The organism is Erysipelatoclostridium sp. AM42-17 (genome assembly GCF_003480255.1).
Lineage (GTDB): Bacteria > Bacillota_I > Bacilli_A > Erysipelotrichales > Coprobacillaceae > Faecalibacillus.
In genome coordinates this window covers 115,343-173,013 of record NZ_QUIN01000001.1, presented here as the reverse complement: position 1 = coordinate 173,013, position 57,671 = coordinate 115,343, and the positions used below count along the sequence as shown (strand labels likewise).

Here is a 57,671-nt window from a genome sequence, read left to right as displayed (position 1 = left end):
ATTTAATCGTTTCTTTTTTTTATTTATGGTCATACTTAAATTGGTGATATGATGAAATTATTAGAGTTTATAATTTTACCTATTCTTTCTTTAATTGTATTGTTTTTTTTAACAAAATTATTGGGGTATAGGCAAGTTAGTCAATTAAGTATGTATGATTATATAATTGGAATCACGATTGGTTCTATTGCATCAGAATTGATTATGAAAGACTTTGCTCATATTTTAAAACCTTTGATTGGTATGATTATATATGCTTTATTCCCTTATTTTTTATCCAAAATTACGTATCGATATCCTAAGATTCGTTATTTAGTTGAAGGAAGGCCGATTGTTTTATATGAAAATGATCAAATATATAATAATCAATTAAAGAAAGCAAAAATGGATTTAGATGAATTTTTGATGCAATGTCGGATTAATGGCTATTTCGATATATCTCAGATTAATCAGGTTGTACTCGAGACAAATGGAACACTTAGTTTTCTACCAAAAGAAGAATATCGTCCTTATCAACTAGGAGATAGCCAAAAAATAATCCAAGATAAAAAACTACCTGTTTTATTGGTTAAAGAAGGAAGTGTTCTAGTTGATCAATTAAAGAATATCGGGCGGGATAGAACTTGGTTAGATCAGTTATTGAAAGTCAAAAATATATCGTTACAACATATTTATCTCATGTATTATTTGGAAAACAGTCAAGAAATAATTTTTGAATTGTCTAATGAAGAAAAAGATTTTATATAAAAAACACCTCTTATATATTAACAAGAGGTGTTATTTGTTTTGAAGATCATAAATAATTTTTAATCCTTTAAATGTTAGATCTGGATCATAAGTATCTATAAGATCAGTTTCATGATATATCATACGACCTAGCCCGCCAGTAGAGACAACTTTTAATTCTTCACCATATTCTTTTTTGATTTGAGAGATAATCTTATCGGTTAAACCGATATAACCATAAACGACACCAGCTTGCATACTGTCAACAGTATTACGACCAATTATTGATGCAGGTTTTTTGATTTCGATTTCTGGTAATTTGGCAGCTTGGGAAGATAAAGCTTCAACACTGATGCCAAGTCCTGGGGCAGTAGCGCCACCTAAGAATTCTCCTTTTGATGAAATGATATCAAAAGTTGTAGCAGTACCAAAATCAATGACCAAGCATGCACAATGATGTAAATAGTATGCACCAGCAGCATCAACTAGACGATCAGCACCTAAAGCTTTTGGATTATCTATTTTGATTGAAATTCCTGTTTTAATTCCAGGACCTACAATAATGGGCTCTTTATGAAAATATTTACGAATTGAATTGGTAAAAGAATACATGATTTTAGGTACAACACTAGCAATAATCACATCTTTGATATCTTCGACTTTTGTATGATAAGCATTTAAGAAACTTAAAATCATAAAGCCATATTCGTCGGATGTACGCTGTAATTTAGTTGTTAAACGATAATTACCAACTAATTTATCATCATGATATAATCCCATAGTTATATTTGTATTTCCAATATCTACAACAACTAACATATTATTCTCCTTTGATTTTTCTTAATTTATCTATAATTAAATCTGCTAATTGAGATTTAGACATAAGATCTTTGTATTCAACAAAATTTTTGGTTATAAAGGCTACTTTATTCGTATCTCCTTTAAAACCAGCACCTTTTTCAAATAAATCATTGACAACAAGTAAATCACAATTCTTTTTAATAAATTTATTTTTAGCATTTTCGATTACATTTTCTGTTTCCATTGCAAACCCGCATAATGTTTGATGTGTTTTGATATTTCCAACATAATTAAGAATATCAAGATTTTTTTCTAATTCTATATTAAAGTTGTGATCTGCTTTTTTTATTTTTTGTGCTGCTTTTGTTTTAGGACGATAGTCACCAACGGCTGCAGCCATGATAATATAATCTTGGTATTCGACTAATTTTTTTGTTTCTTCAAACATTTCCATAGCACTGGTTATTTCAATAATATCTACACCATAAGGTTTTTTTAAGTGAGTAGGACCAGTAATTAATGTAACATGGGCACCAAGGTTACGAGCACTTTTTGCAAGTTCATATCCCATTTTGCCACTTGAATGATTGGTAATATAACGAACAGGATCAAGGGCTTCTTGAGTAGGGCCGGCTGTAATTAAAACATTTCTTAAATGTAATGATTGAGGATACATAGAACCTTCTATAAGATCTACAATGTCTTCGACATCAGCTAATTTTCCTCTTCCTACATCACCACAAGCTAATTTGCCATATGCCGGATCGATAAAACGAATCCCATAGGTTAAACATCTTTCGATGTTCCTTTGCGTTGCTAGATTATCGTACATATTAACATTCATTGCAGGAGCAATCAATTTAGGACATGTAGCAGCAAGAAATGCGCTTGTAAGAACATCATCACTAATGCCGTTGGCAATTTTTGCAATGATATTTGCTGTTGCAGGAACGATAACAAAGCAATCTGCATTTTTAACAATTTGGATGTGTTTAATTTGATAACCTGTTTCATCAAAATCGTCGATGAGTACAGGTTTATTAATTAAGGCGCCAAAAGTAAGAGGACTTACAAATTGAGTTGCATTTTTTGTCATAATGACTTCAATGTCGTATTGATTTTTTTTCTTGAGTAAACTAATAACTTCACATGCTTTATAAGCAGCGATACTACCAGTTACACCGATAATTATTTTTTTCATTTTTCATTCTCTTTCTTTTCTTATTTTAACGTTAATATTATATTACGTGTTTTATGATAATTCAATGATACTATGTTATAATAACAAAGGGAGATGATATCATGAAAAAAGTTGCTATCTTATTAAAAGATGGATTTGAAGAATTAGAAGCTTTAAGTGTTTTAGATGTTTGCCGTAGAGCAGGTATTGAAGGTGAATTAATTGGTATGGATAGTGAGTTTGTAGCCAGTTCACATAACTTGATTGTTAAGGCAGATAGACTTTACGATGATGAAATAAAAGACTTTGATGCTGTTGTTATCCCAGGAGGGATGCCTGGAGCAAAAAACTTACAAAAAGATCATCGAGTATTAGAATTAGTTAAAATGATGTTTGAAGCAAACAAGATTGTTGCGGCTATTTGTGCAGGTCCTATTGTATTACAGGCTGCCGGTGCTTTAAAAAATAAAACCGTAACATGTTATCCTGGCTTTGAAGATGAATTAACAGACGCAAATTATAAAGAAGCATTAGTAATAAAGGATAAAAATATTATCACTGGTAAAGGTCCAGCAGCAGGGTTTGCTTTTGCTTATGAAATAGTTGAAGCGTTAGGCATTGATAGTGAGCCATTAAAAGAATCTATGCAATATCATTATCTAATCAATCATTAATGTGATAGTTGTCTCATTGTTAATAGAATACTACTTAATGTTACAATTTCAATAATACCATTAATGGTACCAAACATCATCAGTAATAAAATAATAATACTTATTTGCCAATTAAGCCAATAATCAACTTGATTGGCTTTTTTATATGATGTTAACATGGATTGTTTAATGATGAGTTTGAGCAAAACAAAAGTAAGAATGAGTGCTAAAAAAGTAAGCCCTACATGTAAAAATGAAGTTAAATCACTGGTAGAAAGATGATAGGGTAAAAAGGTACCAATAATAAACAAACAAGAAATAAGATATAGGATTCTTCTATTTGATCTGTTGCTAAGATGATAAAGCTTGATAAATATAAAAAGAATATTGATTATAAGCCATCCAAAATAGAGAACATAATGATGATAAACAAGTAAACTTGTGAAATTATTATAAAGAGGATGAAATGTAAAAGATAAACAAATTGTTAAAATAATGAGTAGATATTCCATAATAGACTCCTTATTTTTTATTTTATATCATTTTTTACTTTATGTCATATATTATTATTGAGGTGGCATGATGAAAGGATATGTCGAGGTCTTAGATAAAAGAGATGAATGGCTTAAATATTATTTGTTAAATTCAGGATATAAGTTAAGCGAATTTAGAAACGATTTAGATTTTTATTATTTAGGTAAAAATGGAAATCAATATTGTGATTTAAGATGTCCTTATATTTTTACATTAAATGACGGAGTATATCCAACAATTAATATTAATAAAGATATTATTTTTAAGCAAGAAAATAATTTATTGACGGTTTTAGGTTTGTTAAAATTAATGATTGAAAACAGGCACGGCTATCGCAATCGTATTTTGATTTTGGGTTTTGGAGATTTAGCTCAAAAAATAGCGCATTGTTTAAAGCAATATCATAATACAATAACGATTGCTAATAGGAATAATAAAGATGATGTCATTATTAAACAAAGGGGATACCAGCATGTTGATTTGAAACATATAGAAGGGGAATTTGATGTCATTATTAACACTATCCCTAAAGAAACAATTTGTTATCAAACATTTGACAAAAGTGTTATTTATGATTTAGCTACAACTATAAGTATAAATCATGCATCGTATTATTCATATCGATCGTTACCGGGAATGTTTTTTCCAAGGCAAAGTGCCAAACTTATTTTTCATACTATGGATAGGGTGATGAGAAATGTTAAAAAATAAGAAGATAGGAATAGGTATTACTGGTTCTTTTTGTTCTATGAAGCCATTGTTGCTTTTTTTAAAAGAATTAAATGATCATGGTGTGGATCTTTATGTCTTTTTGACTGATGAAGTATTAAACTATGATACACGCTTTTTTAAACATCAACATTTAATATCGCAAATAAAAGAATATACAAAGCATCCGTTAATTACTCATATTGTTGATGCTGAACCCTTTGGTCCAGTAATTCAGTTAGATTTAATGATTGTCTATCCTTGCAGCGGGAATACTTTAGCTAAGTTAACTCATGGGATTAATGATAATGCTGTTACAATGGCAGTTAAAGCTACTTTAAGAAATAATCGAAATATTGTGATTGGACTTTGTTCAAATGATGCTCTTTCAACAAGCGGTGTTAATTTTATGCAGTTGATGAATACAAAACACTTTTATTTTATGCCTATGTATCAGGATGATACAATAAAGAAACCCAATAGTTTATTAACTGAATATACATTAGGAATTCAAACAATTGTTAATGCTTTAAATGATCATCAAATTCAGCCGATTTTTATTACTCACAAACGTGAAAGATGACTTTTTCTTTTTTGATTTATTTGTTACAATAAATAAAGAGTTAGCAAACTGATTAACTTTATGTTAGAATAAACGCACTGTAAAGAATCATAAAAAAATGAAATAGGAGGTAGAAATGAAAAAAGATGTTGTTAAAATCTTGCCTATGGGTGGTCAAGCTGAAATGGGTAAGAGTATGTATTGTATAGAAATTAATGAAAAGATATTTATTATAGATGCAGGACATCGTTTTCCAGAAGTGGATAAGCTTGGAGTAGATATCATTATTCCTAGTTTTGATTATTTAAAAGATAATAAAGATAAAATTGTTGCGGTAATTATTACTCATGGACATGATGATGTGATGATGGCTTTACCTTATTTATTAGAGGAAATTAATGTACCTATTTATGCACCTAATCTAACAGCTGATTTAATTGAACAAATGATACATCGTTATCAAAAGAAAACAAGAAGCAAGACAAAATATCAATTGAATCGAGTAAAACGTAATGATTCAATTGAAATCGCAGGGGTTCCTGTAGAATTTTTTCCAGTAACACATTCTATTCCTGGAAGCGTTGGTGTCGCTTTATGGACAAATAGAGGTTACATTGTTTATGGTGGAGAATTTATTATTGATTTTGGAGCTCCTGAAGGTTTTGGATGTGATATTCAAAAAATGATGGAAATTGGAAAAAAAGGTGTATTGGCTTTATTATGTGAATCATCATATGCTAAAAATGATGGTTATACTTCGCCAAAACATAAACTTACTTCACAAATAGAACAAGATTTTGAAGATAGTGAAGGAAGAATTATTATTTCTAGTTATGCGCAAAATATTTTTAGAAGTAAAGAAATTGTTGAATTAGCTAAAAAATATAATCGTCGTATTGTTTTTTATGGACGTGATAAATATGATAGTACGAATAGTATTGTTCGTATTGGACAGCAGTTAAAAAAAGCGGTTATCTCGATTCCTAAAAAACTTATTGCTTTTTCTACAGATATTGCTAAAGAAGAATTGAATGATCGTTTAGTTATTTTATTAAGTGGTAGTCCTAGACGTATTTATCATGATATTTGTGATATCATTGATGGTGGTGATGAATATTTAAAATTAAAGGATACTGATACCTTTGTTGTTGCATCTCCGGTATTACCCGGAACAGAAAAGATTGCAAACAAAGCTATCAATGAGTTATATAAAACAGATTCTAAAATACATGTATTAAAAAACAAAGAACTTTATTCAATGCATGCTAGTCAAGAAGATATTAAAGTGATTATTCAAATTTTTAAACCAAAATATTTTATTCCAATCAAAGGAGAGTATCAACACTTTATTGCTTGTGGTGATATTGCAAGAGGAATGAATATTAAAGATGATCATATCATTATCATTGATAATGGAGAACGCATTTCATTTAAAGGTGGTAAATTAGAAGATTATCGAGATACTTTTGAAATTGAAGATGTAATGATCGATGGTATTGGTGTTGGTGATGTCGGAGCAAAAGTCATTGATGATCGTATCCAATTATCAAATGATGGTGTTGTTATTATTGGTGTGACAATCGACAGTAAAACAAAGAAAATTATAGCTAATACAGATGTACAGACTCGAGGATTTGTTTATCTAAAAGACTCTGAAAATATTATTAAAGGAATTATTGATATTGCTGAAACATGTATTAAAGATTTAGAAAAAAATCCAGAATTGGAAGTCGTTGAGGTACGTCAGACAATTAAAGAAAAAACAAATAAATTTATTACTAAAGAAACAGGGAAAAAACCTGTCATTTTACCAATAGTTATTGAAGTATAATGTGTTAATGCACCATTAATAATGGTGCATTTTATGATGTAACCTTATTTTGACGATTATGTACTTATACGATATAATATACAACTAAAGGAGGGAAGATAATGGCAAAGACAAAACGTAAGAAAAAATCAAAGCAAGAACAGATTAGTGAAGAATTAAGAACACGTATTATTGCTTCGGTTTGCTTATTTTTAATTATTATCGCAGCTTTAAAGTTAGGAATAGTAGGCGAAAAATTAGATTTTGTTGTTCGTTATTTATTTGGTAACTTCTACGGCATTATTTATTCTTTATTTGTTGCTTTAAGTGTTTATGTTGTTTATGGTGCGACTTTGCCTTCCTTCTCTACTCCAAAGGCTGTTGGTTTTTATATGGCTTTAATTGGAATATTAGTCATGATGAATATTAATCAAGATGGCAATACAGGAATTCAAGTCATTCAAGTATATATTAAAACTATTCCTTTAAATAGAGGAGGATTAATAGGCGCTGTTTTATATGGTGTTTTAAGTATGCTTTTTGACTATGCAGGAGCTATGATCGCAGCAGTACTTATTTTATTAATTGGGATGACATTGATTTTTAGCCGTTATTATGTACAGTATAAAAAAACACATAAAGGGAAATCATTGTTACAAAAAAAAGATTCTCAACATGATACATATAAAGGAAAGAGTATTTTTAAAGAATTCTTTTCAAAGAAAAAAGAAGATCAATCATCCTTTTTCCCTGAAGACTATTTTGAAGATGAAAATCAAGAAACAGATTCTATACAAGAAAACAATGAAATTAATAAACTGGAAGAACCTCATTTAGATCAATTTAATGAAGAGGATCAGGATTTGCCAACAACTTTTGCTTATAATGAAGAGTCAAATTCTTTAGATATTAAAGACAAAGAAGAATTACAGGAAGAAGTCGTTGAAGAAAAACCACAACCTAAAAAAACAGGAAAATATCGTTTGCCATCTCTTTCATTATTGCAAACAATACCAAACAAGAAAAATGGTGAAAATAAGACACACGCTTTAGATAATGCAGAAAAATTGCGAGATGTTCTAAAAGAATTTGGGGTTCATGCGAGCATCAGCAATATTTTTATTGGACCTTCGGTTACTAAATATGAATTAAGATTAGAAACTGGAACAAGGGTCAATCGGATTATGCAGCTGCAAGATGATATTAAACTAGCTCTTGCGGCACGTGATATTCGTATTGAAGCACCTATTCCTGGAAAGTCAGCGATTGGTGTAGAAATTCCAAATCTTGTGCCTTCTATGGTTACTTTTAAAGAGGTTTTTAAAGATATTCCTGCCAATTTAAGGGATAATAAACTTTTGGTTCCTTTAGGAAAAGATATTAGTGGCAAAGCCATCTATGCTGAATTAAATAAAATGCCACATTTATTGATAGCTGGGGCAACGGGATCGGGTAAATCTGTGTGTGTTAATACAATTATTTGTAGTATTTTAATGAGGGCTAAGCCAGATGAAGTAAAACTGATTTTGGTTGATCCAAAAAAAGTTGAGTTATCTAATTATAATGGTATTCCTCATTTATTGGCGCCTGTTGTAACTGATCCCAAAAAAGCGGCAGCTACTTTACGAGAAGTCGTGGCTGAGATGGAAAGACGCTATGACTTGTTTACAAAAGCCAATGTTAAAAAGATTGAAATGTATAATCAATATGTTGAAAATAACAAAAATGATGAACTTGAAAAATTACCTTACATTGTTGTTATTTTAGATGAGGTTGCTGACTTAATGATGGTTGCAAGTAAAGATGTTGAAGATTGCATTATGCGTATTGCCCAACTTGCAAGGGCAGCTGGAATTCATTTGATTGTTGCAACCCAAAGACCATCAACCGATATCATTACAGGTGTAATTAAAGCTAATATTCCTTCACGTATTGCTTTTGCTGTTTCTTCTAGTATTGATTCTCGTACTATTCTTGATTGCTCTGGTGCTGAAAAACTTCTTGGAAAGGGTGATATGTTATTTTCACCAATGGGTTCTTCTTCTCCGGTACGTGTTCAAGGTGCGTTTGTTACCGATGAAGAAGTGCAGGCTATTGTCTATCATGTTACAAATCAACAGGCAGTTCAGTATGATGAAAAATATGTCAATGTTAAACCTACGCTATCTGCTAATTTAGCTAAAGAAGAAGCTGAAGATGAAGAATATGAAATGTGTCGTGCTTTTGTTATTAAAGCGCAAAAAGCAAGCACATCATTATTACAAAGGCAATTTAGAATAGGTTATAATAAGGCAGCAAGAATTATTGATCAATTAGAAAGTGATGGCGTCATTGGACCTCAAATCGGCTCAAAGCCACGTGAAGTCTATATTCGTGGTTATAGTGAAGAAGATATTTAAAAAATGATAGAATTGGTTCTATCATTTTTTAAAATAATGAATAATGGTGTATAATAATGTTTGTTTAAAGGAGTATTTATGGAAAAAAATTATATGATGAAAGGGTATCAGTTACATTTGATACCAACAACAAAGTTTAAAAATATTACAATTTCATTAAAATTACAAAACAAATTAGATTTAAAAACAGTAACAAAAAGAACTTTACTTTCTTTTATGCTTGTTACAGGAACACAAAAATATCCATCCACACAAGAGTTTTCGAAATTTTTAGAAAATTTATATGGTATGAAATATGGGACAAGTGTAACATCTAAAGGAAAAAGTCATATTATTAATATGAATAGCATTTGTATTAATCAAGAATACTTGCCTTATCAAGAGGATTTGTTAACGCAACAAATCCAAATGTTGAATGATGTTTTAAATCACCCTAATGCAATGAACCATCTTTTTAATGAACAAATGTTTGAAATTAAAAAAAGAGAATTAAAAGAACGCTTAATTGTTCAAAAAGATGACAAATTTTCTTATAGTTTAGAAAAACTATTTGAATATATGGGAAAAGATCAACCATTAGGTATTTCTACTAGTGGCTATCTTGAAGAACTTGATGCAATAACTAATGAAGAGTTGTTTGCTTATTTCAAGCAATGTTTAATGGAGGATCATAAACATCTTTATGTTGTAGGGGATATTGATGATTCTATTGTTAGCTTATTTGAGCAATACTTGACATTGCCTGAACAAAATCATACTTATGACACTTCTTATCATTATCAAGTATACCGTAATGATATTCAAGAAATCATTGAAGAACAAGATATTACACAATCTAAATTAAATATAGGTTATCAAATAGACAGTGAATTCATGTCACATAATCATTATGCTACGACTGTGTTCAATGCTTTGTTTGGTGGCTTTAGTCAATCAAAATTATTTAAAGTTGTTAGAGAACAACATTCATTATGTTATTATATTTCTTCTAGTTATGATGCGTTTAATGGTATTGTCATTGTTAATGCTGGGATTGAAAGAAAAGATTATCAAAAGACAAGAGAACTTATTGATGAACAACTTAAATTAATTCAACAAGGAAAGTTTAGTGATGAGGAATTAGATATTATAAAAGGTATGCTAAAAAATGCTTTGACACGTTCTAAAGATGAATCTTTAAGTATGATTTCTTTATTATATAATCGAGATATTACTGGTAAAGAAGAAACGGATGATGAATATTTGAGCAAATTAATGGCTGTAACTAAAGAAGAAATCATGGCTATTGCTGGTACAATGAAATTAGATACAATTTTCTTATTAACAGGGAGAAGTGAATAATGGAAGAATTATATTACCAAACATTAAAAGAAACTTTATATCATGAAAAACTTGATAATGGTCTAGAAGTATATTTACTGCCTAAAGTTGGCTTTGAAAAAACTTATGGATTATTTTCTACTCGTTTTGGTTCAGTTGATACCACTTTTATACCTCTTGGTGAAAATAAGATGATAACTGTTGAAGATGGTGTTGCTCACTTTCTTGAACATAAAATGTTTGATATGAAAGATGGTGATGCAGCCGACAAATTTGCTTTACTAGGAGCAAGTTCTAATGCTTTTACATCATCTAGTCGTACTGCTTATTTGTTTTCAACGACTTCTCATGAAAATGAATGTGTTGAACTCTTATTAGATTTTGTTCAAGAATTAGCTATTACTGATAAAAGTGTAGAGAAAGAAAAAGGAATCATTGGTCAAGAAATAAAAATGTATGATGATGATCCTGATTGGAGAGTCTATTTTGGGTCAATTGAAAACCTTTATCAAAATCATCCGGTAGCAAAGGATATTGCTGGAACAGTAGAAACGGTAAATAGAACGACTAAAGAAATGTTGGAAACATGTTATAAAACATTTTATCATCCCAATAATATGATGCTTTTTGTTGTCGGAAATATTGATCCTCATGTCACAATGAAACTTATCATAGACAATCAAAATAAAAAACATTTTGATTTACCTCAACCTATTGTACGACGTGAAATAAAAGAACCATTAGATATTAAAACACCGTTAGTTGAAAAAACAATGGATGTTGAAATGAGTAAGATTATTGTTTCAATAAAAGTTAACGAACAATTAAAAACACCCCTAGAAAAGTTAAAAAGAGAATTGTCATTAAATATCCTGTTTGATTTATTATTTTCTAAAAGTTCAAAATTATATAACGAATGGTTAGAAAAAGGAATCATTAATGATTCTTTCAGTGCAAACTTTACACAAGAAAGAGACTATGCATTTATTCAAATGGGCGGAGATCAAGATCGTTATCTTGAACTTAAAGATCAAATTTATGATTTTATTGAACATATTAAAGATATTAAATTCAATTTAGAAGATTTTGAAAGAATAAAAAGAAAAAATATCGGCAATTTTATAAATGTTTATAATAGTCCTGAGGCGATTGCAAACTTATTTAGTCGTTATTATTTTGAGGGTATTATTTCGTTAGATATTGTTGACATTATTTCAACAATTCAACTTGAAGATATTTATAGTGTTATGAAGTATTTTGATTTAAAGTATACATCAACGTTTATTGTAAAAAAATAAATGAAAGATGTTTATTAAAATATTTTCTATGGTATAATACCAATGCTAGAGAGTATAATAAATTTCCTACAAATTAGATAAGGGAACCTGATCTAAATAATGGTGTTGAAAGCCTGTCAAGAATAGGAATCCTAAAATTATTTAAAGGTGCCCACCTGCACATACCAGGGATAATCTAACAAACTCTCTAGTTTTTTATTAAAAGGAGATTATAACTATGGCTGAAATAGATCAAAAGTTAATTTCAAGAATTAATGAATTAGCTAAAAAGAAAAAAGAAGGAACAATTACTGAGGAAGAACTAGATGAGCAAAAAGAACTAAGAGCTCAATATCTTAAGGCATTCCGTGCGGGATTTAAACAACAATTAAGTAATGTAAAAGTTGTTGATGAAAAGGGGAATGATGTGACTCCTCATAAAAAAACAAAGCATTTAAACTAGGCATGAATTCACTGATTTGTGCCTTGTTTTTTATGTCGAAATGTGTATAATAAGATTTAGTTTTATTAAAAAGGGAGATTATGGAATGGACACGTCAAATTTATCTATAGCAACGATTAGAAGTTTAGGTATTGATACAATTAATAAAGCCAATTCTGGGCATCCTGGAATGGTTCTTGGATCTGCACCTGCTTTATATACTTTATTTACAAAAGAAATGAATTTTTATCATAAGGAAGCTAATTGGTTTAACCGTGATCGTTTTGTTTTAGCATCAGGTCATGCTTCGGCATTATTATATTCATTATTGCATTTATCTGGTTATCAAATTTCAATTGATGATTTAAAACAATTTAGACAATGGGGTTCTAACACTCCTGGACATCCTGAACATGGTATGACTGATGGGGTAGATGCTTCTTCTGGACCACTTGGACAAGGTATTCCAATGGCAACAGGAATGGCAATGGCTGAGAAGTTTTTAGCAACAAAATATAATAAAGAAGATTTAGATATTGTTAATCATTATACATATGTTTTATGTGGTGATGGAGATATGCAAGAAGGGGTAACTTATGAAGCTGCTTCAATTGCTGGACACTTATCTTTAGGAAAACTTATTGTTTTATATGATGCAAATCAAGTCACTTTAGATGGTCCATTATCAATGTCATTTAGCGAAAATGTTAAAAAACGTTATGAAGCGTGTGGATGGCAAGTCATAGAAGTTGATGATGGAAATGATATTGTTTCAATTCATAAAGCAATAAAAAAAGCTAAAAAGGAAAGTTTTAAACCAAGTTTAATTATTGTTAATACTACAATTGGTTTTGGTTCTAAAAATCAAGGAACAAACAAAGTACATGGTTCACCATTAGGACAAGAAGATGGTAAAAATGCCAAATTATCTTATGGGTTTGATCATGAAGATTTTTATGTTCCTGAAGAAGTTTATGATGATTTTAAAGATACATGTATTAAACGTGGACGTAATAAGTTCAACAAGTGGAATCGTACTGTAAAACAATACAAAGAAAAATATCCTGAATTAGCTAAAGAGTTATTTGATGCTATTGATGGACATTATCACCTTGATATTGATGAAATTACAAAGAAATATGAAAAAGGATATTCAGATGCGACAAGAAATACTTCATTAGAAATTATTCAAGAGGTAGCCAAACAAAATCCTACATTCATGTCTGGAACAGCTGATTTAGCATCATCAACTAAAACACAAATTAAAGGTGAAAACAATTTTAGTACAGAACATTATGATGGTCGTAATCTAGTGTTTGGAATTCGTGAATTTGCTATGGTTGCTATTTTGAATGGTATGACATTACATAAAGGTGTAAAAGTTTCTTCAGGGGGATTCTTAGTTTTCTCTGATTATTTCAAAGGTGCTTTACGTATGGCAAGCATTATGAAATTACCAATTATTTTACCATTATCTCATGATTCAATTGCTGTTGGTGAAGATGGTCCAACTCATCAACCAATTGAACAATTAACAATGCTTAGATCTTTACCTGATATTCAAGTCATAAGACCAGCTGATGCTATTGAAATGGCTTCTGCATGGAAAATTGCTGTAGAAACAACAGATTGTCCAACTGCTTTAATTCTTACAAGACAAAATGTAGAAACAATGGAAAATAGTAGCTATGAAGGTGTTAAACATGGTGGATATGTTATTGGGCATGAAAAAGACAGACTTGATGGTATTATTTTAGCTTCTGGTAGTGAAGTTAATCTTGCTATGAAAGCTAAAGAAGAATTATTAAAAGATAATATTGATGTACGTGTTGTATCAATGCCATGCATGGAATTATTTGATAAACAAGATCCTGCTTATAAAGAATCTGTTTTACCAAATGGTATCCGTCATCGTCTTTCTATTGAAATGGGAAGAGATTTCTGTTGGCATAAATATGTTGGCTTAGATGGAAAAACTATGGGTATTGATCAATTTGGAGCGAGTGCACCAGCAAATGAAGTGATTACTCATTATGGGTTCACTGTAGAAAACGTTGTTAAAAATATGAAAGAAATAATTAAATAAAGAATAAAGTTAATCTTTTTAAACTGTTGACAATAATTTGTTAACAGTTTTTTTATATCATACAATTGTTGTTGACATTAAATTTATGAAAAATTAAAACTAAAAAGCTAAGATAATATGGTATACAAATAAGACGCAATCGACAATGATGGCTATTTTGTTAACTATAAAAGCAAGGTTATTTTTTGATGTGCAAGTATATATGTCTGTTAGTATAGCGTATTAATGGACGAAAAATGAAGTGGCTTCAAAAAAGTGAGGATACGTTTTGTATGTACATAAAAGGATAAAGAATGGGTGTGTAAAATCAATCCTTTTTTTGACAATTATTTTTGTTTTGAAAGTGTATACTAAATATGGGTGATCAAAATGAAATATGTTATTTACCGTTATCGAGATGAACTATCAAATTTAATTCATAAATATCCATGTGTTATTGATGTTTTTCGTAGTATAAAACCGGATAATGTTTACCATGAAAGGCAATTACAACAAATATTTGCAGATAACGAAAATATTAATAATTTAATTTATCAAAACTTATCTTTGAGAAAAGGCTATAAAAGAAGTGGTAACAAACATTATTTTATTAATGAATTAACAAATGAAAAAATTTGTTGTATTGTTAATCATTATTACATAACAATACTATCTAAAGATAAATATAATATATTCTTTGATATATTATATCAAATTTCGCAAAGTTATGTTATAATGTCAAAGCAAGTGTAAATATTAGGAGGTATTACAATGGTATTATATTTAATCATTGGTCTAATTATAGGACTGGTAGCTGGTTTCTTTGCTGCACGTTATTTCTTTAAAAAACAAATGCAAAAAAATCCACCAATCAATGAAAAAATGATTCGTGCTATGTACATGGAAATGGGTAGAAAACCTAGTGAAGCTCAAATTAGAAAAATTATGAATACAGTAAAAGCACAATATAAATAAGGGATATCCCTTATTTTTTATTATGAAAATATATATTACGCGTCATTCTAAAACTCTTTGGAATGAACAATTTAAGCTTCAAGGTTGGAAAGATTCCCCACTCACTTTAGATGGAAAACGTGATGCATTGTGTTTAAAAGATGCAATCAAAGATAAAAACATTGACTCTGTCTATTCTAGTCCATTAAACAGGGCCTATGAAACAGCTCAAATCATTTTTCCTAAAAGTGAAATTATAAAAGATAAACGTTTAATGGAAATGAATTTTGGTATTTATGAAGGAAGAAATATTAAGGAATTAAAAAATAATCATGAATATCATGATTTGTGGAATAACCCTTCACCGAATTATGGATTACCAGGTGGTGAAACATATCAACAAGTTATTGATCGTTTTCAAAATTTCATTGACGAAAAATATAAAGAGAATCCTAATCAAACAATTTTTATTACTATTCATGGTATGTTATTTACAATTGTTCATGGAATTGCCTTAAATTTACCTGTAAATCGTTTTAATGAAATTAACGGGGAAATTATACGTGGCTGTTCTTTGTCATTGATTGAGTATAAAAATAGTCAATATCAAATACAGTATCTTGGCAAAGATGATTATTTGGATCCACAAACTAAAATTAGCTATAAATAAAAGTCATATAAACATATGACTTTTTTACATCCATTTAATTTTAGGTTCAGTATGATTTTTGATGCGCTTTAAATTTGGTATATGTCGGTAAACAAGAATAAGTACAATAAACAAATTAACGATTTTACCTGTAAGTGAAATTGACATAAATGGTGTGCATAGAAGCACTGTAAGTGATGCAAGGACAGATGATAATGAAACATATTTGAATATCTTTAGAATGATGAGGAATACAAGTAGTACAGCTAAAGCCCATAATGGATAAACTGCAAAGAAATATCCTATAGCAGTTGAGACGGCTTTACCACCTTTAAATCCTGCAAAGATTGGCCAACAGTGTCCAATGACACAAGCTAAAGCACAAATATATTTTAAATCTTGATTGATATGTAAAACAGAACATAAATAACTTGTTAAAAGTACAACTATCATTGCTTTAGATGCATCTAATATAATAACAGCCAAACCAACCGGTTTTCCTAAAACGCGTCCTGCATTTGTTCCACCCAAATTCCCAGATCCAGATAAACGAATATCTGTATTAAAAAACAACTTACCAATGACCAGAGCAAAAGGTATTGATCCATATAAATAACTTATTAATATAAGTATTATTTCTTTCATTTTTTTATCACCAACATTATTATAATGAAGAATATCAAAAAAGCAAATAATCTTTAAAAAAAATAAGAACTTTGATATAATAGGAAAAGCGTAAAAAGGAGGATTTATAATTCATGGCAAATAATCATTCATATGATGAATCAAATATTCAAATTCTTGAAGGACTTGAAGCGGTCAGAAAAAGACCGGGAATGTACATCGGTTCAACTGATGCACGTGGATTGCATCATCTCGTATGGGAAATAGTAGACAATGCAATTGATGAAGCACTTTCAGGGTTTGGTAATAAAATAGAAGTGACAATTGGCAAAGATAATAGTATAAAAGTCACAGATCATGGACGAGGAATGCCTACAGGAATGCACGCTTCAGGACGACCTACAACCGAAGTTATTTTAACTATCCTTCATGCTGGTGGAAAATTTTCTGAAGATGGTGGGTATAAAACATCTGGAGGATTGCACGGAGTAGGTGCCAGTGTTGTTAATGCTCTTTCTTCATGGCTTGAAGTGACCATTCATCGCGATGGTAAGATTTATCATCAACATTTTAGTGATGGTGGAGAGACAATTGGTAAACTAGAAGTTATTGGTAAGTGTAAAGATACGGGGACTACAATTCATTTTTTACCTAATAAAGATATTTTTTCAACGACTGAATTCAATTATAATATGATTAGTGAAAGATTGATGGAAAGTGCTTTTCTTTTAAAAGGAATTACAATTAATTTAAAAGATGAAAGAACTGATAAAGAGGTTTCCTATTGTTATGAAAATGGATTAGAAGCATTTATAGATTATTTAAATCTTAATAAAGAAACACTGCATCCTATAGTTTCTTTAGAAGGAGTAAGTCAAGAAATTGAACTAGATATTGCATTACAGTTTACAAATGGATATCAAGAAAATACCTTATCATTTGTTAATCTTGTTCGTACTGGAGATGGAGGAACACATGAAACAGGATTTAGAAGTGGTCTAACAAAAACTTTTAATGAATATGCTAGAAAATATGGCTTATTAAAGGAAAAAGATAAAAACTTAGAAGGTAATGATATTCGAGAAGGATTGACTGCTATTATTTCTGTCAAAGTTCCTGAACATTTATTGCAGTTTGAAGGACAAACGAAGTCTAAGTTAGGGACAACAGAAGCAAGAAATGCAGTAGATTCGTTAGTGTATGAAAAGCTGTCCTATTATTTAGAAGAAAATAAAGAGATTGCTGATTTACTTGTTAAAAAAATGATTAAAGCGGCACAAGTAAGAGATGCTGCAAGAAAAGCAAGAGAAGCTGCTAGAAAAGGAAAAGGAACAAAGCAAGAAAGAATATTAAGTGGAAAATTAGCGCCAGCGCAATCAAAAAACAAAAAGAAAAACGAATTGTATTTAGTCGAAGGTGATTCAGCAGGCGGAAGTGCTAAACAAGGACGAGATCGAAAATATCAAGCAATTTTGCCTTTGCGTGGAAAAGTGTTAAATAGTGAAAAGACATCAATTCAAGATATTATGAAGAATGAAGAACTGGCTACGTTAATTAATACTATTGGTGCAGGGGTTGGTGCTGATTTCCAAGTAAAAGATAGTCATTATGATAAAGTGATTATTATGACCGATGCCGATACTGATGGAGCTCATATCCAAATTTTATTATTAACTTTTTTCTATCGCTATATGAAAGATTTAATTTTAGCAGGAAAAGTATATATAGCTTTACCACCATTATATAAGGTTTCTAAAAAGGTAGGTAAAAAGGAACAAATTATTTATGCCTGGGAAGATCATGAACTTGAAGAAGCAAAAAAGAAAATTGGAAGAGGTTATAATGTTCAACGATATAAAGGATTAGGGGAAATGAATGCAACTCAATTATGGGAAACAACAATGAATCCTGAAACAAGAACATTAATTCAAGTGTCTATTGAAGATGCAGCTATTGTTGAAAGACGTGTTTCGGTATTGATGGGTGATAAAGTTGAGCCACGTCGTGAATGGATAGAACAAAATGTCCAATTTTCTTTAGAAGATGATTACAATATTGAATAAAGGAGTAAACTATGAGCGATAAAAAAATAGTCATGACACTAGAAACAATCATGGGAGATCGTTTCGGTAAATATTCAAAATATATAATTCAAGACCGTGCTTTACCAGATGTTCGTGATGGATTAAAGCCTGTTCAGCGTCGTATTCTTTATTCAATGAATAAAGAAGGAAATACAGCAAATAAACCATATCGTAAATCTGCTAAAACAGTGGGAAATGTTATTGGTAATTATCATCCTCACGGGGATAAATCGGTTTATGATGCGATGGTTCGTTTATCACAAGAATGGAAGATGAGAGCACCACTTGTTGACATGCAAGGGAACAACGGATCAATCGATAATGATCCTGCTGCTGCTATGCGTTATACAGAGGCAAGACTTTCTCCAATAGCCAGTGAATTATTAAAGGATTTAGATAAAGAAACTGTATTAATGTCATTAAATTTTGATGATACAGAATATGAGCCAACTGTTTTACCTGCTGCTTATCCTAATTTATTAGTGAATGGAGCTACTGGTATTTCGGCAGGTTATGCTACAGATATACCACCTCATAATTTAGAAGAAGTTATTGACGCTACGATTTATCGTATAAAACATGATCATTGCACTTTAGAAAAAATGATGGAATTTATTAAAGGACCTGATTTTCCTACTGGCGCCATTGTGGAAGGTATTGATGGGATTAAAAATGCTTTTAAGAATGGAAAAGGAAAAGTTATTGTTCGTGCTAAAACAGAAATCGTAGAAGATAAAAACATGAATCAAATAGTAGTGAGTGAAATTCCTTACGAAGTGAATAAAGCTGATCTTGTTAGAAAGATAGACGAAATTCGTTTTAATAGGAATATAGATGGTATTATCGAAGTGAGAGATGAGTCCGATCGTGAAGGTTTAAGAATTGTTATTGATTTAAAAAAGACTGCTGATGTGCAAAATACGTTAAATTATTTATATAAAAATACAGATTTACAAAAAAATTATAATTATAATATGGTTGCAATTAAGAATAAAAGACCTGTATTAATGGGTATTATTGATATTCTTGATGGTTATATTGATCATCAAATTGATGTTGTAACACGTAGCAGTATTTATGATTTAAATAAAGCTAAATCAAGATTACATATTGTAGATGGTTTGATTAAAGCTATTTCTATTTTAGATGAAGTCGTTAAAACAATTAGAGCATCTAAGGATAAGAGTGATGCTAAAAACAATTTAATTACACAATATCAATTTAGTGAAAAACAAGCGGAAGCAATTGTCATGTTACAATTATATCGTTTAACAAATACAGATATTGTTTCATTAGAAGAAGAAAAGCAACAATTAGATCTTCAAATAAATGAATTGAATGAAATTCTTGACAGTGATGATAAGTTACGGTCAGTTATTATTAACCGCTTAAAATCAATTAAAAAACAATATCCAATGCCTCGACTTACTCAAATAAAAGAACAAGTTAGTGAAGTGAAAATTGATGAAAAAGCGATGATTATTGCTGAAGATATTAATATTTCTATTACAAGAGATGGATATATTAAACGTATTTCTAATCGTTCTATTAAAGCAAGTGACAAAACACCATTTGGTAAAAAAGATGATGATTCATTAGTTGCTTTATTTAAAGCCAATACAGTTAATAATTTACTTTTATTTACTAATAAAGGAAATTATTTATTTATTCCTTGTCATAAAATAGAAGAATTTAAGTGGAAAGATGTAGGAAAGCATGTAAGTTATCTTGTTAAAGTACCAGCTGATGAAAAAATTGTTTCTGCCATTTTGGTTGATGATTTTAAACAGCCGTTGTATGTTATGATTGCTACTAAAAATGGGCAAATTAAGCGTACAGCATTGCAGGACTTTGAAGTACAGCGATATTCCAAGGCGATGAAATGTATGGGGCTTAAAGGTGAAGATGAAGTGATAGATGTAAAACTTACAGATCAAAATAGAGGAGTTATTTTAGTAACACGTGCAGGATATGGTGTGTTATATAGTGAACAAGAAGTTTCAATAGTAGGTCTAAAAGCTTCAGGAATTAAAGCACTTAACTTAAAAGATGATATTGTTGTTTCGATGGATGTTTTTAATCCAATGTTGACTTATTCATTGTTAGTGTTGAGTAGTGATGGTGGTATTAAAAGATTAAAATTAGCAGATATTCCAGCTTGTAAACGTACCACAAAGGGAACACCACTATATCACAATTTAAAAACAAAGACTATTTTCACGTATAAAGCTGTTGTTGTAAGTAATCAAGATGAAATTAATGTTACGACAACTTCATTAAATTCTAAGGAATTTAAAGCTGTTGATTTTAATAACGCACGTTTAGATTCACGCTTTACACCTCTTATTAAATTAAGTAAAAATGAATGGCTAAAAGATGTATATATTGATAAGCCATTATATACTTCTGATTTTATTATTAAAACAAATCAAGATATTCATTTAAAAAATAAAGAAGTCGTAGAAGATACATTGTTTGATTTAGTGGATAACCAAGAAAGTAGAAATCATGAAACGAAAGTATCACATGATAAAAAGGTTAATAAGTTTGAAAAATTATCACTTGATGACTTTTTAAAAGATTAAAACAACTCTTATGAGTTGTTTTGTTTTATATATGCTTTATATAGTTTGATGAGAGCTCTTTTTTCAATACGAGATACATATGAACGTGAGATGTTCATTTCTTTAGCAAGTTCTTTTTGGGTGCGTTTGGATTGATTGTTTAATCCATAACGTTTTATTAATATTTCTTGTTCTCTTTTGTTTAAAATAGAAAAGTTTTGAATAAGGCTTTGTATTTTATCATTTTGATCAACTTGGTCAATAAGAGGGGGATCGTTATTTTCTAAGAGTTCTTCTAAAACTATTTCACTTCCATCTTTATCAACACCAATTATTTCATTGAGGGAGATATCACTGTTTGTTTTTTTACTGCTTCTTAGATGCATTAAAATCTCATTTTCAATACATCTGGATGCATAAGTTGCAAGTTTAATATTTTTATCAGGATTGAAAGAATCAACAGCTTTAATTAGACCAATTGTTCCAATTGATATTAAGTCTTCTTGTAGATCTTTTTGATTTTCGTATTTTTTAGCTATATGAGCTACTAGCCTTAGGTTCCTTTCAATCAAAATATCTCTTGCCTGTAAATCCCCAGTAAGTTTTTTAGCTAAATAAAATTGTTCTTCGTGATGGCTTAAAGGAAGTTCAAATGATTTAGAACGAATATAAGAAACGAAGAAACTGTTTGTTAGTAATGTAAGTATTAGATTAAACATTTTATCACCTTTATTTTATCTTATGTCGTAAAATAAAAAATAATGAAGAATGAATAGAAAATAAAGAATTATAGGACTTTTCTTTTCTTTTAAAATAGGTTAAAATGAGGTACAATTGGTCATGAAGTGAGGTTGAATATGGAAGAAATAAGATGTTATGGTTGTGGAGCAATTATTCAAAATGAAAATAAAAAAATGATTGGATATATTCCAAAGAGTGCGATGAATAATGAAGTTGTATTGTGTCAAAGATGTTTTAGATTAAAAAATTATCATGAGTTAAATGAAACAAATTTAACACAAGATGATTTTTTAAATATTTTACAGACAATAGAGGATACCAATAGTCTTGTTGTTTATATGATTGATTTATTTGATTTTAATGGTAGTCTTATTCCTGGTTTAACACGACATTTAAGTCAAAATGATATCTTGATTGTAGGTAATAAACGAGATATTTTGCCTAAGTCTGCAAAAGATCAAAAAATAATTAAATGGTTAAGAAGACAATTAAAAGAATATGGTATAAAACCTGTAGATGTATTACTTACTAGCGGTATAAAAAAATATAATGTTGATACGCTTATAGAGATGATAGAACATTATCGAAACAAGCGAGATGTCTATGTTGTGGGAGTAACAAATGTAGGGAAATCATCGATGATTAATACTTTGATTAAAAGTATTAATCCAACAGAAAATAATTTAATTACAACAAGCGAATTTCCAGGTACAACATTAGATTTAATTGAAATTCCTTTTGATGATCACAGTAGTTTATATGATTCACCAGGAATTATTAATAAACATCAAATAGCTCATATCGTTGAAAAAGAAACATTGAAAGAAATTATGCCAACTGGAGAATTAAGACCTGCTACATTCCAATTAGATAACCAGCAAACGTTATATTTTGGTGGATTAGCAAGAATTGATTTTATTAAAGGAAAGCATAGTAGTTTTACATGCTATTTTAATAGACGCTTAACAATTCATCGTACAAAATTAATTAATGCAGATGAGTTATATAATCGTCATAAAACACTTAAACCAACTTTAAAGCAAATTGAATCTATTAAAGATTTTGCAAATTTTCAATTTAAATTGCCTGATTATAAAGTGGATATTGTTATTTCTGGGTTAGGTTTTATCAGTGTTCATTCACCTGATTCAATTATTAAAGTAAAAGCGCCTCATGGTGTTGGGGTATTTATAAGAGAAGCACTTATATAGGAGGAAAATATGTTAACAGGAAAACAAAAAAGATATTTAAGAAGTGAAGCACATCATTTATCAGCAATCTTTCAAATTGGTAAAGATGGGGTACATAGAACTCAAATTGAAGGTATTACTGATGCCTTAGATGCTAAAGAATTAATTAAAGTAAAAATATTAGAAAGTTGCAGTCAATCAAAAAATGAAGTGGCTTTAGAACTTTCTATGAAAACAAAAGCTGATGTTGTCCAAATTTTAGGAAGAACAATTATTTTATATAAACCTAGTGATAAGGAAATTTATAGATTACCATGAGTCGCATTGGAATATTAGGTGGAGCTTTTGATCCCATTCATTTAGGACATACAAGAATTATAAAAGAATCTATTTTAAAGTTGAATCTTGATACATTGTTAGTTATACCAACTAAAAATAATCCTTGGAAAGATCATAGTGCATTGTCTAATAATGATCGTATTAATACAATCTCTTTAGCGATAAAGGATATAGCTAAAGCTAAAATTTGTACAATTGAGCTAGATAGCTTAACAGAGGATAAAAACTATACAATAGATACTTTGAAAACTTTAAAAAAACAGTATCAAAATGATGAATTGTTTTATATTATGGGCATGGATCAGGCAAGCAAGTTTAATCAATGGAAAAATGCCAAAGAAATTAGTGAACTTGTTTCTTTAGTTGTATTTAAAAGACCGGATTATCAAGAAAATAACAATTTAAAAACTTATCATTTTTTTGAAATAGAAACTTCTATAAGTCATGAATCAAGTACAGCAATTAAACAAGGACATATAGAAATGTTAGATAAAAATGTTTTATCTTATCTTGCAAATCACGGACTATGTCTAGATTCACTTATTAAGAAAAAAATGTCCAATAAGCGTTATCTTCATACGCTTAGTGTCGCTAAACTAGCAAGAGAATTTGCACAAAGTAATCATTTAGATGATTTGAAGGCTTATATAGCAGCTATGATGCATGATGTGGCTAAAGAAATGGATAAGGATTTAGAATTAGAATTAATGAAAAAATATTATTCTGAATTTCTTAATAAACCGGAACCTGTTTATCATCAATGGTTATCGTCTTATGTTTGTCAAAATGAATTTGATATACATGATCAAGAGATATTGCAAGCTATAGAGAACCATACAACTGCTAGTTTAGATATGCATTTATTAGATATGTGCGTATATTGTGCTGACAAACTTGATCCTTTAAGAGGGTATGATTCAAGTGAAGCAATTGCATTATGTAATCAAGATATTAAAAAAGGATTTGTATATTGCTTAAATGATTTTTACCAATTTTCAAAAAAGAAAAATAGGGAAATAGATCCTTGCTTTTTTGAAATATTTAATAAATTTAAAAAGGAGATATAAATGAAAAAATTAGAGATTATTGTTAAAGCGTTAGATGAAAAATTAGCTAAAGATATTACTGTTTTAGATATGGGGATGACTAGCCCTGTATGTGATTATTTTGTCATTGCTACTGCTGCTAATGAAAGATTAATGTTAGCTTTAAAAGATAATGTTGAAGAAAAATGCGAAGAAAACGGATATTCCGTTAAATCTATTGAAGGTAAAAAAGCAAGTCAATGGATTTTGATGGATTATGGAGATATTGTTGTTCATCTATTTGATCCAGAAGAAAGAAAAAACTATAACTTAGAAAAATTATGGGCAGATATGCCAACAGTGGATATTGAGGAGTTATTAAAATAATGTCATACGAAGCATTTGCATATTATTATGATAGTTTAATGGATGCTGATTTTTATAAAGATTACGTTCAATTTATAAAAGAACATGCTGATTTTCAAACTGTTTTGGAATTAGGATGTGGTACTGGCGAAATTGCAGTGCGTCTAGCCAAGCGAAAGAAGGAGGTTTATGCAACTGATTTATCTAAAGATATGTTAGAAGTTGCACGAATGAAAGCTTCAAGACAAAACGTTGAATTGATGCTAGGACGCATAGATATGCGAGATTTTATAGTTGATCAAAAATTAGATTTAGTTTTATGTTTATGTGACTCTCTTAATTACATTATAGAACGTGATGAAGTGAAAAAGACATTTGTTAACTGTTTTAATGCTATCAAAGACGATGGTTGTTTTATATTTGATGTAGATAGTATTTATAAGATGGAAAATATTCTAAAAGATTATCTTGAAGAAAATGATGATCCTGATTTTTATTTCAAGTGGAAAGTAGATTCGTTAGGATATGGACATGTTGTACATCATGTTGAAATTATTGATAAGATTGAAAATGAACATGTAAGCGAAGAACATATACAAAAAACATTGACAGTAGATGAATACAAAAACATGTTATTAGAAGTAGGATTTAAAGATATTGAAATTTACAGTGATTTTGGTGAATATCATGATGACTGTGAAAGAGTTATATTTGTTTGTAGAAAAGAGGCAAAATGATGATAGGTATTATTGGAGCAATGGAAGAAGAAGTAAATGCTATTTTAGATAAATGTGAAATCAATCAAGAAAAGCAAATATTGGATTGTCATTTTTACGAAGGCAAAGTTTTTGATAAAGATATTGTTGTTTTACAGGGTGGAATTGGAAAAGTAAATGCTGCAATTTGTACATCTATTTTAATTAGTGAATATCACCCAAATTTTATTATCAATATTGGTTCAGCAGGTGGTTTACAATCTAATCAAAATGTAGGTGATGTTGTTATTTCAAAGGAAGTAGCATATCACGATGTTGATGTTACTGCTTTTGGTAGACAAATTGGCGAAATACCAGGAATGCCAGTTGTTTTTAAAGCAGATTCGATCTTAGTTGATAAGGCTAAAACAATCTTAAATGAAATGAATATTACATATCATCATGGTTTAATTGTATCTGGAGATCAATTTATTCATCAAAAAGTACAAGTTGATGAAATAAAAAATAATTTTCCTAATGCACTTTGTAGTGAAATGGAATCAACTGCTATTGCACAAACTTGTTATAAATACCAAATTCCGTTTATTATTACACGTTCATTATCTGATGTATTTGGTAAAGGCAATTCGTCTATTCAATTTGATGAGTATTTAAAAAAAGCAAGTGAAGCTTCTGCAAAGTTATGTGTTGAATTAGTTAAGGTGGCATAAGATGAGAAAAGGAGAGATAGAATTACTTGCACCTGCCGGTAGTTATGAAGCAATGGTTGCTGCAGTTCAATCTGGTGCAAATGCTGTCTATTTAGGTGGACAGCTTTTTGGTGCTCGTGCCTATGCTACCAATTTTGATCGTGATGAATTAAAAAAAGCAGTCGAATACTGTCATTTACATCGAGTTCTATTGTATGTGACAGTAAATATTTTATACCAAAATTCTCAATTTGAAGAATTATTAGAATACATCAATTATTTATATTCTATTCATGTAGATGCATTGATTATTCAAGATATGGGATTGTATTATTTTGTAAAAAAATACTTTCCCCATTTTGAAATTCATATTTCTACACAAGCAAGTGTCAAAAATAAAGCTGGTGTTCAATATTTTGAAAGTCAAAATGTTGATCGTGTTGTCATTGCTAGAGAAACATCAATAGATGAAATTGAAGATATTTGCCATGATACAAACATTGACATTGAAGTTTTTGTTCATGGTGCAATTTGTATGTCTTACTCTGGTCAATGTTTGATGAGTAGTATGATTGCTAAAAGAAGTGGTAATCAGGGTGCGTGCGGGCAACCATGTCGATTACAGTATGAGTTTTTAAAAAATGGTAAAATAGAGCATAATGAAAATAAATATATACTTTCACCTAAAGATTTATGTTCTATTGATCATATTCCTAGATTGATTGAAGCGGGTGTTAAATCTTTTAAAATTGAAGGAAGAATGAAAAAGCCAGAGTATGTAGCGAGTGTTGTTTCTTCTTATCGTCAAGCGATAGATGCTTATTACAAAAATCAACCTATAGATACTCAACAAGCCAAAAATAATATGATGAAGATCTTTAATCGTGGATTTACTGGTGGATTTTTATGGAATGACAAAAATTTTGTTTCATCAGACATTCCCGGAAATAGAGGTGTTAAAGTTGCACAAATAGTAAGATACAATAAAAAAGAAAAAAAACTTATACTACGTTTAACAAATTTAATTCATCAAAATGATCGTCTTTATTTTCCTAAAGAAGAACTGACACGTACAGTGACAAAGATGTTTAAAAAGCGTTTATTGGTGAATGAAGCATATAAAGATGATATTATTGAAATTGAATTAAATAAAGAAATTGATATAAAACAAGATGTTTATAAAATAAGTGATTATGTATATGAAAAAGAATTACAAAAATATATTCAACATGAAAATATTTCTTTACCTATTTCTATGAAAGTAATCGGTAAGATTAATGAGCCTTTGACTTTAACTGTATATGATGATTCGACGTCTTTAACGGTGCACACTACACAAACAATAGAAAAGGCTTTAAAAACGCCATTATCAACTGAGAGAATTAAACAACAGTTATCTAAATTAGGAAACACAATTTACCATTTAGATAAAATTACAATTGATTTTTGTGATAATGGCATTATTCCGATTAAATCTTTAAATGACTTAAGGAGAGAAGCTATCGCACAGTTTCAACAAAAGAAATTAAATAAGCATCAAGAATCAGTTCACGTCATATTAGATAAAAAACTCACGAAAAGAAAACAAGTAAAAGAACTTAATGTTATGATTTCAAATTTAAAACAATATAGTGCTATTGATTTAAATCAAGTTCATCATGTATTTATTCCGTTTTTTCTTTTGAATAAGATGGATAATATTGATGATCGTATCATACCATATATACCTTATTTATACTCGCAAGATGATTTAAATGAATTTATCGAATCTGATTTGTTTAATTTGTTTAATCAGGTACTTGTTAGCGATTATGGTGCATTGCAATTAATAAAGGAAAAAAAGAAAGTGATTTTAAGCAATAATTTCAACCTATGCAACGATTATGGGATAGAAGCATTAAATAATGATTTTGTGATACCTTATGAAATGACGGAAAAACAAATCAATAATATTCATACTACTCAAAAATCTTATTTTATTGCTTATGGAAAAATTACAAATATGAATATGAAACATTGTATTATAAGTCAATTTTATTTAGGGAAAAAAGTTGATAAGTGTAATTTATGTAAACATGGTACATATCAATTAAAAGATCGTAAAGGGAAATTATTTGATATTCTTACTGACACATATTGTAATAATTATATTTTGCATTATAAGACACTCGAATGTTATGAATTAGATTATTTTAATGCAGATGCAATCATTTTAAATTTTACTAATGAGGCATTTGATGATATCAAAAAGATTATTAATAGATATGATCATATTATTAATAATAGGTCAGTAATCAATACGACAAATCTAAACACATTTACAGGATATTTTTAATCCTGTTTTTCTTTTTTACAAATTATATATCTAAAAATGCATAATTAATTATATTTTTTCAAAATTTAATTGCAGTTAAATTTTGAAAATGCTAAAATTTAGGTATAAAGAATTTAGGAGGAATTATATGGCAATAGATTTAGAATTAGCTAAAAGATTACGTTCATATCGAAATTTTAAACATCTTACACAAAAGGATGTTGCCGCACATCTTAATGTTCCTCATTCAGCTATTTCAGATATAGAAAATGGTAAACGTGATATTACAGTTGGTGAATTGAAAATTTTTTCAAATCTATATGGCAGAAGTGTAGAAGAAATTATGAGTGGGAAAAAATATGATTATTATAATATCGCTAATATAGCACGTTTATTAACTGAACTTCCTGATGAAGATTTAAAAGAAGTTATGTTTATTATTGAATATAAACGAAAAAGAAATGATGAAAGAAACAAACGAAATGCATAAATGGACTTGAGTTAATCAAGTCCATTTATTTTAGTAATTTTTTAAATTCTTCGAGAATCTTCATTCCTTCATTAATAATTTTCATATCTACAATCTCAAAAGTGTCTGCGTGATGAAATTCTACATTGATGTTTTTTTGATGAATTTCTACTATTGCATAGGTACCGAATCCATATTCTGCTCGATTAATCATGACACTTCCAGGATTAATAAATATTTCATTATTTTGGTGAATATATGTGGGAACATGGGTATGACCGTGAAAACATATTTGTAGATCGTTATTATCCATATATTGAGACAATTTATCGTAACCACGGTAAACATCGAATTTTTGCCCATGAGTAATTAAGCAATGATATCCATCAATGTTTTTTTTAATTGTAATAGGTAAAAATGACTGATCATGATTTCCTTGAACTACAAGCATTTTTTTTAGATGTGGATCATCTTCATCAACAGAAATATCTCCACAATGAATGACTATATCGTATTTTTCATGTTCTAAAATATGATCCATTTTTTCATTATACATATGGGTATCGCTTATTAGTAGAATTCTCATCATATTTCTCCTTTTTATACTATCACTTTAATTATACTCTTTTAACAAGAAATGTCATTTTCCAAATGAGAAAAAAATTTTAAGAAAGTGTTTACAATATAAAGAATAATTGGTAAAATAAATACAGGTTAAAAAAAGGAGTGTAAAAAATGAAAAGCATTTTATTAGTATGTTCGGCAGGTATGTCAACAAGTTTATTAGTTACAAAAATGGAAGCAGCAGCAAAGGATGCAAATTACGAATGTAAAATCTTTGCTTTACCTTTTTCAGATGCACCAAGAGTGTTAGAAGAAGTAGATTGTATCTTACTTGGACCTCAAGTTAGATTCCAAAAAGCTGCAATTGAAAAATTAGCAGCAGGACGTAAAGCTGGACCAATCCCTGTTGATGTAATCGATATGAGAGATTATGGAACAATGAATGGTAAAGCTGTATTCGAAAACGCTTTAAAATTATTAGGTGAATAATCTAATGAGGATGCTTAGATGCATCCTTTTTTTATTGTTAAAAAAAAAGAGACTTTTTTTATTGTATACAATATGGTATAATATCTAAAAATTAAGGAGGACACATTATGGAAAAGGGGATTATTACTGTCGTAGGAAAAGATCAAGTGGGGATTATTGCTGAAGTTTGTTCTTTTCTTGCTGATAACAATATTAATATTTTAGATATTTCACAAACAATTATACAAGGATATTTTAATATGATGATGATTGTAGAATTATCTAAAATGGATAAAGATTTTGGAAACGTATGTGAAGATTTAGATCAATTAGGTCAAAAAATTGGTGTTAACATTAAATTACAACATGAAAATATTTTTAACAAAATGCATCGTATTTAATATGGGGAGGAAATATGATTAATTTATTCGAAGTTACTGAAACTAATAAGATGATTGAACAAGAAAACTTAGATGTAAGAACCATTACTCTTGGTATTAGCTTGTTGGATTGCATGGATCATGATATTAATGTTTTATGTGATAATGTTTATAAAAAGATTATGCGTGTTGCAAAAAACTTAGTACCTACTGGTCAAGAAATTGAAAAAAAATATGGAATTCCTATTGTTAATAAAAGAATTTCAGTTACTCCTATTGGCTTTGTAGGAGCAAATGCTTGTCATAGTACAAGTGATTTTGTAAAAATCGCAAAAACATTAGATAAATGTGCTATTGAATTGGGAGTGAATTTCATTGGTGGATATAGTGCAATTGTTTCAAAAGGAATGACACCTGCTGAAAAACTATTAATTGAATCTATTCCTGAAGCAATGAAAGTAACAAATTACGTATGTAGCTCTGTAAATGTAGGTTCAACTAAAACAGGAATTAATATGGATGCTGTTAAACTTATGGGTGATATTATTAAAAATACAGCAGAACTTACTGCCGAAAATGATTCAATTGGGTGTGCTAAATTAGTTGTTTTATGTAATGCACCTGATGATAATCCATTTATGGCAGGAGCTTTTCATGGTGTAAGTGAAGCTGATTGTATTATTAATGTTGGTGTTAGTGGACCAGGTGTTGTTAAAAATGCAATTGAAAAATGCAAAGGTGCAGATTTTGGTGAGTTATGTGAAACTATCAAAAAGACTGCTTTTAAGATTACACGTGTTGGCCAATTAGTTGCCAAAGAAGCATCAAAAAAATTGAATGTTCCTTTTGGAATTATTGATTTATCTTTAGCTCCAACACCAGCAGTTGGTGATAGTATTGCTGATTGTTTAGAAGGTATGGGCTTAGATAGTGTGGGTGCTCCAGGAACAACGGCTGCACTTGCCATTTTAAATGATCAAGTTAAAAAAGGTGGTGTAATGGCATCTTCTTATGTTGGCGGGCTATCTGGTGCTTTTATTCCAGTAAGTGAAGATCAAGGAATGATTAACGCAGTTGAAAATGGTGCACTTACTCTTGAAAAATTAGAAGCAATGACATGTGTATGTTCAGTTGGATTAGATATGATTGCTATTCCTGGTGATGTTGCTAATACAACTATTTCTGGAATTATTGCTGACGAAATGGCAATTGGAATGATTAATCAAAAAACAACAGCTGTTCGAATTATTCCAGTAATTGGTAAAACTGTTGGAGAAACAGTTGAATTTGGAGGCTTGTTAGGTTATGCACCAATCATGCCAATTAACAAATTTGGATGTGCTGAATTTATTAATCGTGGGGGACGTATTCCTGCACCAATACATAGTTTTAAAAATTAGGCAAATGCCTAATTTTTTTTGCATTCTATTTTATATTTATGAAAGATTAGTCTATAATGTGTTTTGTTAAGAGAGGTTTTTATGAAAAAATTAACATTGAATGATTACAAAACAGTCAAATATTATTTAGATTTAGCACAGTATGATGGTTATAATAGCAACTTTGTTAATATGATGCTATGGGATCATGAGTACAATATTTTTTATCATCAAGAAGAACATTTCTTGGTGATGCTTCATACTTATGGAAATGAACGCTTTTTTTCAATGCCCTTTTGCAAATCAAAGTATATTGATGATGCAATAGAGTACATGAAAAACTATGCAAATAAGAACCATTTTTCTTTTAAAATTGAGGTAGCAACAGAAGATTTTGTTAATAAATTAAAAATTAATCATTCTGAACTTCTTTGTATAGAAGACAGGAATAACTTTGACTATGTCTACCTAAAAGAAAATTTAATGACTTTAAAAGGTAAAAAAATGCAAAAAAGGCGAAATCATCTTAATGCATTTAAAAAAAGTAATATAGATTATATTTATAAAGAAATAGAAGACCACGATATTGATGCAGTTTTAAAATGTTTAAGAAAATGGGATGATTCAAAAGATAATGAAGAATCTATACAATCAGAATACATTGCCATTATGTATGCTTTAATTCATCGTCATGAGCTTCATTTAAAAACAGGTTGTATTTATATTAATAATGAAATAGAAGCATTTGCTATTGGATCAGAATTATATCATCAAACTATTGAGATTCATTTTGAAAAGGCAAATAAAAATATTAGAGGTTTATATGTACTTATTGGTCAATTATTTCTACAAAATAACTATCCTGATGCACTTTATGTTAACCGTGAGGAGGATATGGGACTTGAAAGTTTAAGAAAATCAAAAATGGATTTACATCCTGATCACATGGTAAAAAAATACACAATTATTGAAAAAAATTTGCGTATTAGAAAGGCTGAAGATTCTGATTTTAATCTACTTCAATCGAACTGGTTAAACACATTTGAGGATGAAGATCAATTATCTACACAATTTTATTTTTCTCACCTTTATAAAAAAGAAAATACATATCTACTACAAAATAATGAAAAGATTATTGGCTGTATGCAAATTAGGCCATTTACTATTTCTGAACATGATAAAATTAAATCAGTGTATTTTATTTTAGGTGTTATTGTAAAAAAAGCTTTCCGACACAATGGCTGTATGAATACGATGATTCGTTATGTTTTAGATAATGATTTTAAAAATAAACAAGTGATGTTACAAGCATACATACCTGAAATATATCATCATTTAGGATTTAAAGACACTTATATCAATATTCATTATAGGGCAGATAAGGTTATAGATAATGAGGAATTAAAAGATATTATATTTATTGATGATGTTGATATTAAAGAAAAAGAAGAAAACTTATTAATGCTTTATAAAAGACATTGTAAACAATATGATGGATATTATGTAAGAGACAATAATTATTATCGAAATTACTTCATTCCAAGATTAGAATCATTGAATAGAAATTTAAAATTCATTAAAGTTGATAACGAATTAATAGGATATATAGAGTATGAAATAAATCGTAATGAACTTATTATTACAGAATTTATTTATACTGAAAAAAAATATATAGTGCCAATTATTAATTTTCTTCTTGAAAAATATAAAGTTGTCCAATTTGATTTACCAGAATCTATTGATGTTGAATGGAATAGTAAACCATATTGTCAAATGCTTGCTAATTTTTCTTTAAAAACAAAAAGTCCACTTTATATCAATGAAATCTATTAAAAAATTCATTGACTATAAATTTCAAGCATTATAAAATATTTTTACATGAGGAGGAAGAAGACTAAAAATGATACTAGAAGATCGTGAATTACATGAAGAATGTGGTGTCTTTGGCGTAATTGGTAATAAGAATGCTTCAAATATTTGTTATTATGGATTACATAGTTTACAACATAGGGGACAAGAAGCTGCAGGTATATGTACTGTCAATAGTGAAAAAAAATTTAAAATACATAAAGGAGAAGGATTAGTTACAGAAATCTTTAATCCTGAAAAAATGGATCAATTGGATGGTGATGCTGCAATAGGGCATGTGCGTTACTCTACTGCCGGTGGAGGTGGTATTGCTAATGTACAACCATTCTTATTTAGAACTTTAAATGGTTCAATGAGTATATGTCATAATGGAAATTTAGTTAATGCTAATATATTAAGGGGAAAATTAGAAGAAGAAGGAAGCATTTTTTCTTCATCTTCTGATACAGAAGTATTAGGACATTTAATTAAAAGACAGAGTGGTCGAATGATTGATCGTATTTGCAAATCTTTAGATATGTTAGATGGAGCGTTTGCTTTTTTAATACTTATTGAAGATCGTTTATATGCTGCAAGAGACAAATACGGATTAAGACCATTATCTATTGGTAAAATGCCAAATGGTGCTTATGTTTTTGCCTCAGAAACATGTGCTTTAGATGTTGTTGGTGCACAATATGTAAGAGATGTTGAACCAGGTGAAATTGTAAGAGTAAAAGATGGACAACTACTTTCCAAAATCTATACACAAGATAAGATAGTGGATAAGATATGTGCAATGGAATACATATATTTTTCTAGACCAGACAGTACTTTAGATGGAATTAATGTACACACAACTAGAAAACTTGCTGGTAAACAATTGTATTATGAATCACCAGTTGAAGCAGATGTTGTCATAGGGGTTCCTGATTCATCTATTTCTGCAGCTATTGGTTATGCAGAAGCTTCTGGAATTCCATATGAAATGGGACTAGTTAAAAATAAATATGTGGGGCGTACTTTTATTCAACCAACTCAAGAATTAAGAGAACAGGGCGTTAGAATGAAATTATCTGCTGTATCTTCAATTGTAAAAGATAAAAAAGTGATTATGATTGATGACTCAATTGTTAGGGGAACTACTTCTAAGCGTATTGTAAGATTATTAAAAGAAGCGGGAGCAAAAGAAGTACATGTACGTATTGCTTCACCAGCAATAAAATTCCCATGTTTTTATGGGGTTGATACTTCGACTTTAGAAGAGCTTATTTCAAATAAAATGGATGTTGATGAACTATGTAAATATATCCAAGCTGATTCATTAGCATTTATTAGTGAAGATGGTTTAAGAAAGTCTATTCATTTTAAAAAAGAACATACATGTGGATTATGTTTATCATGTTTCAATGGACAATATGTTACTAAATTATATGATTCGTTTGATAAAGCTAATAAGGATGAAAAGTAGAGTTTGCACACAAGGAGCTTTTTGCTCCTTGTTTTATTATAAATGGAGGTTCCGTTCAATATATCTTACTTCGCATAATGTATATTATGCCACTTATAAAAGTGGCATAACAAAAAGAAGAAGAGAAATCTTCTTCTATAATGATGCAATCATCGCAGTACTTATAAGGATAAATAAAATAGTACCAATAATACATAAAAATAACAAAAGTTTTATTTTATTTTTCTTGTAATTATTAAATAAAGCAATTACTCCTGATATCATTAATGCTGCAGCGATAATATAAAAAGTAATTAAAAGCACAGTTTGCTTCATAATTAAGCCAATTGCAAACATAAAACCAGCAATTATATAGGCTCCCATTGATAATAATAAAAGTTTATTAAATTCTTTTTTTTCCATTTATTGTACTCCATTAATCTAACATATTTAAAATTGATTTTCCGATACCATTATATGATACATTGAAGTTATCAGCAATTGTTGCGCCAATAATACCAAATGTATCCATGGTTGGTAGTTGACAAGGATTCTTAAATTCCTTGTTATAAATAATAAGTGGGACTTGTTCTCTAGTATGATCAGTTCCTTTATAAGTTGGATCATTGCCATGATCAGCTGTAATCATAACTAAATCATCAGAATTAATATATTTCATAAATTCAAATAATTGTTGATCAAATTTTTCAATAGCTTGTCCATATCCAATAGGATTTCTACGATGACCATACACTGCATCAAAATCGACTAAATTTAAAAACACCAAACCACAAAATGATTTTTTTGCTTCCATGATTAACTTGTCCATACCATCATCATTATTTATTGTTCTAATTGATTCATTAATTCCTTCGTTTACAAAAATATCAGATATTTTTCCTAATGCAATAACATGATATTGTGCATCATTTAAACTATTCAATACTGTTTTGGAAAATGGTTTAAGTGCATAATCATGCCTATTAGAAGTTCTTTTAAAAGTTCCCTTCCCTTTTCCTATGTATGGTCTAGCAATAATGCGACCGACTTTATAGCGGTCATCCATTGCTATTTCTCTTGCTATTTGACATGCATCATAAAGTTCATTTAAAGGAATAATATCTTCATGCGCAGCTATTTGGAAAACTGAATCTGATGAAGTGTATACAATCCAATCGCCTGTTTTCATTTGATGTTCACCATATACATCTAGAATTTCAGTTCCACTTGTCGCTATATTTCCTACACATTTTCTACCTGTCCTTTTTTCGAATTCTTCAATAAATTCTTTTGGAAATCCTGTATCAGTAAAAGTAACAAAGGGCTTTGTAATTTTTAATCCCATCATTTCCCAATGGCCTGTAATTGTATCTTTTCCATTAGATGCTTCATTGAGTTTTAAGGAATAACCTAATTGATTATGTAGTGGGTAAATTCCCTTAAATTGGCCCAATGATCCTAATCCTAACCCTTCTAGGTAAGGTACATTCAATCCATTATTTCTTTCACAGATATGTTTTAATGTATTAGCACCAACATCATCATAATCTTTGGCATCTAATGCATTTCCAATGCCAAGTGAATCCATCACGATTAAAAATATTCTTTTGTATTTCATAAAATCAATCTCCTTTTTTAAATAATTTATTGTAGTCTTCTTTTAATTTTGAATTTGAAACATGTGTATAAATTGTTGTTGTTGATATATCACTATGTCCTAATAATTCCTGAATTGAACGTAAATCAGCCCCATTTTCAAGTAAATGGGTAGCATAACTATGTCTTAAAGTATGAGGTGATACATTTTTTGTTATGCCTGCTTCTTTTGCTATTTTTCTTAGTGTGTTATAAAATGATCTACGAGAAATCATTTGTTTTTTGTTGTTAAAAAAAAGTAATGGATTATCTTCAAATTGCAAAGAAGGATTACGATAATCAACTATATATTTATGAATAATTTGACTAACATAATTATTAATAGGCACAATCCGTTCTTTATCACCTTTTCCAATTACTTTTAAATCATTTTGATTAAGATTGATATCAGATAATTTAATTTGAATGAGTTCAGAAACACGAATTCCTGAAGCATATAATAGTTCAACCATTGCTCTATTTCTTGCAGATTTAAAATCTTTCATTTCAATGGAATCCAGCAAACGTGTAACTTCATCATAAGAAAGGACTACTGGTAAATGATCAGCTTGTTTAGGAAGATCAAAGTAAGACATCATATTTATCTCTACAAGTTGTTCTCTTTTTAAAAATTTGTAAAACATTCGTAGTGAAGTAATTTCTCTAGAAATTGTACTTTTTGCTAGATGATCTTCATGTTTTAAAAATAGCTGTACATGTTCGCGCTTCACATCATTTATAGATGTTATCTTGCATTCTGTTTCTATAAATTTAACGAATTTTGTTAAGTCTTGTTTGTAATTTTGTATTGTATTATGTCTTAGGCCCCTTTCAACAATTAAATATTGAAGAAAGTGATTAATTAGTTCTTGATTATTCATAAATACCTCTTTCATACCTTATATAAGGTATATTTTAATCACTATTGAAATAAATACAAGTAGAATACTCATTATATAATCATTTAAAAAATAATTAATTAATTCTTTAAAACGATAATTTTCTTGAAAAACAAAATTTAGTAAGAATGTCTGTAGAGAGAATCTTATGCTATAAAAAGAAGTAACATAAGTGATGAGTAATTCAAGGATAATCTGAGGAATAATTATAACAAATATTAAATATAAATTAAGTTGAATCGTTCCTATTTTTGCCAAACTATAAATAATTGCAAGAATTCGATAAGTTATCAAAAGACAAGTAAATGGTATACCCAAATAACTTGTGGCAAATATAGTTAAAAGAATTATGTAGCCTATTGTATGAACTAAATAGAGCTGATAATGATGATTATTAGAAATAAATATAGGCTCATATAAATAATTTAATAAATTCCCGTTATTATTAAATAAAAAATATATGGCAAACAAGATAGAAAATATAATCATTAAGATAATAAACTGATGTATATATAAGATTAATTTATTTTTTTTAAAAGACATCACAAGTTTACCTCCCAGTAAACATTATGATGTCTTTTTATAATTTATTCGGTAATTATTTTCTTTTTAAAGTATCTGCAACAGTTTTTAAATTTAAATGATGTTCTTTATTTAATTTATGAATAAAATCACGGGTTGTATTTTCTTTTTTTTTAATTTGTTGATGATCAAATAAGGAAATTTGTACAATTTGATCATTGATATTAATTGTATTGTTTAAAGATATACCTAATAATCTTACAGGCTGGCCGTTATAATTTGAATCAAAAAGATATTTAGCTGTAGATATTATTGATTCATAATCATTAATATAATCCTGAAGAATAGTTTGTCTAGAAACAGTGTCAAAACGACTATATTTAATTGTAATACTGACTGAGTTAGAAACAAGATTGTTTTTTTTAGCCCGCAATGATACTCTTTTTGCTAGATGATTAAGAATTTCATATAATTGATCAGTATCATTACTATCATATTGTAAAGTAGTAGAATGTCCTACTGATTTTAAATCATCACGATTAACATGGACCTTTTGATTGTCAATACCATTTGCTTTACGATATAAAATAAGTGCGTATTTCCCAGCTACAGTTCTTAATTTGTTATAATTTTTATATTGGGCAATATCACCAATTGTATTAATGCCCACCTTCTTTAATTTAGGTACTGTCTTTTTTCCGACTCCATACATATCAGAAATATCAAGAGGCCACATTAACTCTTTAAGGTTATATTTAGTCAATATAGTTATTCCCATTGGTTTTTTCATATCACTGGCCATTTTTGCTAAAAATTTATTAGGTGCTATTCCAATAGAACACTTGAGCTTGAGTGATTGATAAACATGATTTTGAATTTTTAAAGCAAGATCATAAGGTTGACATTGATTTATTCTAATATAATCTGTCATATCGACATAACATTCATCTATACTTGCAATTTCAATAATAGAACTATATGTTCTAATTATTGTAAAAAAATCATTAGAAAGTCGTCGGTACAAGTCAAAATTAACAGGTTTTATAATCAAATTCTTACATAATTGTTTAGCCTGAAAAAGTGGCATAGCAGAATGAATGCCATATTTTCTGGCTTCATATGATGCGGTGGAAACAATACTTCTTCTGTTCATTCCTGAGATGACAACCGGTTTTCCTATAAGCGAGGGATCAACTGATGCTTCAGCACTTGCATAAAATGCATTTAAATCGATATGAAATATAATTTGCAAGATTCATCCCCTACTTTCTATACATTATTTTATAAATAATGATGTTTATTTGCAAGAGCTGTTTTGTGAGCTAGACGTAACTTATCTGCAATCATTGCGATGAATTCGGAATTTGTTGGTTTTGATTTAGAGGCACTCACTGTATAACCAAATATATCATCAATAGCTTCTGTATTACCTCGGTTCCAAGCAACCTCTATTGCATGACGAATAGCTCTTTCGACACGGGAAGATGTAGTATTATATTTACGAGCAATATCAGGATATAATACTTTTGTTACTTGCCCTAATATTTCAATATTATAGTATGTAGTCATGATAGCTGTTCGTAAATACATATATCCTTTAATATGAGCAGGAATGCCTACTTCATGTAATATTTCAGTAATTTCATTTTCAATCTTAATTTTTTGATATTTTTTATTTTCTGATTCCATATCAACAGAATGTTGATTTTGGTTAATCATAATTTTCTTTAAAGTAGACATAAAGTACTGAAAATCAAAAGGTTGTTTAAAACAATAACTTACATTTAATTTTTCTAAAGCATCACAAATAATAAGATTTGTAAAATTTGTCATGCAGACAACTTTTTTATATGCATTTTTATTTATTGCATTAATACGTTCCAATACACCAATTCCATCTAATTGAGAAGTCATGAGATCTATAATAAACAAATCGTACTGATTTTTACTTAAATGATTTATACATTCTAAGGCATTGGTACAAGATGTGACACTTAAGAATAATTCATCTTCTTCTATTGTTTTTTTTATTTTGTCCAATAATTCTTTATTTTCTTCTAATAAATACACTTTATATTTTTCCATAATTTTCCTCCGTTTTTCTCTTACCAACAAAAACATTATATAAATTCTCATAATTATTTTTTATAGATAATAAAAAAACGTTACTGTATTATGGAAAAACGTAATTAATATTTTCGTATTATAAAAATATTCTGACATTTATTTCATATTAAAGGTATTTTTTGTCAAAATGAAAAGAAATGACAGAGTCATTTCTTTTCTTCATTATTAATCATCCAGTCAATATACACACCATATCCTATTACAGGATTACTTGAATTAGCATGTGTTACACAGCCTATTAATTTACCATTTTGAATAATCGGAGAACCACTCATTCCTTGGATAATACCTCCAGTTTGATGAAGAATATTTTGATCTATAAGTTTAAATTGTATTCCTTTTTCTTGAGGGACAGACTGTTTTTGCAAGTAAGTGATTTCTATTTCACATTTCGTTACTTTATTATCATTAAGCGATGTAAGAAAGTAAGCATTTCCTAATTTGACATCTTCCATTGAGGATGTCTCGATTTTATTGGAATCTGACATTGGAATTTCGTATTGTCCAAAAATACCAAAATCATTATTTTGTAAAACTGTCCCTATTTTAGATTGACCAATTTTCCCGTTTTTTTGTCCAATTTGATCTTTTTGACTTTTCTTAATAGAATGAACAGAAGCTTGATAAATAGTCCCGTTATTGAGTTGGATACCGTGATCATTCATTTCATGACCTAAGCAGGCAAATTGACGAGTGTGAGGGTTGTAATATGTCATCGTTCCTAATCCACTTAATGCATCTTTTACATATAAACCGGAATTAAATTCATTTTGATGACGTTGTATTAAAAGTGTTTTATTTAATTCAACTTGATTTCTCAATAATGTTATTTGGTAATGATCTTGGTTGTCTTCAAATACTTTTGTTAATGATTCAATATTTTCTATTTTTTTTCCATTAACTTTTGTAATCAAATCCAACACTTTGAAATCATAATCTAATGGATTATATTTTTTTCCATCAATTTCAATATCATAACCTCCAGTTATTAAGACACCATTATAATTGAGAACTACCCCTACTGATTCACCACCTAGATAGACATCTAATCCAAATATTGACGTAATATTTATAATGATTAATAATAGAACAATTAAGGAAACTGTTAGCTTTTTTAAAAGCATAGACACCTCCTTTTTGTAGCATGGCTACAATATATTTTGGCATCTATGCTTTTATTTATACGCTATTTTGTTTTAATTTACGAGCATGATTTAATGATTCTTCTGTAACATCTTTACCAGAAATCATTTTTGCAATTTCATGAATACTTTTTTCTTGTGATAGTTCATGGATCGTTACAGTTGTTTGATCTTTATTAGCATTTTTTTCAATTGACAAATGATGATCTGCAAAAGCAGCAACTTGCGCTAAATGAGTAATACATATAACTTGTTGTTTTTTTGAAATTTCATGCATAATCTTACCGATACTTTCAGCTACTTTGCCACTTACACCGGTATCAGCTTCATCAAAAATCATCGTTTCAATAGAAGTAAACTGATTACATACAGTTTTAATAGCAAGCATGATCCGTGATAATTCACCACCTGAAGCTATTTTGTGTAATGGTTGTAAATCTTGCCCTGGATTAGTAGAAATCATCATTGTGACATTGTCTATACCGTTTTGAGAGAGTTCTACTTGGTCAAATTGAAAGTCAAAACGTACATTTTCAAGATATAATTTTTTTAGGATGCTACTTACTAAATCGACAAATTGATGAGCATATTTTTTTCTTATATCTGACATTTGTTGAGCTTCTTTTTGACTTTGTTTAGTAAGTTCTGTAATTTCATTATTTAAATTAATAAGAATTTGATCTCTATCATGAAAATGATCAATTTTTTCTTGAATTTCATTTTTGCTTTTTTTAATAGATTCAATATCTTGTCCATATTTTCTTTTAAGTTTATTTAAAGTAAATAATGTTTCTTGGATTTCATTAATATAGTTTTCATCAAAATTAAATTCTTGGTAGTAGTTATTTAAATTATCATTTGCATCTATCAAATTGTAGTATAAATCATATATTTTGCTATAGAAGTTTTCAAAATGAGAATCATCTGTTAAGTATTGCAATTGGTCTAAAGCGTTCTTTAATTGACTTATTGCACCCTGATATCCATCAACGTATTCATTATATTGATCCATTCTTTGTTTTGTTTTCTCATAATTTTGTATTCTTTGCTTTTCTTTTAATAAATATTCTTCATCAATGTTTTCTAAATCAATTTCATTAATTTCATTAATTTGTGTTCGATAAAAATCAAGTTGTTCGTCACTGAGAACTTCATTTTCTAAAGTATTTTTTTTCTTTTTTAAAGATACTAGCTGATGATAATGATTAATATATTGATTATATATTTCATTTATTTTCTTACCAATAAATTGATCTAAAATAGCCAAATGAGTTTGAGGGTTAAATAATTGATGGGTATCAAATTGATTATGAATATCTATAATATAAGGAATCAACTTTTTAATTACACTTTGGGAAACAGTGCGATAATTGAGTTTCATAGATGCCTTCCCATCATCTTTTATTGTTTTAGAAACCACAATTTCTTCATCTAATTGCAAATCGTAAATTTCAAATTCTTTAGTAAGTTCTAAAGTAGGATGATTTAGAGAAAAAACACCTTCAATAAATGCTTTTTTAGATCCTTTTTTTACAAGGCTTGTTTGACTGCGTTCACCAAGTAATTGTCCAATGGCATCAATAATGATAGATTTTCCAGCACCAGTTTCTCCTGTCAATACAGTCATACTTTCAGAAAAATCTATTGTTAAACGATCGATAATTGCAAAATTTTCAATATATAAACTATTAAGCATATTCTCACCTATCCTTTAAAGCATAAATGTGCTTCATCAACAATTGTCTGAATATCAATACTATTATTATTTTCTCCATCAAAAACAAAATGGGCTAGAAATTCAATATTACCATGTCCCCCAGTAATAGGTGAAAAAGAAAGGTCTTGTAAAAATAAATGATCAGCATTTGCATAAGATAAAACATTTTCAATAACTCTAGTATGTACATTTTTATCTTTAATAATTCCATTTTTTCCAACATCGTCTCTTCCTGCTTCAAATTGAGGTTTAATTAATGCAATGACATGATCACCTGAGGATAATATATCTTTTAAAGCGTTAAATATATGTTTTAAAGAAATGAATGAAACATCAATAGTAGCAATTGATGGAATTCCTGATTTAAAAAGATCTTTTGTAGCATATCTAAAATTAGTTTGTTCTTTTACAATAACACGAGGATCGTTTCGTAATTTCCATACTAATTGATTTGTTCCAACATCAACTGCATAAACTAATTTAGCTCCGTTTTGCAAAGCACAATCTGTAAAACCACCAGTTGATGAACCGATATCTACCATAATACAATCGTTCAAATTAATGTTGAATTCTTTAATTGCTTTTTCTAGTTTTAAACCGCCTCGTGAAACATAAGGTAAAATGTCTCCCTTTACATGTAAATTAGAATCTACAGGTATTTTCGTTCCAGGTTTATCAATAATGTCATAGTCATCGTGGACAATACCTGCCATGATTGCTCTTTTTGCCTTTTCTCGCGAGTCAAAAAAACCTTGTTCGACTAATAATACATCAATTCTTTCTTTCTTCATGAAGAACCTCCTTACAACATTGTAAAACACTATCTAAGTCTATTTTTTCTTCTCGATATATATCATCAAGAGAGCCTTGAGGAGAATAATGATCATCGATTGCAATATGTTTGAATTTTTTAGAAATACCATAATCATTACAAAAAGATGCTATATGTTCTCCTAAAGATCCTAATTTTAAATCAGTTTCATATACAATGACAGGTTTATCATCATTCATTACTGATTTAAGAATATTTTGGTCTAACGGTTTAATAAAACGTGCATTAACAACTCTTATTTTAAAACTTTGTTGTTGTAAAGTTAAAATGCGATCAACATTATCCCCATAACAAATTATAGTTATATCATAGTTTTCTTTTACACCTTCAATAGTCCATGAGCCTATTTGAATAGTGTCATTTAAATTTAGTATGCAATTTTCAACTTTACCTCTTGGAATACGAACAACATATGGATGATAAAAATTCATAAATACTGTATTTATGTATAATTTTGCTTCTTTAGCATCTTTAGGAGCAAAAATAACTATATGAGGTAATGGCGTTAAAATAGATAAATCGAAAACACCATGGTGTGTAGGACCATCACTGCCTACAATTCCTGCACGATCAACAGCAATTAAACAAGGTAAATTCATTCTTGTTATATCATGATTTATTTGATCATATGCACGTTGAATAAATGATGAATAGACAGATATAAATGGCTTTTTTCTACTGATTGATAAACCGGCAGTAAAAGTTAGTGCATGTTCTTCAGCAATACCTACATCAAAGCTTCTTTGTGGATAATGTTGAAAAATTGATTGTAAAGCAGAACCATTAATCATTGCTGGTGTGATTGCAACAATATCTTTATCTTTTTCCATCCATTTTTCTACATGATCTGCTAGAACTTGAGACCAACTTATCTTGGAACTAGGCGATGTTTTACTTGATCCATCACTAATATTAAACGGTTCAGTTCCATGCCATTTGCCTGCTTTATCATTTTCTGCTGGTAAATATCCTTTCCCTTTTTTAGTAATAACATGAACAACTACACTTTTATCAGAGATTTTTGCAATATTAAACACTCGAATGAGTTCACTTATATTATGTCCATCAACCGGACCCAAATAATCAATTCCAAAATCTTCAAAAATCGTATCATCAATTAAACCGTGTTTAATAAAATCTTTTATAGATTTAGAAATTTGATAAATAAATGTTCCTATTTTTCCTTTACTAAGTGCATTTTTGTAATCATCCTTAAAATGATGATAAGTATCACTTAACCTAATTGTTGATAAAAAATTATTAAACCCACCAATACTTTTAGTAATAGCCATTTGGTTATCATTAAGAATTATGATTACTTTATTTTCAATAGACCCTAAATGATTAAGTGCTTCTAAAGATTCACCACCAACCATTGCTCCATCGCCAATAACAGGAACAACATGATAACTGTCATGATTTAAATCTCGAGCAACTGCCATCGCAACTGCTGCTGATAATGCAGTTGATGAATGCCCTGCTTCCCAAACATCATGTGGACTTTCACACCTTTTTTGAAAGCCTGACAAACCATGGTATTTTCTAAGCGTGTCAAATTCATTAGCACGCCCCGTTAATATTTTGTGTACATATGCTTGATGCCCTACATCAAAGAAAATTTTATCTGTAGGAGAGTTAAAAACATAATGTAAAGCAATAGTTAATTCTACAATACCTAAATTACTTGATAGATGTCCTCCTGTACGGGAAACAGATTGAATAATAAATTGACGTATATCATTAGCCAAATCATTTAATTGTTCATTGTTGAGGTCCTTTAAAAACAATGGATCTTTAATATTTTTTACATCCACGTATTATCTCACTCTTTTCCTTATTTTTTCAAATATACATAACATTAATCCGTGATTAATTCTTAATGAGTACAATAACTGTATAGCTTCATTGAACAACTGATCTACTAATTCCTGACATTTTTCAATACCATAAAGAGAAACATAAGTCACTTTATGATTTTGAAGGTCACTACCTGTTTTTTTACCTATGATTTTTTCATCACCGATTACATCTAAAACATCATCTTGAATTTGGAAAGCTAACCCAATTTTGAAGCCTATTTTTTCCCAAACAGCTTGGTCTTTTTCATTTGCAATAATAGCTGCCATTTTTAATGAGCAACTAAGAAGTTTTCCTGTTTTATAATGATGTATTTTCCTTAATGTATCTATGTCTATTTCTTTGTTTTCATTTTCAATGTCTAGTTGTTGTCCATAAATCATACCATTTAATCCACTGGATTGATAAAGGCATTTAATGAGTTTAATTGTTTTATTATCATCTAAGTGAGCATCAATAATAATATTAACTGCTTCATTAAGCAAAGCATCACCTGCAAGTATGGCTGTTGCTTCATCAAATTGTTTATGACAAGTAGGCTTGCCCCTTCTTAAATCATCATTATCCATTCCAGGAAGATCATCATGTATAAGAGAATAAGTGTGAATCATTTCCAAGGCACAAGCAATATCTATATAGGGATGATAATTTATATCGTAACTTTTTAACGCAAGTAGCATTAAAGTAGGTCTTATTCTTTTGCCACCAGCGTTTAATGAATAATACATTGCTTTTTTTGTTTGACAATCAGGATAAGTGTCTAAAATATGACTTAATCTTTCATTGATTTCATTAAGCATTGTTTCCATTTTTTTGCTCCTCAATATTAAAATCTTCTAAATGTCCATCAACTAGTATTTTAGCAACTTTATCTTCCACACTGGCCAGTTTATCTGAACATAATTTTGATAATTTGATTCCTTCTTGGAATAATTCAACACTTTGATCAAGTGATGTATTTTCATTTTCTAAAAGATGAATAATTTCTTCTAATCGCTTTATAGCTTTTTCGTAACTTAAATTATTTTCCATTTACTTTTCCCCCTACTTAATTTGTGCCTTACAATGACCATCTTTAAGATGTATTTCAATTTCATCATGAGGTTTTAATTGATGAATACTATTAATATTTTTATTATCTTTTAATACAATTGAGTACCCTCGTTCTAATGTTTTTAAAGGACTCAATGCATTTAACTTAGAAACTGTGTAGTAAAATTGCTCTTGTCGATGTTTAAATGATTGTTTCATACTATTATTTAACCTGTCATTTATTGAATCTAACTGATTATGCATTTTAAGTGATAATAGTTCAGAAAGATGAATAAATGATTTTTGAGATTGATAGTATAAATTTTTTTGTGATAACAACATATATTTAAAAGAATTTAAAAGTTTATCTTGATATAAAACAATTTGATTATGATAATCGGCAAATAACTTCTCAGGATTTTTAAATAAATAAAAAGACTTGATTTGCTCAATTTGTTTTTTATTAACAGATATAATATGATTCATAAGCTGTTTAAGATTATATTGGTAATAAGCAACATTTTTTTCTAATTCTTTTATATCTGGTGTTGCAGCCATAGCGGCATATGTTGGTGTTGCGGTTCTTAAATCACTAACAAAATCACAAATAGTAAAATCTATTTCATGACCTACTCCAGAAATAATAGGTGTTTGACATTGATATATCGTACGTGCTAGATCCTCTTCATTAAAATTCCATAGTTGTTCAATTGTTCCGCCACCTCGTGCGATAATAATTGTATGTAACTTTAGCGTATCAACATAACGAAGAGTCTTCATTATTTCTTTATAAGCGTCTTTCCCTTGTACAGGTATTGGGAAAATAACGATCCTTACAATAGGAAATCTTGATTTGATAGTTCTTACAACATCCATCAATGCCGCACTGGGATATGATGACAGAACAGCTATTTTTGTTGGAAATGAAGGAATTGACTTTTTATGTCCTTCATCAAACAAGCCTTCTTTGGCTAACTTTTGTTTTAACTGCTCAAATTGTAAAAAAAGGGCTCCCACACCTTCCAATTCTACGTTTTTTACAATGAGTTGACATTCACCACTAATTTGGTAAACAGATGTATTAGCTTCAACATAAACTTTATCACCATCTTTTAATGATATTTTTAACTTTTTTGCATTTGAAGCAAACATCACTGCCTTAATACTTGCAGTTTCATCTTTCAAAGTAAAGTAGACGTGCCCTGATCGATGGTACCTCAAATTTGAGATTTCGCCCTTTATCATGATTGACTGTAACTGAATATCTTGATCTATTTTAGCTTTAAGATAACGATTTAGCGCAGATACAGTCACATATTTTCTATCCAATGTTGTTTAAAATTCCATTAATAAATTTGTAAGAATCATCGTCACAATATTTTTTTGTTAATTCGACCGCTTCATTAATGACAACACTTTTATTTTCTGTTTGTAATTCATCTACAGCAACCAATAAAATAGCTAATTCCATTTTTGATAAACGCTGAATAGTCCATCCTTTTTTTAAATGTGGTTTGATTTTATTAACATATTCATCATAATGATCAATTGTGCTATTAATTCGTTCTTTACATAATTTTAACTCTTCTTCATTATTTTTAAATGTATTATCATTAAGCAAAAATGCATCAATTTCATCATTGTTTACTTGTGTTAATAAATATTGATAAACGGCAATAATTGCCTTTTCTCTAATTACTTTTTTTCTTACTTTATTCATTTTATCCTACCTTCCAAAATATATGAATATTTTACCATATTTTATCTATAAATTAAACAATCTCATCGATAAAAAAAGAACTGCCTTTTGGCAATTCTTAGAATTTAATATCATTAACATTTACGTTAACTTTTACATTTCTAAATCCCATCATTTCATCAATTGCATTAATAATATTATTTTGAATTTTATTTACTGTTTTACCTACATTAACACCATAATTAACAACCACATTAGCTTGAATAATTACTTGATTATGATCATTAATTTTAACAGTTAAAGAATCTTTGATTCCAGGAATCATATTTTTTGTTCCACCTTCAAAATCAACACCTTCAATATCATTAATAACATTAACTGCAGTTAAATGAAAAGCATTAGTTGAAATATGACGTTCACCTAAATTATTTTTATTTTCAATTGTATAATATTCTTGACTCATAAACATTGCTCCTTTATATACATATTTTATATAAAATAAGCAAAATATTCAAGTTACTCAGTAATAAATTTTACCTCTATTTCATATTCAGTCCCCATTTGTTCGTTAATCAACTTAATAATACGACTTGCATCTTTACTTGTTGCCTGTTTTTTATTTACAACTACTTTTATACAGGTATCTTTTATTTCTACATAAGCTTCCTTATAACCGTTATTTTGAATGATAGTAACTAATTCTTTTTCTTTAGCAATTATTTCTTTTGTTTTGGCAATTTGATTTAAAGCACTATTAATTTGTGATTGTTTTGATTTTGAAGAGGCAATAATATCATTATTTTCGTTAATCAATGATTGTCTGGTATCATTTAGATTTTGTTGCATCGAAGCAATTGTAGACAATGTTGAGGATGATGTTGATACGTGTTGATCATCTTGAGGAGGAATAATAATATAATAGACTGATAAAACTAAAATCAAACAAAATAAAGATAAAAATGTGATGGCTTGTTTATTCATATGTGACCTCCTAATCTATCATATGAATAAATGAATAAAATATGAAAAAAAGCGCTATAATCTAGCGCTTATGCTCTACCTTGATATTTACCATCTACTGTATTAACAACAACTTCTTCTCCTTCACTAATAAATAAAGGAACTTTGATTTGGAAACCTGTTTCAATTGTTGCACTTTTAGTAGCACTTGTTGCAGTATCTCCTCTTACGGCTGGTTCAGTTTCTATAACTTTAAATGGTTTATTAATTGGTAAAGCAACTCCTAATACTTCACCTTCAAAACTTGTTACTTCTACCTCATCACTTTCTTTTAAGAAGTTTAATTCCCATTTTAAATTATCTGCAGGAATCTCAATTTGATCATAAGTTTCATTATCCATAAAAACTAATGCATCCCCTGTATTATATAGGTACTGCATTTTGTTTTTATCTATTTGAGCTCTTTGTACTTTGTCATTCCCACCAAAAGTCATTTCAGTAGTTGATCCTGTGCGCATATTTTTCATTTTAATTTTAATATTCGCAGCTGCACGTGCTGTTTTATTGTGAGAATAATCTAATACAGTATATAAATTACCTTCGTATTGAAAAGTTGTACCTGGTCTTAAATCACTAACGTTAATCATAATATTCTCCTTTACAATGATTTTTCTTATGCATTATAACAAAAATTCATTACAAAGTGAATAGTTTCATTTTGATTCATAGCTTATTTTATTTACTTTAAATTTGCTTTTATCTAGTGATATTTTCATTATCACATTAAAACCGCTTGTTTCTTCTACAGTTATTTCATACTCATCCCCCATATCATCAACTATGTATTTTACTATCTTATTATCCTCAATATATTCATCACTCAATAATAAACTATTTTTAACTTCATTTTTAAAATATGCGATAAGCGTCACTTCCAATATGCGTTGTTGATCAATTAATTCAATTCTTTTTATCGCTTTAGCTTGAATAATGCAGTAATTAAAAATCGTTAAAATATTAAAGGTAATAATAAAAAGCATGATAAGTGTTATTTGCAGTACCGTCCCCTTCTGGTTCGTCATAATCACTCCCTATTAAAAATGTACTTTGATGTTTTTTTGTAGTAAGAACAATATAGATCAAGTGATCTTTTTTATAAAAATTAACACTTTCGATATCATGACAATATATATAATGTCCAGGTGTCATAATTAATCTGTTTTTGGAATCTAAAAAGATAGAAACTTCTTCATCTTTTTCATTTTTAAAATTTAATTCACGCCCATATTGATAATCATATCCTGTTACGATATTTTGACTTAATATTTTCATAGCATTCTGTAATTTTGAGTCAATTATTTCTGGATTTTGGCTTTTATAAACAAACCCAATAATCGTTGCACTGTTTATTACAATCATTAAAGTAATAACCAATGACAATAAAACTTCAATTAACGTAAAACCGTATTCATCAGAGCATGGTAATCTTCTTGAATCCATAAATCTTTTTCCTTTTTTTCTTGAGATAACAGATAATGATCATATTGTTTAAATATGTTTGTATTTTGTTTATGACCTAAAACATAAAATGAAATAAGAAGTACAATACATGAGATAAAAATAGAAAAAGCGAGTAGTGTTTCAACAAGAGTAGCACCTTTATTCTTTAAAATAATAATCACCTGCCCCTAAATGAAAAACAATTGAATACACTTTATCGTGAAATCGCAAATTAATATGATTAGCTTGATTAATAGATCCATTTTGATTAAAGTATACTTTTTCTATATGTTCGAATGAATATTCATGAGGTAATACGTAACGATAGGTCTTATTATTATACGTATACGAAATTTTATTATAGTTAAATTCTAAATTAATCTGGATATGTTGTGTTAATGCAGTGTCTTTAGCTTCATCAATAATATTTGAGATATTATGTTTAACATTTTGATAAGAAACTTTTACTTCTTTTTTTGTATTATACAATGTGAAACTGGATAATATTAAAATTATAGACAATGTAAAAATGATTTCAATCATTGTAAATCCTTTATTTTGAGACATAAGCTTCTCCATCAGAGATTGAAATTGCTAACCCTGAAGGACAGATAGCTTGTTTTTCTTTTAAGTATGGATGAGCTCCTGATGTTAACTGTGACATTGATGTAGGTAACTCACCATGGTCGATTTCGTATAAAATGATTTGGGAATTGACAACTTCGATTTGAGCGTCGCAACTTTTTTCTTTGACTAATCTATTTTTTGATGTTACTTCAGGAATGACGAGAAGTAAAATAACTAAAATAACACTGATGCAAAAGATCATTTCAATTAATGTAAATCCTTGTTGGTGACGAACATGTTTCATAACTTATCCTCCTTATAATGTACTGACAACATTCATCATTGGTATCACAATAGATATGTAAATTGTAATAACAAACAATGATACAAAGCCATAAATTAACGGAACAAATAGTTTTATCATTTTATTTACTTTCATTTCTATTTGTTTTGTAGAGTAAAGAATATAATCATCTAATTGAATATCATAAGTTTGATTATTCATAATCAAACTGAAAAAATGCTTAAATTCCATTTCAAAATAGTCAAATTCATTAATGACATCTTCAATACTTAGTCCTTCTAAAATATGATGATAAAGCTCATAAACAATCATTTTTATATCACTGTCATCAATTTGTTGATAGAGCGTTTCAATGATAGACAATGCGTCATAATGATTTTCTAATAGTTCATTGTAATAAATCGCAAATTTAATTGAATAATATTTTTTAATTAATTTACTCATAACATGAGTATGACTGATCAAAAAATCAATATAATCATACCTTTGCTGTTTTATTGAAAATAAAGTAAAAAAAGTAATAGACCCCAAACAAAGGAGGGTTAAAACAACTATCCAGGGTATAAATTTTAATAATATAAAAACAATTTTAACTAAGATGCTTTTTTCAATATTAAATTCAATAAATAGATTTTCTACTTGTGGTAATAAGAACACTAAAACGAAAATAGAAAAAATAACTAAAAAAACAATCATAAAAACAGGGTAAGTTAATCTTTTAACTAAAGACCTTTTTATTTCATTTCTTTTTTTACATATTTTTAAAGTTTTTAACAATGTTTCGCTTAAAGAAAAATGTAATTTAAAAAACTGATAGTACTCTAAAAAATAATGTGGCAATTTACATTTTTGTAAAGCATCATCAATACTCAATCCCTCATTCATACACTGATTTAAAGATTCAACAAATCCAATTTGATCAATAGGCTGAATAAACACGGCAATATCTTGAATATTAAACCCTTGTTCAATAAAACGAGCAAAACTTTCTAACAAATCAATAAGTTGTTCATTCATTATATACACCTAAATCGTTTAACGATTGTGTTGCTTGCTCAAAATCAAAGTATGATGTGTTATGTTTTTGAAGGAAAGAATCGATTTGTTGCTTGTTCATAAATTCCGGTAAAATAATATGTTGCCCTTTTTCATTAAAAGTCATCTTTTGAGTCATGATTCCTACTAAAACATCTTGTAAATCAATACGATTAATTCCTAAATTCTCTAAACGTTTTATTGTACTCCTACAATTACTGGCATGGATTGTCGTTAGGACAAGATGACCTGTTAAAGCACATGTCAAAGCTAAGTGTGCAGTTATTTCATCACGAATTTCTCCAATCATGATAACATCTGGATCATGTCTTAAAATTTGTTTTAGCGATTCATCATAGGTGATTCCTTGATTCTCATTAAGTTGAATTTGTAAACAATAATTTTTATCAATTTCAATAGGATCTTCAAGCGTGATAATATTACGTTGTTTTTGTTGATAAATTGTATCTAACAGTGTGTACAAGGTTGTTGACTTACCTGATCCAGTTGCACCACTAATAACAAATAAGCCATGATCCTCGCTTACAATATCAAATAAAAAATTTTGCACCTTTTTAATAGAAGTTAGCATATCAATAGATAATGATTGATGATTATTTAATATTCGAATAACGATTGTATCATCATCTTTTCCTACTAATGAAGAAACCCGCAAATTATATTTTTTCCCTTTTAAATTGTAAACTAAATGTCCTGTTTGTGGTTTATTACGATAATTCATATCAATTTTAGAAATATATCGAATATAATTGACAATCCTTTTGGCATAATCTAGCTTTAATTTTTCCCAAACAACAAGTTTTCCACTTGTTCTAAACAGTATCTTGGAATGATGACTCGCATGAATATGGATATCGGATACCCCCTTTTCAATAGCATTATAAATAAGTCTTTCATAATATTGATTCACATTCATCCCTCCTATATTTATATATAAAAAAAAGAGATGTTTTTCTTCAAAAAAATGAAAAAAAAGTTCTATTTAGATTTAAATAGAACTTAGATAAGGATTATGCTTTTTTTCATTTTGTAAAGTGCTTTGTAACCCATGTCCAGGATAAAGCACGTAATCAACTTTTATTTCTTTTATTGTATTTAGTGATTGTTGCATTTGTTTAAAGGAAGAACCAGGGAAATCACAACGCCCAATGGAATCTTTAAAAATAACATCACCTGAAAAAAGTATATGTTCTTCTTTGCATAAAATTAAGACTGAACCTTCACTATGTCCTGGTGCATGAATAATATTAAAGTAAAAATCTCCTAATGTAATCTCTTTTCCCATATGTTGAACTTTACTTTTTAAAACAAATGGTTGATTGAAATAAGATAAATTTAATTGACTATCATATACCATTTTTTCATCATCTTGATGCAAATAAACAGGAATATGATATAGATCAACAAGATAATCTACCGCTCCTATATGATCAAAATGTCCATGTGTAAGCATAATAGCAATCGGACTTAACTGATTTTGACTAAGATGCATTTGTATTATTTCTGGTTCATCACCGGGGTCAATAATGATAGCTTGATTATGTTTATAAATAATATAGCAATGACTTTGCATCATTCCTAAAGTTAATTGTATGACTTTCATATATATTCCTTTCAATGTTTAAACATATAAAAAAAATAAGCCAAAGCTTATTTTTTTTCTTTATGAACTGTTTTTTTATTACATTTTGGACAGTATTTATTTACTTCCATTCTATCTGGATGATTTCTTTTATTTTTAGTATTAATATAATTTTCTTCACCACATTCAGTACATTTTAAAATGATATTTTCTCTCATGATTACACCTCCGTATCCATAAAACTTTCGTTATACATCATATCATAAATATTTTTTAAATACTAGACTATTTTTCATTTAAACCATATTTTTCTACATATTTATCAATGATTTGATTTGAAATATAGGCTGTTGATGAACTATCACCACTTGATGCAACCGTTTGACGATAGCAAACACAAACAAAGGCAACCAATGGTTGGCTATCTTCAGTTGCTGAAATATATCCTATTTGTAAATGGTTAGGATAATCGGTTGTGTCATTTGGATCATATGTTTCTGCAGTTCCTGATTTACAATAAACGGCATATGGTTTCTCTGACCAATATTTATGAGTTGTTCCGTCACTTCTTGTTACACAGGCTCTCATCCCTTTTTTTATTTGTTGAAAAGCATCAGTCTGATTTGAAACATCATCCATGATATCTTTCTTATAAGAATAGGTAACAACATTATTGCCATTATTATCTTTTTTGAAAGAGTCAACAAGGAAATGAGGTCTTACCTTTACACCCATATTTGCAAGTGTGCATGTATATTGAGCTAATTGAATTGGAGTATATGTATCATATTGTCCAATAGCCATATCAAGAAGCATTCCTCGTTCAGTTTTACTTCCACGATATCCTAATCCCTCATTTGGTACATCTACACCAGTTTTTACACCTAATCCCAATTCTCCTAGATCTCTTCTTAATGTGGCCATCGATTTAGTAAAAGTTTCCATACTAATATTTAATGGACCATTAGGAACATAATTAAAGTTAGCTAATTTCATGACAAGTTTAAACATATAAACATTAGAAGATAGTGCCATGGCATCAACTTCATTGATATTTCCCATTGTTTTCCATGATTTTTTAGCTTTTGTATACTTAAAAACAATCGGTTCATCGACAAAGTAAGTGTTTGGAACAATCACATTTTCTTTAAACCCAGTGTATAAAGTTCCGGCTTTAGTTGTTGAACCAATTTTAACACTACTTGTATAATTTCCATAGGCAAAATCAGACACCTCGCCTGTTTCTTTATCAATTTCTTTACCTGACATCACTAAGATTTCTCCAGTATTTGGATCTATCATCATGAAATACATCTGATTAAAATACTTATTGCGTGAATTAGCAGCTTTTAATTCATTTTCGATTAAAGAATCAGAAAGTTGTTGTAATTCACTGTCAATTGATAAACGTATATTTTGCCCACTTGATCCTTCTTTAGTATTAACCCTTTTAGGATTTCCATTTTGATCATATGTTAATGTGTATGTCGAATCTCCACCACGCAAAATGTTTTCATATTGGCTTTCTAAACCAGAAATACCTACACGAGCATTATTTTGATATCCTAGTGCAAGTAATTGTTTTTTCATTTCGGCTGGTAGACCTTCTTTTTTTGTTGTAACACGTCCTAGTACCGTCTTAAGCTGATTGTTTTGTTCATTAGATCGGGTCCAATCAGTATTGACTTCAATCCCCTTTAAAAAGTTAGAATTTTCACCAATAATACTTGCTTCTTCTACACTAATCCCTTCTGCAAGTACAACTGCTCCACTCGTACAGTTATTCATTAAATATTCAAATCTAGCTTCTTCTATATCATCTTGAGACATCGCATTATTAATCATATCTTCGCTAATACGTTCAAGTTGCAAATTATAAATGACTTTTTTTTCGTTTTCTTGTCCTTGATATTTTTTTCGTTCTTGATTAGAAACTAAAGCGTCAGCTTCTTTTTTATGTTTCATTATAAAATAGTCTTTTTTATTTCTTAATGTTACGCTATTGGCATCATTATCTAATTGGATATTACGTGCTAAAAATTTAGCAATTGTTGTAATTTCTTCACTTTTAATTGATTTAGGAGCATAATAAGTAACACAAATAACATTTTTATTACCGACTAATTTAGTATAATTTCTATCATAAATTTCACCACGTGGTGCATCAGAAGTGTATGTTTGACTTCCATACGTTTCTAGTTTAACTGCCAAATCGTCAGCTTGGTGAAATTGAATATAAGCAAGTCTTGCAATTAAAACAACAATAAAAACAGCAGTAAGACAAATTAAAAAAAGAATTCTTTTGGAAATAATATTGTCAGTTTTACTATTTTGAAATTTTTGTTCTTCACTTGAACCATAAAATTTAACTTTTGAAATTTGATCTTTAAATTTAAAGGCCATACTATCTCCATCCTTTCACTTGACAATTATATTATAATTAAATTCACAAGTAAACTTAAAAACACATTTCACATGATTTCTTTAAAAAAACAAAACCCCTAAGGGTTTTGTTTTATTCAAATTCATTTGTTTTGGCAACTTCTCTAATCCATGCAGCCGATTTTTTCTCTTTACGTTTATAACCGTCATCTAAGCATACTCGAATAAATCCGTATCTATTTTTGAATGCATTGATCCATGACCAGTTATCAATAACACCCCAATAATGATATCCTAAGCAGTTTGCCCCATCTTCAATGGCTTTAGCTATCCATTCTAAGTGATCTCTAACAAATTCAATACGATAATCATCTTGAACTACACCATTTTCATCCATATATTTTTCTTCACCTTCAACACCCATTCCATTTTCTGAAATAAAGAAAGGTAAATCAGGACATTCTTTTTTGATTTTCATACCAAAATCATAGATTCCTTTAGGATAAATTTCCCATCCACGATATACATTCATTTTTCTTTCAGGCCAAATATAAGGTTTTGAAATACA

Annotated in this window: 60 protein-coding genes and 1 other RNA gene (1 of these 61 cut by a window edge); 29 read left to right on the top strand and 32 right to left on the bottom strand. The window is 29.0% G+C overall.

Annotated elements, in window-relative coordinates; genetic code table 11:
• Positions 1–51 precede the first annotated feature (51 nt).
• Complete coding sequence (locus DW911_RS00895) at positions 52–747, top strand: DUF421 domain-containing protein (protein WP_118431071.1); 696 nt, start codon at positions 52–54, stop codon at positions 745–747.
• Between the two features lie 30 nt (positions 748–777).
• Here DW911_RS00895 and DW911_RS00890 read toward each other — a convergent pair whose 3' ends face one another.
• Positions 778–1,545 carry a type III pantothenate kinase gene (locus DW911_RS00890; RefSeq protein WP_118431069.1) on the bottom strand — a complete coding sequence of 256 codons (768 nt, stop codon included), beginning with the start codon at positions 1,543–1,545 and terminating at the stop codon, positions 778–780.
• A 1-nt stretch (position 1,546) separates the two neighbouring features.
• Positions 1,547–2,728: a bifunctional phosphopantothenoylcysteine decarboxylase/phosphopantothenate--cysteine ligase CoaBC gene (gene coaBC / locus DW911_RS00885; protein ID WP_118431067.1), complete on the bottom strand. Its 1,182-nt coding sequence runs from the start codon at positions 2,726–2,728 to the stop codon at positions 1,547–1,549.
• A gap of 101 nt (positions 2,729–2,829) precedes the next feature.
• Between coaBC and DW911_RS00880 the strand changes: the two genes are divergently transcribed.
• A complete protein-coding gene (locus tag DW911_RS00880; protein WP_118431065.1) occupies positions 2,830–3,381 on the top strand; it encodes a DJ-1 family glyoxalase III in 552 nt (183 codons plus the stop codon).
• Here DW911_RS00880 and DW911_RS00875 read toward each other — a convergent pair.
• On the bottom strand, positions 3,378–3,872 hold the full coding sequence (locus DW911_RS00875; protein WP_118431063.1) for a hypothetical protein: 495 nt from the start codon (positions 3,870–3,872) through the stop codon (positions 3,378–3,380). The genes DW911_RS00880 and DW911_RS00875 overlap by 4 nt on opposite strands.
• Positions 3,873–3,942: 70 nt before the next feature.
• Between DW911_RS00875 and DW911_RS00870 the strand changes: the two genes are divergently transcribed.
• The 12 genes from DW911_RS00870 (at position 3,943) to DW911_RS00815 (ending at position 16,101) form a co-directional block, all read left to right on the top strand.
• Positions 3,943–4,605 carry an NAD(P)-dependent oxidoreductase gene (locus DW911_RS00870; protein ID WP_158568142.1) on the top strand — a complete coding sequence of 221 codons (663 nt, stop codon included), beginning with the start codon at positions 3,943–3,945 and terminating at the stop codon, positions 4,603–4,605.
• Positions 4,592–5,185, top strand: coding sequence for a dipicolinate synthase subunit B (locus DW911_RS00865; protein ID WP_118431059.1), 594 nt, complete (start codon positions 4,592–4,594; stop codon positions 5,183–5,185). Before DW911_RS00870 ends, DW911_RS00865 begins: the two co-directional genes overlap by 14 nt.
• 115 nt (positions 5,186–5,300) lie before the next feature.
• Positions 5,301–6,995, top strand: coding sequence for a ribonuclease J (locus tag DW911_RS00860; RefSeq protein ID WP_118431058.1), 1,695 nt, complete (start codon positions 5,301–5,303; stop codon positions 6,993–6,995).
• Positions 6,996–7,096: 101 nt separating this feature from the next.
• The gene (locus DW911_RS00855) at positions 7,097–9,373 is read left to right on the top strand and encodes an FtsK/SpoIIIE family DNA translocase (protein ID WP_118607361.1); all 2,277 of its coding nucleotides are present in this window, start codon (positions 7,097–7,099) and stop codon (positions 9,371–9,373) included.
• 78 nt (positions 9,374–9,451) lie between these two features.
• Entirely contained in the window at positions 9,452–10,714 is a 1,263-nt protein-coding gene (gene yfmF / locus DW911_RS00850) for an EF-P 5-aminopentanol modification-associated protein YfmF (protein ID WP_118431054.1), read from the top strand.
• Complete coding sequence (yfmH, locus tag DW911_RS00845) at positions 10,714–11,991, top strand: EF-P 5-aminopentanol modification-associated protein YfmH (RefSeq protein WP_118431052.1); 1,278 nt, start codon at positions 10,714–10,716, stop codon at positions 11,989–11,991. Before yfmF ends, yfmH begins: the two co-directional genes overlap by 1 nt.
• A gap of 39 nt (positions 11,992–12,030) precedes the next feature.
• Positions 12,031–12,189, top strand: a non-coding RNA gene (ssrS, locus tag DW911_RS00840) — 6S RNA.
• A 19-nt stretch (positions 12,190–12,208) separates the two neighbouring features.
• On the top strand, positions 12,209–12,433 hold the full coding sequence (locus DW911_RS00835; protein ID WP_118431050.1) for a DUF896 domain-containing protein: 225 nt from the start codon (positions 12,209–12,211) through the stop codon (positions 12,431–12,433).
• An 85-nt stretch (positions 12,434–12,518) separates the two neighbouring features.
• A complete protein-coding gene (gene tkt, locus DW911_RS00830; RefSeq protein WP_118431048.1) occupies positions 12,519–14,498 on the top strand; it encodes a transketolase in 1,980 nt (659 codons plus the stop codon).
• A 369-nt stretch (positions 14,499–14,867) separates the two neighbouring features.
• Positions 14,868–15,230, top strand: a complete 363-nt coding sequence (locus DW911_RS00825; RefSeq protein WP_118431046.1) for a sporulation inhibitor of replication protein SirA — start codon at positions 14,868–14,870, stop codon at positions 15,228–15,230.
• Positions 15,231–15,248: 18 nt separating this feature from the next.
• Complete coding sequence (locus DW911_RS00820; protein ID WP_118431044.1) at positions 15,249–15,452, top strand: YneF family protein; 204 nt, start codon at positions 15,249–15,251, stop codon at positions 15,450–15,452.
• 22 nt (positions 15,453–15,474) lie between these two features.
• Positions 15,475–16,101 carry a histidine phosphatase family protein gene (locus DW911_RS00815; protein WP_118431042.1) on the top strand — a complete coding sequence of 209 codons (627 nt, stop codon included), beginning with the start codon at positions 15,475–15,477 and terminating at the stop codon, positions 16,099–16,101.
• 24 nt (positions 16,102–16,125) lie between these two features.
• On the opposite strand, the gene plsY is transcribed toward DW911_RS00815, so the two are convergent.
• The gene (gene plsY / locus DW911_RS00810; RefSeq protein ID WP_118431040.1) at positions 16,126–16,725 is read right to left on the bottom strand and encodes a glycerol-3-phosphate 1-O-acyltransferase PlsY; all 600 of its coding nucleotides are present in this window, start codon (positions 16,723–16,725) and stop codon (positions 16,126–16,128) included.
• A 113-nt stretch (positions 16,726–16,838) separates the two neighbouring features.
• On the opposite strand from plsY, the gene parE reads away from it, so the two are divergent.
• Together parE and parC are read left to right on the top strand one after the other, a co-directional pair.
• Positions 16,839–18,767, top strand: coding sequence for a DNA topoisomerase IV subunit B (gene parE, locus DW911_RS00805; protein WP_118607360.1), 1,929 nt, complete (start codon positions 16,839–16,841; stop codon positions 18,765–18,767).
• An 11-nt stretch (positions 18,768–18,778) separates the two neighbouring features.
• Positions 18,779–21,373 (top strand): DNA topoisomerase IV subunit A, encoded by a 2,595-nt coding sequence (gene parC / locus DW911_RS00800; RefSeq protein WP_118607359.1) that lies wholly within the window; start codon positions 18,779–18,781, stop codon positions 21,371–21,373.
• Positions 21,374–21,381: 8 nt separating this feature from the next.
• On the opposite strand, the gene sigK is transcribed toward parC, so the two are convergent.
• A complete protein-coding gene (sigK, locus tag DW911_RS00795; RefSeq protein WP_118431034.1) occupies positions 21,382–22,071 on the bottom strand; it encodes an RNA polymerase sporulation sigma factor SigK in 690 nt (229 codons plus the stop codon).
• 138 nt (positions 22,072–22,209) lie between these two features.
• Here sigK and yqeH point away from each other — a divergent pair, with 138 nt between their 5' ends.
• From yqeH to DW911_RS00760, 8 genes are all read left to right on the top strand, one after another.
• The gene (gene yqeH / locus DW911_RS00790; protein WP_118607358.1) at positions 22,210–23,304 is read left to right on the top strand and encodes a ribosome biogenesis GTPase YqeH; all 1,095 of its coding nucleotides are present in this window, start codon (positions 22,210–22,212) and stop codon (positions 23,302–23,304) included.
• A gap of 9 nt (positions 23,305–23,313) precedes the next feature.
• Positions 23,314–23,601 (top strand): ribosome assembly RNA-binding protein YhbY, encoded by a 288-nt coding sequence (gene yhbY, locus DW911_RS00785; protein ID WP_118607357.1) that lies wholly within the window; start codon positions 23,314–23,316, stop codon positions 23,599–23,601.
• Positions 23,598–24,689: a nicotinate-nucleotide adenylyltransferase gene (locus DW911_RS00780; protein ID WP_199669441.1), complete on the top strand. Its 1,092-nt coding sequence runs from the start codon at positions 23,598–23,600 to the stop codon at positions 24,687–24,689. Before yhbY ends, DW911_RS00780 begins: the two co-directional genes overlap by 4 nt.
• On the top strand, positions 24,690–25,034 hold the full coding sequence (rsfS, locus tag DW911_RS10935; RefSeq protein ID WP_199669440.1) for a ribosome silencing factor: 345 nt from the start codon (positions 24,690–24,692) through the stop codon (positions 25,032–25,034). It begins immediately after the preceding gene.
• A complete protein-coding gene (locus DW911_RS00775) occupies positions 25,034–25,750 on the top strand; it encodes a class I SAM-dependent DNA methyltransferase (RefSeq protein ID WP_118431028.1) in 717 nt (238 codons plus the stop codon). Before rsfS ends, DW911_RS00775 begins: the two co-directional genes overlap by 1 nt.
• The gene (locus DW911_RS00770; RefSeq protein ID WP_233541798.1) at positions 25,747–26,439 is read left to right on the top strand and encodes a 5'-methylthioadenosine/adenosylhomocysteine nucleosidase; all 693 of its coding nucleotides are present in this window, start codon (positions 25,747–25,749) and stop codon (positions 26,437–26,439) included. The genes DW911_RS00775 and DW911_RS00770 overlap by 4 nt, the downstream gene beginning before the upstream one ends.
• Position 26,440: 1 nt before the next feature.
• Positions 26,441–28,753 carry a peptidase U32 family protein gene (locus DW911_RS00765; RefSeq protein WP_118607356.1) on the top strand — a complete coding sequence of 771 codons (2,313 nt, stop codon included), beginning with the start codon at positions 26,441–26,443 and terminating at the stop codon, positions 28,751–28,753.
• 127 nt (positions 28,754–28,880) lie between these two features.
• Entirely contained in the window at positions 28,881–29,222 is a 342-nt protein-coding gene (locus tag DW911_RS00760; RefSeq protein ID WP_118431025.1) for a helix-turn-helix domain-containing protein, read from the top strand.
• A 25-nt stretch (positions 29,223–29,247) separates the two neighbouring features.
• On the opposite strand, the gene DW911_RS00755 is transcribed toward DW911_RS00760, so the two are convergent.
• On the bottom strand, positions 29,248–29,787 hold the full coding sequence (locus tag DW911_RS00755; protein ID WP_118607355.1) for a metallophosphoesterase family protein: 540 nt from the start codon (positions 29,785–29,787) through the stop codon (positions 29,248–29,250).
• A gap of 149 nt (positions 29,788–29,936) precedes the next feature.
• Here DW911_RS00755 and DW911_RS00750 point away from each other — a divergent pair, with 149 nt between their 5' ends.
• The 5 genes from DW911_RS00750 (at position 29,937) to purF (ending at position 35,311) form a co-directional block, all read left to right on the top strand.
• A complete protein-coding gene (locus DW911_RS00750; protein WP_118431021.1) occupies positions 29,937–30,254 on the top strand; it encodes a PTS sugar transporter subunit IIB in 318 nt (105 codons plus the stop codon).
• Positions 30,255–30,361: 107 nt separating this feature from the next.
• Entirely contained in the window at positions 30,362–30,634 is a 273-nt protein-coding gene (locus DW911_RS00745; RefSeq protein ID WP_118431019.1) for an ACT domain-containing protein, read from the top strand.
• Between the two features lie 14 nt (positions 30,635–30,648).
• Positions 30,649–32,013 (top strand): PFL family protein, encoded by a 1,365-nt coding sequence (locus tag DW911_RS00740; protein WP_118431017.1) that lies wholly within the window; start codon positions 30,649–30,651, stop codon positions 32,011–32,013.
• An 81-nt stretch (positions 32,014–32,094) separates the two neighbouring features.
• The gene (locus DW911_RS00735; protein WP_118431015.1) at positions 32,095–33,825 is read left to right on the top strand and encodes a GNAT family N-acetyltransferase; all 1,731 of its coding nucleotides are present in this window, start codon (positions 32,095–32,097) and stop codon (positions 33,823–33,825) included.
• A gap of 67 nt (positions 33,826–33,892) precedes the next feature.
• On the top strand, positions 33,893–35,311 hold the full coding sequence (purF, locus tag DW911_RS00730; RefSeq protein WP_118431013.1) for an amidophosphoribosyltransferase: 1,419 nt from the start codon (positions 33,893–33,895) through the stop codon (positions 35,309–35,311).
• Between the two features lie 135 nt (positions 35,312–35,446).
• On the opposite strand, the gene DW911_RS00725 is transcribed toward purF, so the two are convergent.
• The 26 genes from DW911_RS00725 to DW911_RS00590 form a co-directional block, all read right to left on the bottom strand.
• The gene (locus tag DW911_RS00725; RefSeq protein ID WP_118431011.1) at positions 35,447–35,713 is read right to left on the bottom strand and encodes a hypothetical protein; all 267 of its coding nucleotides are present in this window, start codon (positions 35,711–35,713) and stop codon (positions 35,447–35,449) included.
• 13 nt (positions 35,714–35,726) lie between these two features.
• Positions 35,727–36,908: a phosphopentomutase gene (gene deoB, locus DW911_RS00720; protein ID WP_118607354.1), complete on the bottom strand. Its 1,182-nt coding sequence runs from the start codon at positions 36,906–36,908 to the stop codon at positions 35,727–35,729.
• 4 nt (positions 36,909–36,912) lie between these two features.
• Positions 36,913–37,806 carry a site-specific tyrosine recombinase XerD gene (gene xerD, locus DW911_RS00715; protein WP_118607353.1) on the bottom strand — a complete coding sequence of 298 codons (894 nt, stop codon included), beginning with the start codon at positions 37,804–37,806 and terminating at the stop codon, positions 36,913–36,915.
• Between the two features lie 616 nt (positions 37,807–38,422).
• Entirely contained in the window at positions 38,423–39,598 is a 1,176-nt protein-coding gene (locus DW911_RS00705) for a DNA polymerase IV (RefSeq protein ID WP_118607352.1), read from the bottom strand.
• Positions 39,599–39,627: 29 nt separating this feature from the next.
• On the bottom strand, positions 39,628–40,431 hold the full coding sequence (gene spo0A / locus DW911_RS00700) for a sporulation transcription factor Spo0A (protein ID WP_118431001.1): 804 nt from the start codon (positions 40,429–40,431) through the stop codon (positions 39,628–39,630).
• 188 nt (positions 40,432–40,619) lie between these two features.
• On the bottom strand, positions 40,620–41,597 hold the full coding sequence (locus DW911_RS00695) for a SpoIVB peptidase S55 domain-containing protein (protein ID WP_118430999.1): 978 nt from the start codon (positions 41,595–41,597) through the stop codon (positions 40,620–40,622).
• A gap of 55 nt (positions 41,598–41,652) precedes the next feature.
• Complete coding sequence (recN, locus tag DW911_RS00690; protein WP_118430997.1) at positions 41,653–43,311, bottom strand: DNA repair protein RecN; 1,659 nt, start codon at positions 43,309–43,311, stop codon at positions 41,653–41,655.
• Between the two features lie 8 nt (positions 43,312–43,319).
• Positions 43,320–44,123 (bottom strand): TlyA family RNA methyltransferase, encoded by an 804-nt coding sequence (locus DW911_RS00685; RefSeq protein ID WP_118607351.1) that lies wholly within the window; start codon positions 44,121–44,123, stop codon positions 43,320–43,322.
• Positions 44,104–45,978 carry a 1-deoxy-D-xylulose-5-phosphate synthase gene (gene dxs / locus DW911_RS00680; RefSeq protein WP_118430993.1) on the bottom strand — a complete coding sequence of 625 codons (1,875 nt, stop codon included), beginning with the start codon at positions 45,976–45,978 and terminating at the stop codon, positions 44,104–44,106. The genes DW911_RS00685 and dxs overlap by 20 nt, the downstream gene beginning before the upstream one ends.
• 3 nt (positions 45,979–45,981) lie before the next feature.
• Entirely contained in the window at positions 45,982–46,830 is an 849-nt protein-coding gene (locus tag DW911_RS00675; RefSeq protein ID WP_118430991.1) for a polyprenyl synthetase family protein, read from the bottom strand.
• Positions 46,814–47,053 (bottom strand): exodeoxyribonuclease VII small subunit, encoded by a 240-nt coding sequence (gene xseB, locus DW911_RS00670; protein WP_118430989.1) that lies wholly within the window; start codon positions 47,051–47,053, stop codon positions 46,814–46,816. Before xseB ends, DW911_RS00675 begins: the two co-directional genes overlap by 17 nt.
• A 12-nt stretch (positions 47,054–47,065) precedes the next feature.
• Entirely contained in the window at positions 47,066–48,367 is a 1,302-nt protein-coding gene (gene xseA / locus DW911_RS00665) for an exodeoxyribonuclease VII large subunit (RefSeq protein ID WP_233542977.1), read from the bottom strand.
• Positions 48,368–48,374: 7 nt separating this feature from the next.
• Positions 48,375–48,773, bottom strand: a complete 399-nt coding sequence (nusB, locus tag DW911_RS00660; RefSeq protein ID WP_118430985.1) for a transcription antitermination factor NusB — start codon at positions 48,771–48,773, stop codon at positions 48,375–48,377.
• Between the two features lie 97 nt (positions 48,774–48,870).
• Positions 48,871–49,215, bottom strand: a complete 345-nt coding sequence (locus tag DW911_RS00655) for an Asp23/Gls24 family envelope stress response protein (RefSeq protein ID WP_158568141.1) — start codon at positions 49,213–49,215, stop codon at positions 48,871–48,873.
• A gap of 53 nt (positions 49,216–49,268) precedes the next feature.
• Positions 49,269–49,733 carry a SpoIIIAH-like family protein gene (locus DW911_RS00650; RefSeq protein ID WP_118430981.1) on the bottom strand — a complete coding sequence of 155 codons (465 nt, stop codon included), beginning with the start codon at positions 49,731–49,733 and terminating at the stop codon, positions 49,269–49,271.
• Between the two features lie 68 nt (positions 49,734–49,801).
• Positions 49,802–50,359: an elongation factor P gene (gene efp, locus DW911_RS00645; protein ID WP_118430979.1), complete on the bottom strand. Its 558-nt coding sequence runs from the start codon at positions 50,357–50,359 to the stop codon at positions 49,802–49,804.
• 66 nt (positions 50,360–50,425) lie between these two features.
• Positions 50,426–50,752, bottom strand: coding sequence for a hypothetical protein (locus DW911_RS00640; protein WP_118430977.1), 327 nt, complete (start codon positions 50,750–50,752; stop codon positions 50,426–50,428).
• Entirely contained in the window at positions 50,730–51,212 is a 483-nt protein-coding gene (locus DW911_RS00635) for a prepilin-type N-terminal cleavage/methylation domain-containing protein (protein WP_118430975.1), read from the bottom strand. Before DW911_RS00635 ends, DW911_RS00640 begins: the two co-directional genes overlap by 23 nt.
• Positions 51,213–51,371: 159 nt before the next feature.
• Positions 51,372–51,779, bottom strand: coding sequence for a type II secretion system protein (locus tag DW911_RS00625; protein WP_158568139.1), 408 nt, complete (start codon positions 51,777–51,779; stop codon positions 51,372–51,374).
• Positions 51,766–52,083 (bottom strand): competence type IV pilus major pilin ComGC, encoded by a 318-nt coding sequence (locus DW911_RS00620; RefSeq protein WP_118430972.1) that lies wholly within the window; start codon positions 52,081–52,083, stop codon positions 51,766–51,768. Before DW911_RS00620 ends, DW911_RS00625 begins: the two co-directional genes overlap by 14 nt.
• 12 nt (positions 52,084–52,095) lie before the next feature.
• The gene (locus DW911_RS00615) at positions 52,096–53,100 is read right to left on the bottom strand and encodes a type II secretion system F family protein (RefSeq protein ID WP_118607349.1); all 1,005 of its coding nucleotides are present in this window, start codon (positions 53,098–53,100) and stop codon (positions 52,096–52,098) included.
• Positions 53,093–54,055, bottom strand: a complete 963-nt coding sequence (locus tag DW911_RS00610; protein ID WP_118430968.1) for an ATPase, T2SS/T4P/T4SS family — start codon at positions 54,053–54,055, stop codon at positions 53,093–53,095. The genes DW911_RS00615 and DW911_RS00610 overlap by 8 nt, the downstream gene beginning before the upstream one ends.
• 72 nt (positions 54,056–54,127) lie before the next feature.
• Positions 54,128–54,742 (bottom strand): MBL fold metallo-hydrolase, encoded by a 615-nt coding sequence (locus DW911_RS00605; RefSeq protein WP_118607348.1) that lies wholly within the window; start codon positions 54,740–54,742, stop codon positions 54,128–54,130.
• A 47-nt stretch (positions 54,743–54,789) separates the two neighbouring features.
• The gene (gene rpmG / locus DW911_RS00600) at positions 54,790–54,939 is read right to left on the bottom strand and encodes a 50S ribosomal protein L33 (protein WP_118430964.1); all 150 of its coding nucleotides are present in this window, start codon (positions 54,937–54,939) and stop codon (positions 54,790–54,792) included.
• A gap of 67 nt (positions 54,940–55,006) precedes the next feature.
• Positions 55,007–57,124, bottom strand: coding sequence for a penicillin-binding transpeptidase domain-containing protein (locus DW911_RS00595; RefSeq protein ID WP_118430962.1), 2,118 nt, complete (start codon positions 57,122–57,124; stop codon positions 55,007–55,009).
• 112 nt (positions 57,125–57,236) lie between these two features.
• Positions 57,237–57,671 carry the end of a glycoside hydrolase family 1 protein gene (locus DW911_RS00590; RefSeq protein WP_118607347.1) on the bottom strand. 966 nt of this gene lie beyond the right edge of the window, so the window shows 435 of its 1,401 coding nt (coding positions 967–1,401); its start codon lies off the right edge, out of view; its stop codon occupies positions 57,237–57,239.

Coding starts and splice junctions, on each gene's coding strand:
- DW911_RS00895 (WP_118431071.1), top strand. CDS start 52: ATGAAATTATTAGAGTTTATAATTTTACCTATTCTTTCTTTAATTGTA.
- DW911_RS00890 (WP_118431069.1), bottom strand. CDS start 1,545: ATGTTAGTTGTTGTAGATATTGGAAATACAAATATAACTATGGGATTA.
- coaBC (WP_118431067.1), bottom strand. CDS start 2,728: ATGAAAAAAATAATTATCGGTGTAACTGGTAGTATCGCTGCTTATAAA.
- DW911_RS00880 (WP_118431065.1), top strand. CDS start 2,830: ATGAAAAAAGTTGCTATCTTATTAAAAGATGGATTTGAAGAATTAGAA.
- DW911_RS00875 (WP_118431063.1), bottom strand. CDS start 3,872: ATGGAATATCTACTCATTATTTTAACAATTTGTTTATCTTTTACATTT.
- DW911_RS00870 (WP_158568142.1), top strand. CDS start 3,943: ATGAAAGGATATGTCGAGGTCTTAGATAAAAGAGATGAATGGCTTAAA.
- DW911_RS00865 (WP_118431059.1), top strand. CDS start 4,592: ATGTTAAAAAATAAGAAGATAGGAATAGGTATTACTGGTTCTTTTTGT.
- DW911_RS00860 (WP_118431058.1), top strand. CDS start 5,301: ATGAAAAAAGATGTTGTTAAAATCTTGCCTATGGGTGGTCAAGCTGAA.
- DW911_RS00855 (WP_118607361.1), top strand. CDS start 7,097: ATGGCAAAGACAAAACGTAAGAAAAAATCAAAGCAAGAACAGATTAGT.
- yfmF (WP_118431054.1), top strand. CDS start 9,452: ATGGAAAAAAATTATATGATGAAAGGGTATCAGTTACATTTGATACCA.
- yfmH (WP_118431052.1), top strand. CDS start 10,714: ATGGAAGAATTATATTACCAAACATTAAAAGAAACTTTATATCATGAA.
- DW911_RS00835 (WP_118431050.1), top strand. CDS start 12,209: ATGGCTGAAATAGATCAAAAGTTAATTTCAAGAATTAATGAATTAGCT.
- tkt (WP_118431048.1), top strand. CDS start 12,519: ATGGACACGTCAAATTTATCTATAGCAACGATTAGAAGTTTAGGTATT.
- DW911_RS00825 (WP_118431046.1), top strand. CDS start 14,868: ATGAAATATGTTATTTACCGTTATCGAGATGAACTATCAAATTTAATT.
- DW911_RS00820 (WP_118431044.1), top strand. CDS start 15,249: ATGGTATTATATTTAATCATTGGTCTAATTATAGGACTGGTAGCTGGT.
- DW911_RS00815 (WP_118431042.1), top strand. CDS start 15,475: ATGAAAATATATATTACGCGTCATTCTAAAACTCTTTGGAATGAACAA.
- plsY (WP_118431040.1), bottom strand. CDS start 16,725: ATGAAAGAAATAATACTTATATTAATAAGTTATTTATATGGATCAATA.
- parE (WP_118607360.1), top strand. CDS start 16,839: ATGGCAAATAATCATTCATATGATGAATCAAATATTCAAATTCTTGAA.
- parC (WP_118607359.1), top strand. CDS start 18,779: ATGAGCGATAAAAAAATAGTCATGACACTAGAAACAATCATGGGAGAT.
- sigK (WP_118431034.1), bottom strand. CDS start 22,071: ATGTTTAATCTAATACTTACATTACTAACAAACAGTTTCTTCGTTTCT.
- yqeH (WP_118607358.1), top strand. CDS start 22,210: ATGGAAGAAATAAGATGTTATGGTTGTGGAGCAATTATTCAAAATGAA.
- yhbY (WP_118607357.1), top strand. CDS start 23,314: ATGTTAACAGGAAAACAAAAAAGATATTTAAGAAGTGAAGCACATCAT.
- DW911_RS00780 (WP_199669441.1), top strand. CDS start 23,598: ATGAGTCGCATTGGAATATTAGGTGGAGCTTTTGATCCCATTCATTTA.
- rsfS (WP_199669440.1), top strand. CDS start 24,690: ATGAAAAAATTAGAGATTATTGTTAAAGCGTTAGATGAAAAATTAGCT.
- DW911_RS00775 (WP_118431028.1), top strand. CDS start 25,034: ATGTCATACGAAGCATTTGCATATTATTATGATAGTTTAATGGATGCT.
- DW911_RS00770 (WP_233541798.1), top strand. CDS start 25,747: ATGATGATAGGTATTATTGGAGCAATGGAAGAAGAAGTAAATGCTATT.
- DW911_RS00765 (WP_118607356.1), top strand. CDS start 26,441: ATGAGAAAAGGAGAGATAGAATTACTTGCACCTGCCGGTAGTTATGAA.
- DW911_RS00760 (WP_118431025.1), top strand. CDS start 28,881: ATGGCAATAGATTTAGAATTAGCTAAAAGATTACGTTCATATCGAAAT.
- DW911_RS00755 (WP_118607355.1), bottom strand. CDS start 29,787: ATGAGAATTCTACTAATAAGCGATACCCATATGTATAATGAAAAAATG.
- DW911_RS00750 (WP_118431021.1), top strand. CDS start 29,937: ATGAAAAGCATTTTATTAGTATGTTCGGCAGGTATGTCAACAAGTTTA.
- DW911_RS00745 (WP_118431019.1), top strand. CDS start 30,362: ATGGAAAAGGGGATTATTACTGTCGTAGGAAAAGATCAAGTGGGGATT.
- DW911_RS00740 (WP_118431017.1), top strand. CDS start 30,649: ATGATTAATTTATTCGAAGTTACTGAAACTAATAAGATGATTGAACAA.
- DW911_RS00735 (WP_118431015.1), top strand. CDS start 32,095: ATGAAAAAATTAACATTGAATGATTACAAAACAGTCAAATATTATTTA.
- purF (WP_118431013.1), top strand. CDS start 33,893: ATGATACTAGAAGATCGTGAATTACATGAAGAATGTGGTGTCTTTGGC.
- DW911_RS00725 (WP_118431011.1), bottom strand. CDS start 35,713: ATGGAAAAAAAAGAATTTAATAAACTTTTATTATTATCAATGGGAGCC.
- deoB (WP_118607354.1), bottom strand. CDS start 36,908: ATGAAATACAAAAGAATATTTTTAATCGTGATGGATTCACTTGGCATT.
- xerD (WP_118607353.1), bottom strand. CDS start 37,806: ATGAATAATCAAGAACTAATTAATCACTTTCTTCAATATTTAATTGTT.
- spo0A (WP_118431001.1), bottom strand. CDS start 40,431: ATGGAAAAATATAAAGTGTATTTATTAGAAGAAAATAAAGAATTATTG.
- DW911_RS00695 (WP_118430999.1), bottom strand. CDS start 41,597: ATGCTTTTAAAAAAGCTAACAGTTTCCTTAATTGTTCTATTATTAATC.
- recN (WP_118430997.1), bottom strand. CDS start 43,311: ATGCTTAATAGTTTATATATTGAAAATTTTGCAATTATCGATCGTTTA.
- DW911_RS00685 (WP_118607351.1), bottom strand. CDS start 44,123: ATGAAGAAAGAAAGAATTGATGTATTATTAGTCGAACAAGGTTTTTTT.
- DW911_RS00675 (WP_118430991.1), bottom strand. CDS start 46,830: ATGGAAACAATGCTTAATGAAATCAATGAAAGATTAAGTCATATTTTA.
- xseB (WP_118430989.1), bottom strand. CDS start 47,053: ATGGAAAATAATTTAAGTTACGAAAAAGCTATAAAGCGATTAGAAGAA.
- nusB (WP_118430985.1), bottom strand. CDS start 48,773: ATGAATAAAGTAAGAAAAAAAGTAATTAGAGAAAAGGCAATTATTGCC.
- DW911_RS00655 (WP_158568141.1), bottom strand. CDS start 49,215: ATGAGTCAAGAATATTATACAATTGAAAATAAAAATAATTTAGGTGAA.
- DW911_RS00650 (WP_118430981.1), bottom strand. CDS start 49,733: ATGAATAAACAAGCCATCACATTTTTATCTTTATTTTGTTTGATTTTA.
- efp (WP_118430979.1), bottom strand. CDS start 50,359: ATGATTAACGTTAGTGATTTAAGACCAGGTACAACTTTTCAATACGAA.
- DW911_RS00640 (WP_118430977.1), bottom strand. CDS start 50,752: ATGCTTTTTATTATTACCTTTAATATTTTAACGATTTTTAATTACTGC.
- DW911_RS00635 (WP_118430975.1), bottom strand. CDS start 51,212: ATGGATTCAAGAAGATTACCATGCTCTGATGAATACGGTTTTACGTTA.
- DW911_RS00625 (WP_158568139.1), bottom strand. CDS start 51,779: ATGTCTCAAAATAAAGGATTTACAATGATTGAAATCATTTTTACATTG.
- DW911_RS00620 (WP_118430972.1), bottom strand. CDS start 52,083: ATGAAACATGTTCGTCACCAACAAGGATTTACATTAATTGAAATGATC.
- DW911_RS00615 (WP_118607349.1), bottom strand. CDS start 53,100: ATGAATGAACAACTTATTGATTTGTTAGAAAGTTTTGCTCGTTTTATT.
- DW911_RS00610 (WP_118430968.1), bottom strand. CDS start 54,055: ATGAATGTGAATCAATATTATGAAAGACTTATTTATAATGCTATTGAA.
- DW911_RS00605 (WP_118607348.1), bottom strand. CDS start 54,742: ATGAAAGTCATACAATTAACTTTAGGAATGATGCAAAGTCATTGCTAT.
- rpmG (WP_118430964.1), bottom strand. CDS start 54,939: ATGAGAGAAAATATCATTTTAAAATGTACTGAATGTGGTGAAGAAAAT.
- DW911_RS00595 (WP_118430962.1), bottom strand. CDS start 57,124: ATGGCCTTTAAATTTAAAGATCAAATTTCAAAAGTTAAATTTTATGGT.